Consider the following 55396-nt stretch of genomic DNA (forward strand, 5'->3'; position numbering starts at 1 on the left):
CGGCCCACATCCCCGGGAAGTCGGGCAGGGTCTTGGCGGTGGTGGCCACGTTCTCGACCTCCACGCCGGGGACGGCGAGGCCGAGGACGGCGGCGGCGGTGGCGAGGCGGTGGTCCTCGTAGGTGTGGAAGACGCCCCCGTGCAGCGGGCGCGGGCGGATCCGCAGACCGTCCTCGGTCTCCGTGACGTCGCCGCCCAGGTCGTTGATCTCCTTGGCGAGCGCGGCGAGCCGGTCCGTCTCGTGCAGGCGAAGGTGCGCGATGCCGTACAGGTGGGACTCGGAGTCGGCGAGCGCGGCGACGGCGGCGATCACCGGGGTGAGCTCGCCGACGTCGTGCAGGTCGGCCTCGATGCCGTGGATCCGGCCGGTGCCGGTGAACTGCAGGCCCTCGTCGGTGAACTCGCAGGCGCCACCCATCCGGGTGTAGATCTCGCGCAGCTGGTCACCGGGCTGGGAGGTGTGCTTGGGCCAGTCCCGCACGGTGACCCGGCCGCCGGTGACCAGCGCGGCGCCGAAGAACGGCGCGGCGTTGGAGAGGTCCGGCTCGACCACCAGGTCGCGGCCGATCACGGCGCCCGGGGTGACCCGCCAGACGTCCTTCTCGCCGCCGTCCTCGGGGGCGTCGACCTGGGCGCCGGCCAGCCGCAGCATCTCCACGGTCATCCGGATGTGCGGCAGCGACGGGACCGGGCCGCCGACGTGGCGGACCTCGATGCCGTGGTTGTAGCGGGCGCCGGAGAGCAGCAGGGCGGAGACGAACTGGGACGAGGAGGAGGCGTCCAGCTCGACCGGGCCGCCGTCCAGCGAGCCGGTGCCGTGCACCGTCAGCGGGAAGGCACCGCGGCCGCCGTCCTCGATCCGGGCGCCGAGCGCGCGCAGGGCGTTGATCACGCCGTGCTGGGGGCGCTCGTAGCAGCGCGGGTCGCCGTCGAAGTGCACCGGGCCGTCGGCCAGGACGGCCAGCGGGGGCAGGAAGCGCATCACGGTGCCGGCGTTGCCGACGTCGACCGAGGCCGGGCCGAGCAGCGCGGGGGCGGGGATGACCCGCCAGGCCTCGCCGCCGCCGGTGCCGCCGGAGTCGTTGTTGACCTTCTCCTCGATGGTGACCCCGAGGGCGCGCAGGCCGTCGGCCATCAGCTGGGAGTCGCGGCTGCGCAGCGGGCGCCGCACCCAGCCCGGCCCGTCGGCGAGGGCCGCCAGCACCAGGGCCCGGTTGGTGACCGACTTGGAGCCGGGGATGGTGACGGTGGCGTCGACGGGGCTGGTCGCGACGGGGGCGGGCCACAGGGTCTCGGTCATGGGGCAAGTCTAGGGGCCGTACGGGAACGTTCTCGGCGCGCGGCCGGGCGGCGGGAGGCCCGGTGGGCTCACTGCAGGGGCTGGAGCAGCCAGGCGGCGCCGAGGGCGAGGCAGGCGAGGGCGACGAGCAGGAAGACGGTGACCCAGGCGAGGGCGGGGACGTGGGTGAGCCGGGCGAGCTGGTCGGCGTCGGAGTCGCGGGCCCAGCCGATCCGGCGCTGGTGCTGGAGCTCCAGGACCGGGCGGACGGCGCCGAGGAGCAGGAACCAGCAGCCGAGGTAGGCGAAGCCGGCCTGGACTTCGGCGCTGCCGAACCAGGAGACCAGGAAGAAGGCGCCGCTGGCGACCAGCACGGTGAGGAAGCCGAAGGCGTTGCGGATGCGCAGGAGCAGGGCGAGCAGCAGCACGATCGCCAGCCAGAGCAGCAGGGTGATCCGGTCGGCGGCGAGCAGGGCGGCGCAGCCGAGGCCGAGCAGGGCGGGGGCGGTGTAGCCGGCGGCGGCGGTGAGGACCATGCCGGGTCCGGTGGGGCGGCCGTAGGAGAGGGTGAGTCCGGAGGTGTCCGAGTGCAGCCGGATGCCGGCCAGTTTGCGGCCGGTGACCAGGGCGATCAGGCCGTGGCCGCCTTCGTGGGCGATGGTCACGGCGTTGCGGGCGACGTGCCAGAGCGGGCGGGCCAGGACGGTGAGCAGGGCGGCGGCGCCGGTGGCCAGGACCAGCCAGCCGGGCGGGGCGGCCTGGGTGCCGGTCACCTGGTTCCACAGGTCGCCGAGGGTCTGGTCGTTCGCGTTCATCGGGGTCTCTCCGCCTCCGTCCGTCGTACCGGGCCACCGTGTGGGCCGTTCGGGGCAGCCTCCCATGCGGGGACGGGCGGGAGGCAGGGGGTGGTTCTGGTCCGTGGATGAACAGGTCCTGAGGAGCGGCGGCATGGCAAGCTGGCCCGCATGTGCGGTCGGTTCGCAGCGAGCAGCAAGCCCGAGGACGTCGTCGAGCTGTTCGGCGTCGAGCACTGGGACCCCGAGGAGACCCTGGACCCGAACTGGAACGTCGCGCCGACCAACAGCGCGTTCGTGGTGCTGGAGCGGCTGGGCCGGGAGCGGCCGCGGCCGGTGCGCCAGCTGCGGGTGCTGCGCTGGGGGCTGGTGCCGCCGTGGTCGAACTCCGCCGAGACGGCGGTGAAGATGATCAACGCCCGGTCGGACACGGTGCACGAGAAGCCCTCGTACCGGCAGGCCTTCGCCGCCCGCCGGTGCATCCTGCCGGTGGACGGCTACTACGAGTGGCAGACGGTCCCGGGGGAGCGCGGCAAGGCCCGCAAGAAGCCGTACTTCGTGTCCCGGGCGGACGGTGCCCCGCTGGCGCTGGCCGGGCTGTACGAGTTCTGGCGCAACCGGGCGGTGCCGCCGGGGCACCCGGAGGCCTGGCTGGTGACGTTCACGATCGTCACCACGGACGCCGAGGAGCTGCTGGCGCCGATCCACGAGCGGATGCCGCTGTTCCTGGACCGGGGGGACTGGGACGAGTGGCTGGACCCGCGGCTGACCGACCCGGACGGGCTGCGCCGGCTGCTGATACCCCCGCCGCCGGGCGCGCTGGTGGCCACCCCGGTGTCGCCGGCGGTCGGCAGCATCCGCAACAACGGCCCGGAGCTCAAGGAGCCGTGGGCCGAGCCCGAGTACGAGACCACCCTGTTCTGAGCCGCCTGTTCCGACCTTTTGCGAACGTTCCGGGAGACGTCGAGATGAGCACCACCGAACCGGTCCGCACCGAAGCGGTCCCGACCGGGGCCGGGGAGGCCCGGATCACCTACCACCGGGCCGCGAAGCCGGTGGCCGTCCTGGCCCTCGGCCACGGCGCGGGCGGCGGGATCGAGGCCAGGGACCTGGTGGCGCTGGCCGCGAAGCTGCCGGCCCGGGGGATCACCGTGGCGCTGGTCGAGCAGCCCTGGCGGGTGGCGGGCCGGAGGCTGGGCCCGGCGCCGAAGACGCTGGACGTGGGCTGGCGGCCGGTGGCCGAGCGGCTGGCCGGGCAGGGGCTGCCGCTGGTGGTCGGCGGGCGCAGCGCGGGGGCGCGGGTGGCCTGCCGGACGGGCGCGGCGACCGGGGCGGTCGGGGTGGTGGCGCTGGCGTTCCCGCTGCATCCGCCGGGCCGGCCGGAGAAGAGCCGGGCGGAGGAGCTGCTGGGGTCCGGGCTGCCGACGCTGGTGGTGCAGAGCGCGGCGGACCCGTTCGGCGGGCCGGTGGAGTTCCCGGAGCTGCCGCAGGGGCACGAGCTGGTGGCGGTGCCGTACGGCAGCCACGGCTTCGAGGTGCCCAAGCGGGCGCCGGTGGGGCAGGACGAGGTGCTGGACCTGATCTGCTCGGCGGTGGGGGACTGGGTGCTGCGGCTGGTGTGAGGCCGTGGGGCGGTCCGGCTCCGGCTCCGGCTCCGGCTTCGGGGCCGTGAGCAGGGAGTTTCCATTCGCTCACTCGTGCGAGTGAATGGCGCCCGGGGACGGGAATGCGGGCGGGGCGCGTGTGGTTGTCGTCTCCGTCAGCAGGAGTCACCGGTGAGAGGCAGGGCAGATGGGTTCGATCGCGTGCCCCGAACGGCCTGAGGAGCGCGAGGCCACCGCGGCGTTCGCCCCCTCCTGGTCGGACTGGATCGACGCGGGCGAGAAGCCCGTCAGCCCGATATCCTCCATTTCTGGGCGGCCCGCCGTGGGCCGTGCCCGTCATGCCGAGGAGGTGGGTCCGGTCGTCGGGACCGAGCACGAGGCCGATCCGGGCCGTGGCCCGGGCGACGCCCTGCCCGCGGGCGAGGCGCTCACCGGTGAGGAGCTGGCCGAGGCGATCGGTGAGGACACCTACCGGGTGTCGGCGGAGGAGAGCGAGGAGGCCCGGCGGGAGCGCTTCGAGCGCGACGCCCTGGGCTACCTGGATCCGATGTATTCGGCGGCGCTGCGCATGACGCGCAACCCGGCCGACGCGGAGGACCTGCTCCAGGAGGCGTTCGCCAAGGCGTACGCGTCCTTCCACCAGTTCCGTGAGGGGACGAACCTCAAGGCCTGGCTGTACCGCATCCTCACCAACACGTTCATCAACTCGTACCGCAAGAAGCAGCGGGAGCCCCAGCGCACCGCGGCGGAGGAGATCGAGGACTGGCAGCTGGCCCGGGCCGAGTCGCACATGTCGACCGGTCTGCGCTCGGCCGAGACCCAGGCGCTCGACCACCTCCCCGACAGCGATGTGAAGGACGCGCTCCAGGCCATCCCGGAGGAATTCCGGATCGCCGTCTATCTCGCGGACGTAGAAGGCTTTGCGTACAAGGAGATCGCGGACATCATGGGTACTCCCATCGGTACGGTGATGTCCCGGCTGCACCGCGGCCGCCGTCAGCTGCGCGGCATGCTGGAGGATTACGCCCGTGAGCGCGGGCTCGTCCCGGCCGGCAGCGGGGCAGGGCAGGAAGCGAAGGGCTCGGGCTCATGAGCTGCGGCGATCCGCACGAAACCGAGTGTGGCGAGGTCCTCGACCACCTCTATGAATTCCTCGACAACGAGATGGCCGAGGGTGACTGCGCCAAGTTGCGGGTGCACTTCGAGGAGTGCTCACCCTGCCTGAAGCAGTACGGGCTGGAGCAGGCGATCAAGGCGTTGATCAAGCGTTCCTGCGGGTGCGACGACACCCCGACCGACCTGCGCAGCAAGGTGCTGGCCAGGATCGACTCGATCCGGGCCGGGCAGCGCTCGGGCGAGCAGGTGGTGGTCGCCGTGGAGACCACCGTCGAGCTGCACGTCGAGTCGGCCCGGCCGGCGCCCAGGCCGGGCGGGGCGGGCGAGGCGGAGACGGCCGGGCGCTCGGGCGCTCCGGTCGAGGCCGGCGCCCCCGCGGAGTGACGACCCGTCGGGCGAACGCCCGTACGGCGGCCGACTCCTTGGTCGACCGCCGGGGGCGGTAGCCCCGCGGCCCGCCGGCGAGGGCGGGCCGGACGGTTCGGGCACGTCCGGGCGGGTGTCGGGCGGGTTCAGGGCAAGGGCAACAGCGGCCCCGGGAGTACACACTCCCGGGGCCGCTCCCGTTCTGCTCGCATGCGCCGTCACTCGTTCGAGTGAGCTGGCGGTGCGCCAACTGCGCCATTGCGCCATCATGCGTCCCCATGTCCGGAGGGCGGCCTATTCTCCTGACGGACACTCACCGTCGGTCCGCCCGACGCGCTGAGGCAACACGGGGTCCGTACGGCGGGGAGGTCGAGATCGCTACCGACTGTGGAGGCTCGACCCTGCCGCGAGGGGCGGCGCGCTACCTGGTGGTGGTGCCGGTGGCGGCGCTGTGCTGCCTGGTGCCGCTGCTGCCGGCCGCGGCCGCCGGGGTGCCGCACTGGCTCGGCGCGCCGGTGGACTGGCCCAAGGTCGCGCTGCTGGCCTTCCTGCACGGCTGCTGGGAGTCCCTGGCCCAGGGCCTGCCCACGCCCTGCCTGGTGCTGGTGCGCCGGCTGCTGCGCCGGCCGGCGCTGCCCGAGCGGACGCCCGCCCGGCCCGGGGTGAACACCTTCTTCCCGGTGCTGTTCGCCGGGGTGCTGATGCTCCCGCCGGCCGCCGCCGCCCTGGTCGCCGCCCCGGCCGCGCTGCTCGGCGGGCCGAGCGGGCGCGGCTGCCGCCCGCGCCAGCTGTTCAACGGCTCCCAGCTCGCGCTGTGCGCCTTCGCCTCCTCCGTCGCCTTCCACCTGCTGCACGGCCCGCAGCTGCTGCTCGGCTCCCGCTTCCCGGCCGCACTGCTGCCCGGATTCGCCGCTGTCGCAGTGTTCTGCCTGGTCAACGGGGTGGTGGTGGGCGTCATGCTGATGCTCAGCGAGGGCCGCCGGCCCGGGGTGCTGCTGAGCGGGGCGCACGCGTCCTGCGGGCTGCCGGTGCTGGTGCACGCGGCCGGCGGGCTGATGGTCGCGGTGCTCTGGCAGGGCCCGTACGGCGCGTTCGCGGCGCTGCTCGCGCTGCTGCCGCTGTCCATCTCGGCCTGGGTGTTCGCCCAGGGCCAGCGCGAGCGGGACGCCCACCAGGCCACCGTGCAGTCGCTGGTGCAGGCCGTGGAGATCAAGGACTCCTACACCCGGGGCCACAGCGAACGGGTCGGCCGGGCCTCGGTGCTGATCGCCACTCAGCTCGGCATGGAGGCCGAGCGGCTGCGCACCCTGCGCTTCGCGGGCATCCTGCACGACGTCGGCAAGCTCGGCGTGGCCACCGAGCTGCTGCGCAGAAACGGTCCCCTGACCGAGGCCGAGCGCCGGGCGGTGGAGATCCACCCGGTGTACGGGTACGAGCTGGTGCGCGGGATCGACTTCCTCGGCGAGGCGCACGCCGGGATCCTGCACCACCACGAGCGGCTGGACGGCCGGGGCTACCCGAGCGGGCTGGCCGGCGAGCAGATCCCCGAGTTCGCCCGGATCATCTCGGTCGCCGACGCCTTCGACTCGATGACCTCCACCCGCTCCTACCGGCGCGGCCGCCCGGTCGGCGAGGCGGTCGCGGAGCTGGAGCGCTGCTCGGGCAGCCAGTTCGACCCGGTGATGGTGCGGGCGCTGATCGACGCGCTGGCCGGGTACGACTGGCAGCCGGTGGTGCACTCCGAGGACTCCATCGAGGCGGTGCCGGACATCCCGCTCGGGGTGCCCGAGCCGGTCCGGGCCGCCCCGGGCCAGGCCGTCCCGGGCCGGGTGCCGCCCCAGGGCGGCGGGACCGTCCCCGCGGCCGGGCAGCCGTGAGGGCCCCCGGGCGGGCGGCTGCCGGGCGGGCGGCTTCCGGTGGCGCGGCCTCCGGTGGTGCCGGTGCCGCCGCCGGGCGGGAGCTGTTCGGGGCCGGGGTGTCCGGGCCCCGGGCGCTGCGGCGCGTGGTCCTCGGCCGCGCGCCCTGCGGGCGCACCGCGCGCGCGGTGCACGCGGCGGCCGCCGCGCTGCTGGCGCTCGCGCTGGGCGCCGTCGCGGTGCGCGGGGTCGCGGAGCCCCGGGTCGCGCTGGCGTTCACCGTGCTGATCGCGCTCGGCGAATGCGTCCGCATCACCCTTCCGGGGGATCGGGAGCAGGCGCCGATCGGCGCGGCCGGTGCGCTGGCGTACGCCCTGCTCGGGCCGCTGCGCGGGGTGCCGACCGCGCACGGGACGCTCCAGGTGGTCGCGGTGACCGGGGCCGGCCTGCTGCTGGGCCGGCTGGCCGGCCTCGTCCTGCCGGACCGGGCCCTGCCGGACGGCCCCGGGCGCCCGCACCGCCGTCCGCCCTGGGCCGACCCGGCCCGCCGCGACGGCGCCGCCCGCCGGGTGCTCGCCGTCGGCTTCGCGGGCGCCGTCTTCCAGCCGCTCTACAACGGCGGCATGGTCGACCGCTTCTCGCCCGAGGGCCCGGCGTACGGGGTGTTCCTGACCGCCGTCGCCGCGCTGGCCGCGCTCTGCGACGCGACCCTGGCGGCGCTGCTGCGCCGCTCCGGTGGCGGGCTGCGGTTCCCGGCGGCGCTGGAGGACGAGCTGCGCTCGCTGTTCGGCATCGGCTCGGCGATCGTCGCCACCGGGATGCTGGTCAGCCTCGCGGCCGGCGAGGTCGGGCTGTGGGCGCTGCCGCTGTTCTGCACCCCGCTGCTGCTCGCCCAGGTGTCCTTCCGGCGCGCCGCCGCCGTGCGGGCCACCACCGGGCAGACCATCGCCAGCCTCGCCCGGGCCACCGAGGTGGCCGGGTACACCCCGCACGGGCACGCGCGCCGGGTCGCGGACACGGCGTGCGCGCTGGGCCGCGAGCTGGGTCTGGGCACCCGCGAGCTCGCCCTGCTGGAGTACGCCGCGCTGATGCACGACGTCGGCCAGCTGTCCCTGGTCGAACCGGTGCCGGACGGCGCCACCGCGCTGCTGCCCGAGGCCGAGCAGCAGCGGATCGCCCGCCTCGGCAGCGAGGTGATCAGCCGCACCGGGGTGCCCCGGCAGGTCGCCGAGCAGGTCGCCCGGCTGGCCGACCCGTGCACCGGGCCCGCCTCGGGCGACGGCCCGGTGCCGCTCGCCTCCCGGATCATCCGGGTCGCCAACGCCCACGACGACCTGCTCACGGCGGCCCGCGGCCGGGGCGTCGGCGAGGCCGTCGGGCGGCTGGAGGCGCTGGAGGCCCTGCGGCTGGGCCGGGGCCGGGTCTACGACGCCCGCGTGGTGGACGCCCTGGCCAGGGTGGGCGGCTAGCGCCCGTCCTCGAACTCGGGTCCGCGGGGCGACGCCGGGGCACGCACCTCGCCGCGTTGTCGTCGGTCGCCAATGCTCCGCAGTGGCTCCCTCCTCCGCCTTGCGATGCACGCACCCCAACGCCGCCCCGCCCGCCCTCCGGGCGGACGACGGGAGTTTGAAGACAGGCCCTAGCGCCCGTCCTCGAACTCGGGTCCGCGGGGCCCGTACGGCCGGGCGGAGCAGGGTCCGCGGGCCCGTACGGCCCGGGCCGTCGGCCGCCGCCGCGGGGCCCGGGAACCGGGTTCCGGCCGTCAGGGGTTGAGCGGGCGGCATCGGACAGGCAGGCTGGGGAGGGGCGGGCCCCAACCTCGGCGGTGGGGAGCGCGGGCGGGGGCGGGCGTGGTTGGATGCGGTCGTAGCGTGGAACACCGACCCGGGGCACCGGGCCCGGGCGCCCTCCGAGGCGGTACGGGCACGGTGGCACGGGACTTGAGCGGACGACGACGGCAGGGACGAACGTGAGGATCTTCCACCGGGCACGGCACCGGCCGTCCGCCACCTGGCGGCAGACGACCGACCGGGCCTTCACGCTGATCGGCGACGGCCGCTACGAGGACGCCGGCGCCCTGCTGGTGATGGCCGCCGACCTGGAGCCGTGGCTCTCCGACTCCTGGTTCAACCTCGCCCTGCTGCACAAGTTCCGCCGGGACTGGGAGCAGGCCCGCTCGGCCGGCCTGCGCGCCGTCGCCCTGCTGGACCGCGAGCACGGCGCCCCGGACTGGTGGAACCTCGGCATCACCGCCACCGCCCTCCAGGACTGGCCGCTGGCCCGCCGCGCCTGGCAGGCGTACGGGCTGAAGCTGTCCGGCGGCCCCGGCGCGCAGCCGGACGGCCCGGTCAGCCTGGACCTCGGCACCACCCCGGTGCGGCTGTCCCCGGACGGCGAGTCCGAGGTGGTCTGGGGCCGTCGGCTGGACCCGGCCCGGATCGAGGTGCTGTCCATCCCGCTGCCCTCCTCCGGCCGTCGCTGGGGCGAGGTGGTGCTGCACGACGGCGCCCCGCACGGCGAGCGGGTCACCGACGGCGTCGCCTACCCGGTGTTCGACGAGATCGAGCTGTGGGCGCCCTCCCCGGTGCCGACGTACGTGGTGCTGCTGCAGGCCGCCACCGCCGGGGACCGGGACGCGCTGGAGCGGCTGGTCGCCGACGCCGGCTACGCGGCCGAGGACTGGACCTCCTCGGTGCGGCTGCTGTGCCGCGCCTGCTCGGAGAGCCGGATGGCCTCCGACGACGGGGTCGCCGCCCACCACGACCCGCACGACGACGGTGACGCCGCCCACCCCGGCCACCTCAGCCACCTCAGCCAGGGCGGTGCGGCCGGGATGTCCTGGCTGGTCGAGCGCGAGTGCGGGATCGCCGCCCCGGCCCACCTGGTGCGCACCCTGCTGGACCGCTGGGTCGCGTCCGCCCCGGGAAGCCGGGCGTACCGGGACCTCGAAGAAGTGTGCTGAGTACCCTGGTGAGGTAACGCGTACACCGACGGAAGCGGAAGACATGGCGGAGCAGGCCGAGCAGCACGAGCACGAGCACGACGTGGAGGGGACGGCGGCCGAGGCGCCCGTGAAGGTGATCGGTGAGGAGCCCGACCTCAGCAAGGGCACCGCCCGCCCGATCACCGTCGTCGGCAACCCGGTGCTGCACCGCGAGGTCAAGGACGTCACCGTCTTCGACGGCGAGCTGTCCGCGCTGATCGACGACATGTTCCAGTCGATGTACGCCGCCGAGGGTGTCGGCCTCGCCGCCAACCAGATCGGCGTCGACCTCAAGGTCTTCGTCTACGACTGCCCGGACGACGAGGGCGTGCGCCACATCGGCCACGTGATCAACCCCGTGCTGGAGGAGTACCCGGCCGACCGCCGCCGCGTCCTGGACGACGGCAACGAGGGCTGCCTCTCCGTCCCGACCGCCTACGCCGAGCTGGCCCGCCCGGACTACGCCGCGGTCACCGGCGTCGACAAGGACGGTCAGCCGATCCGCGTCGAGGGCACCGGCTTCTTCTCGCGCTGCCTCCAGCACGAGACCGACCACCTCTACGGCACCCTCTACATCGACAAGCTGTCGAAGCGGGACCGCAAGGACGCCCTGAAGCAGATGGCCGAGGGCACCCCGAAGTACGCGACCGTGGCGAACGACTGACGGTCCGTCGCACGCGAGGGCCGGGACACCGCTGGTGTCCCGGCCCTCGGCGTTCCGTGGGGCGGTTTCGTGCGGGGGAGCGGCTCAGGACTCGCCGTGCTGGCCGCGGGAGAAGATAGTCGGGCTGCCGGGGAGCTCCGGGTTCGCGCCGAGGTGGTCGGCCAGGTCGCGCACCCCCTCGGCGAGCGAGACCGCCGGCCGGTAGCCGAGGCCCTGGAGCTTGGAGATGTCGCCGACCAGCCGGTAGGTGTCGTCCTCGATCTCCGGGATCACGCTGACCTCGGGCGTGACGCCGGTGGCCTCGCCGATCGTGTTGACGAGGTCGCGCATCGACGCCTCCGTGCCGGAGCCGATGTTGAACACCTCGCCCAGCTCGGCCCGGTCGGCGATCGTCAGCAGCCCCTGGACCAGGTCGGTGACGTGGACGAAGTCGCGGGTCTTCCGGTCGATGTCGCCCACGATCTGGATGGGCTGGTGGTTGAGGTGCCAGCGCAGGAACCGGCCGACCTCGACCATCGCCTCGTGCGGGTTCTCACCCGGCCCGTAGACGCAGAACGGGCGGCCGACCACCACCGGCAGACCGCAGGCGCGGTGGAGCGCCAGGCAGGTGATCTCGCCGCTGAGCTTCGACGCGCCGTACGGGACGAAGGGGCGGGTCGGGTGGTCCTCGTCCATGGGGAATTTCCGCGGAGTTCCGTAGACGGACGCGGACGAGACGTAGACGACCCGGCGGACGGACGCCTTGAGGAGGGCCTCGGCGAAGATCAGGGTGCCGAGTGCGTTGATCTCGAAGTCGAGGCGCGGCTGCGTCACCGACAGCGTGCCGTTCGCGTTCGCGGCGACGTGGAAGACCAGGTCGGCGTCGTCCACGGCCTCGGCGACGGCGTCGACCTCGCGGATGTCCAGCAGGTGCAGGGTGGTCCCGGACGGCGCCGAGATGCTCGTCGCGGTGCGGGCGTTGTCGATGATCGCCACCTCTTTCCCGAGAAAGAGAAGGGCGCTGGTCAGGTGCCTTCCGACGAAACCCAATCCGCCCGACACCAATACCTTGTCGTATTCTTCGAGCATATTATCGATATATCAAGCCTCGAACATATTCGCGATCCGGGAATTCGGAATCGCGTCCGTCCGGGTGAAAATCAGGTGGACAGGTGTTGGCCCGGTTCGCGCTGTTACGGCTCGTGGTGTTCCGGTTCATGGTGCTCCGGCTCCGTGTCGAAGGCGCGGAAGAGCGAGAGGTCGGGGGTGCGGCCGCGGATCGCGGTCCAGGCCTCGTCGAAGTCGCGCCGGACCCCGGCCGGCGGCCACGGGGCGGGCCGCAGCTCCGGGGGGAGGAGCGGGTCGAGCTCCAGGGCGTGGGTGAAGGCCTCGGCCAGGCGCAGCGCGGTGGCGACGAGTTCGACGGAGTCGCGGTCGGGGCCGAGGGGTTCCTCGGCCAGCGCCTCGGCGAGGGGCCGGTAGGCCTCGACCGTCCCGGCCGCGGGCCAGAGCTGCTCGGCGGTGGCGGCGGGGTCGGTGAAGCCCCGGCCGGTCAGGCGGGTGGCCTCCGCCGTGACCAGGTAGGCGTCGACGGTCGCCGCCGAGGCCTCGGCGGCGAGTTCGTCGAGCAGGTCGTGCGGGCTGACGTAGGCGCCGGGTGCGAGCGGGGCGGCGCCGAGCCGGGTCAGCGCGGTGCGCAGGGCGTCGCGTTCCGCCCGGTGCCGCTCGGGGACGGAGAAGGTGTAGAGGCGCCAGAGCCCGTCCCAGGGGGCGCGCCCGGCGTCCTGGGCGTAGGCGAGCGCGACGAACCGGACGTCCAGGTCCGAGCGGATCCGGCCCGCGTCGGTCAGGACGAGCCGGCCCTTGCGGCCCCGCCCCTCCTGCCGCAGGACGCCCGCCGCCTCCAGTCGCCGTACGGCCAGCCGTACCGGCTGGTCCGCCAGGCCGGCCGCCGCGGCGACGTCGTAGACGTAGTCGAGCGGGGCGGTGCCCTGCGGGTCGAAGCAGGCCTCGACGACCGTGCGCGGCGCGGGTCGGTACGGCGCGGCGTTGTCTGCGGACACGGGAGACCTCGGTTCTCGATCACGGGGCCCGGGGCTGGGGCCGTCCGGTCAATGTGCCACATCCGGCACGCGGGGCCTCAGGCGCCTTCCCAGGGGTAGCCGTGGCGGCGGAAGGCCGAGGCGATGGCCGCCTTCCCGCCCTCGACGTCGTCGTCGAAGAGGACCCGGCCGACCGGCGACTCGATCCGCACCTTGCCGCCGTGGCGGAAGACGCCGCCGACCTGGTCCCGGGTGATCACCCGGCTGTCGTCGCCCTCGACGACGGTGATGCTCTCGTCCGAGATGCGCAGCGTGGCGGCGTGGTAGGTGACGAACATCCCGACCACGAGCCCGACGGCGGCGAGCGCCACCGGTCGGCCGATCACCATGGCCGGGGAGGTGAACGAGCCCAGGAAGCGCACGGTGTCCGCGTAGGGGATCGGGTGCCGGGCGGCGAACTGGAGGAGCCACGGGACGGCGAAGCCGAGGCCGGCGCCGACCGCGCCGCAGAAGGCCCAGATGACCACCTTGGTGTCGAGGGGCATCCGGAGCTCGGTCACGGCGGACTGGGCGCCGGTATCTTTCGTCACATGGACGACCGTAGCAGATTCGATAGTTTCAGGGCGTGGTCGGAGGCGCTCCGGGACGGGGCGGCGGCCCCGGTGTCACGTTTCCGACGGCTCCCCGGTCCATCTGTCGGGCGCGGTGGCCGCAGTCCGCGCCGCCGCCGACCGAGAGAGGGGACATGACCATGGAGACCCTGACCGTCCGACGCGTCATCGCCGCACCGATCGAGGACGTGTTCGACTGGTGCGCCACCACCACCAACTACACCCGCTCCCCGCTCATCCTCCGGGCCCGGCTGGCCCGGCCGGGCGCCGGTGCGCCGTACGGCGTGGGGGCGGTGCGGGTGCACACCTGGGCGATCGGCTGGTTCCGCGAGCGGGTCACCGTGTACAACCGGCCGTACGGCTTCGACTACACGGTCGAGCGCAGCCTGCCGCCGTCCCGGCACGAACTCGGCCGGATGACCTTCACCGAGGTCCCCGGCGGGACCGAGGTCGCGTGGACGACCACCTTCCAGGTCCGCCTGCCCTTCGGCGCGGCCCTCACCCGGGCCCTGGCCAAGCCGGTCATCGCCCACACCTTCGGCCGCATCCTCGCCGCCGCCGACGCCGACCTCACCGCCGGCCGCCGGCGGGCCGGGAACGGCGACGCCGGGTGACGGCGGCGCGCGTGGTCGTGGTGGGAGTGCCTCCCCGCCCGGCGTGAACGCCGGGCGGGGACGGGGGAGTTCAGGGCTGCGGGGCGGTGGTGGTGATGGTGATCAGGTGGGAGGTCCAGTCGGTCATCTCGCCGACGTAGAGGGTGACGCTCCAGCTGTCGTTGCGGGAGAGGCAGGTGGCGATGCCCTGGCCGCCGCCCGGCCCGATGCAGATCCGGATGAAGTCCCGGTGGGCCTCCCGGACGGGGAGCTTGCGGACGCGCTCCCAGAGGACGGGAAGGGCGTGGTCGAGGCTGGGGAAGTCGGTGGGGAGCATGACGCCGGCGATCCCGGCCCGGACGGCGCTCACGCGGCGTCCGCCTCGGGGGAGACGTGGCACCAGACGAACTTCCCGACGCCACCCTTGCGCGGGCAGCAGCCCCACTGGGTGGCCAGCTGCTGGACGAGGAACAGGCCCCGGCCGGTCTCGGCGGAGGTGGAGGCGGGGCGGAGGGAGGGCTTCTCGCTGTCGGCGTCGTGCACCTCGATGCGGAGGGTGTCGTCCGGGAGGAGTCGGAAGCGGACGAAGATCAGCCGGTCACGCGGGGCGCGGCAGTGCCGGACGGCGTTGGTGACCAGCTCGCTGACCAGCAACTCCCCGGTAAAGACGAGGAGTTCGCCGGAGGGGTGGGGGAGGAGGAAGTCGTGAAGCTCCCAGCGGGCGGCGCGGGGGGCCTTGCGGTGCCGGGGCAACCAGCAGGTTCGCTCGGCGGGGATGGGGGAGGGGGAGAGGTCTTCAGGCATGGCGGGGCCACCTCTGGAGTGTGCAGGTGAGAGCGACTGAAGAAGGCATGGGGATGCCCGGGTGACTAGCCCGCCATGATCACAATGTGTCGACATGCGAGCCACGGTGAGTAGCATGCTCCTGGGGACTTCCAAAGTGCAAGTCCCCACTTTGGAAGTGATCAAAGATTGTTGTCGGTGCCTGACGGGGGCAGACTGACAGCTCACAGAAGTGGGGAGGTCGCGGCGGTGCCCGTGAACAAGAACCCGACGGTTCGGCAGCGGCGGCTGGCTCGAACACTCAAAGAGCTGCGAACCGGGGCTGATCTGACGATTGCCCAGTCGGCTCGGCAACTTGCGTGTGCCGAGAGCAAGATCAGCCGAATTGAGGCCGCTCAGTCAGGCGTTCGGTTGGTGGATCTCCGGCTGCTGCTTGATCTGTACGGGGTGACGGACCCAGCGGCTCGAAGTCGGTTGGAGGCGCTGTCGCGCGAAGGCCGTCTGCGAGGATGGTGGGATCGGTACTCGGACACGCTGTCGCCGCTCTATGCCGACTTCATCGCACTGGAATCCGATGCGTCGGACATGTACAGCATCCAGACGTTCCTGGTGCCGGGGCTGCTGCAAACAGAGGACTACACACGTGCGGTGGTCCGCGCGCAGATAGAGGACGCTGGTGCGGAGCAGGTCGAGCGCCTCACGAAGGTCCGCCAGGAGCGGCGCGCAGTGCTGATGAGGGAAGCGCCGCTTCGTATGTGGGTCGTTCTGTCGGAATCCGTGCTGAAGCACCGGATCGGCGGCCGCGCGGTCATGCAGGAGCAGCTCGACTTCCTGGTTGCCAGCGCCGAACAGCCGAACATCAACATCCAGGTCCTGCCGGAGGAATCGGATGTCCATGCGGCGCTCTTCGGCCCCGTCGCCATCTTGAGCTTCCCTGAAGCGACCGAAACGGACGTGGTGTACGTCGACAGCCTGCTCAGCACGCTCTACATCGAGGAGCCGGAGGAAGTGTTCAAGTACACCAACCTGTTCCGCCGTGCCCTGGCGGAGTCGCTGCCGCGTACCGAATCGGTCGCACTCATCGAGCGTGCAAAGGACAAGATCTAGAAATGGTGAGTACGTTCCCGCCGGTTGCTGCTGTTGCCGGCCTTGAATGGCGTAAGTCGTCGTACTCGGGTGCGCAGAGCGACTGCGTCGAAGTGGCTGTGGGCCTGCCCGGCGCGGTACCGGTTCGTGACTCGAAGGACTCGGGCGGGCCGGCGCTGCTCTTCCCGGCAGATGCCTGGTCGTCCTTCCTCGCTGGGGTCAAGGCCGGGGAGTTTTCGACCAACTGACATGACAGAGGTGCCCCGCACGGCCACGGCCGTGCGGGGCACCTCTGTCATTCGTTCTGTTCTTCCTAGAAGTCGTCGTCGAAGGCGACGGAGCCCTCGACGGCGACCTGGTACGCCGAGACGCGGCGCTCGAAGAAGTTGGTCAGCTCCTGGACGTTCTGGAGCTCCATGAAGCCGAACGGGTTCGTCGACCCGTAGCGGATCGGCAGGCCCAGGCGGGCCAGGCGCTGGTCCGCCACGGCCTGCAGGTACTCGCGCATCGAGGCGGTGTTCATGCCGGGCAGGCCGTCACCGCACAGGTCCTGGGCGAACTGGAGCTCGGCCTCGACGGCCTCCTCCAGCATCTCCGTGACCTGCTTGGCCATCTCGTCGTCGAAGAGGTCGGGCTCCTCCTCGCGGACGGTGTCGACCACCGACATCGCGAAGTCCATGTGCATGGACTCGTCGCGGAACACCCAGTTGGTGCCCGTGGCCAGGCCGTGCAGCAGGCCGCGCGAACGGAACCAGTACACGTAGGCGAAGGCGCCGTAGAAGAACAGGCCCTCCACGCAAGCCGCGAAGCAGATCAGGTTCAGGAGGAACGCGCGGCGGTCCTCCTTGGTCTGCAGCGAGTCGATGTGGTCGACCGCGTTCATGTACTTGAAGCAGAACTGCGCCTTCTGGCGGATGGAGGGGATGTTCTCCACCGCGGCGAAGGCCGCGTTGCGGTCCTCCGGGTCGGGCAGGTAGGTGTCCAGCAGCGTCAGGTAGAACTGGACGTGCACGGCCTCTTCGAACAGCTGCCGCGAGAGGTACAGGCGCGCCTCGGGCGAGTTGATGTGCTTGTAGAGGCTCAGCACCACGTTGTTGGAGACGATCGAGTCGCCCGTCGCGAAGAACGCGACCAGCCGGCCGATGAGGTGGCGCTCGCCCTCGCTGAGCTTCGCCAGGTCGGCGACGTCGGAGTGCAGGTCCACCTCCTCGACGGTCCAGGTGTTCTTGATCGCGTCCCGGTACCGGTCGTAGAACGACGGGTAGCGCATCGGGCGCAGGGTCAGCTCGAAGCCGGGGTCGAGCAGCATCTTGCGGTCTTCGGGGGTGGTCACTGGCAGGCCTCGCAGGACTCGGGGTTCTCCAGGGAGCAGGCGATGGCGGCTTCCTGCTCCGGGGTGAGGGAGGGGGTGTTCACGGGCACCGGCGCCGGCGCGGCGGCACGGGCGGTGCCGGACGCGGCCTGGGCGATGCGGGTGGCCGGGCGCGAACGCAGGTAGTAGGTGGTCTTCAGACCCACCTTCCACGCGTAGGCGTACATCGAGCTGAGCTTGCCGATGGTCGGCGCCGCCATGAACAGGTTCAGGGACTGGCTCTGGTCCAGGTACGGCATGCGGGCCGCGGCCAGGTCGATCAGCGCGCGCTGCGGCAGCTCCCAGGCCGTCCGGTACAGCGAACGGACCCCGGCGGGCAGCCAGTTCAGGTCCTGGACGGAGCCGTTGGCGTCGCGCAGGGCGTCGCGGGTCTGCTGGTCCCAGACGCCGAGCTCCTTGAGCTCGCGCACCAGGTACGGGTTGACCTGGAGGAACTCGCCGGACAGCGTCTCGCGCTTGAACAGGTTGGACACCTGCGGCTCGATGCACTCGTACACGCCGGCGATGGACGCGATGGTCGCGGTCGGCGCGATGGCCAGCAGCAGCGAGTTTCGCAGGCCGGTCTCGGCGATCCGGGCGCGCAGCGCCGTCCAGCGGTCGGCCCACTGCGGGGCGGCCGTCGGGAAGTGGTCGATGTGCAGCTCGCCGCGGGCGGCGCGGGTCTCGCCGTACGCCTCGTGGCGGCCGAGCTGCTCGGCCAGGTCGGCGGAGCGCTCGTACGCGGTGAGCATGATGCGCTCGGCGATCAGCGTGGACAGGCGGGCGGCCTCGGCGGAGTCGAAGTCGATCCGCAGCTTGAAGAAGACGTCCTGGAGGCCCATCACGCCGAGGCCGACCGGCCGCCAGCGGGAGTTGGAGGTGCCGGCCTCGGTGGTCGGGTAGAAGTTGATGTCCACCACGCGGTCGAGGAACGTCACGGCCGTGCGGACGGTGGCGTCGAGGCGCTCCCAGTCCATGGCGCCGAGCAGGTCGTCGACCGTGGCACCGGGGGCCACGTGGGCGCCGAGGTTGACCGAGCCGAGGTTGCAGACGGCGGTCTCGGAGTCGTCCGTGACCTCCAGGATCTCCGTGCACAGGTTGGAGGAGTGCACGGTGCGGCCCGGCAGGGCGGTCTGGTTGGCGGCGCGGTTGGAGGCGTCCTTGAAGGTCATCCAGCCGTTGCCGGTCTGCGCCAGGGTGCGCATCATGCGGGCGTACAGGGTCTGCGCCGGGATGGTGCGGACGGCCTTGCCGGCCAGCTCGGCCTTGCGGTAGGCCTCGTCGAAGTCGGCGCCCCACAGGTCGACCAGCTCCGGCACGTCGGCCGGGGAGAACAGCGACCAGTCCTGGTTGGCGTTGACCCGGCGCATGAACTCGTCCGGGATCCAGTGCGCCAGGTTGAGGTTGTGGGTGCGGCGGGCCTCTTCGCCGGTGTTGTCGCGGAGCTCCAGGAACTCCTCGATGTCGGCGTGCCAGGTCTCCAGGTAGACGCAGGCCGCGCCCTTGCGGCGGCCGCCCTGGTTGACGGCGGCGACCGAGGAGTCGAGGGTGCGCAGGAACGGCACGATGCCGTTGGACTTGCCGTTGGTGCCGCGGATCAGGCTGCCGCGCGAGCGGATGCGCGAGTAGGACAGGCCGATGCCGCCGGCGTGCTTGGACAGGCGGGCGATCTGCGCGTAGCGGTTGTAGATCGAGTCCAGGTTGTCCAGCGGCGAGTCGAGCAGGTAGCAGCTCGACATCTGCGGGTGCCGGGTGCCGGAGTTGAAGAGCGTCGGCGAGGAGGTCAGGTACTCCAGGCGGCTCATCAGGCCGTACAGCTCGGCCACCTCGCGCACCGACTGCTCGGAGTCGCCGACCGCCAGGCCGCAGGCGACGCGGAGCAGGAAGTGCTGCGGGGTCTCGATCACCTTGCGGGTGATCGGGTGGCGCAGCAGGTAGCGGGACTGCACGGTGCGCAGGCCGAAGTACTCGAAGCGGTCGTCGCCGGCGGTGTCGATCAGCGCGTCCAGGGCGGCGGCGTGCTTGGCGACGAAGTCCGCGGTGGTGTCGCCGATCAGGCCCTCGGTGTGGCCGACGGCGATCGAGGCGGAGAAGGACACCGAGCCCTGGCTGTTCGCCTCGTCGACGATCTCCAGCGCGAGCAGGCGGGCGGCCAGCTTCGAGTACTGGGGGTCCTCGGCGATCATCGACGCGGCGGCGTCCACGGCCAGCCCGCGCAGCTCGGCGAAGTCCGAGCCGGCGTGGCGGCCGCGCAGCGCGGCGGCGGCGACATGGCCGGGGTCGACCTCGGTGAGGTCGGTGCTGCGGTCGGTGAGCAGCCGCAGCAGCGCGCCCCCGGGGTCGGAGACCGTCGGGTCGGTGAAGGCGGTACCGGAGCCCTGGGCGGGCAGGGTGGCTGAGGCAGCGGTGGTCAAGGCGCTCTCTCCTGGCGGCGATCGGCGGCGGTGCTCGGGGGGCCACCGGGCCGATCTGGGCAGGGGAGCACGGCGCGAACGCAAAAAAGCGTCGCGCGAGGTGACTCCCCGGCCCGCCCGCGAGGCCCGGAGGGGTACTGCTGGTGCCGGCGCGGCCTCTGCGGGAGGGCCGTGGCGCACGCCGTCGGCAGGTACTCGGACTCGCGGGGTGCGGCTGCTGGAGCCGCCCGCTCACCGCTGCGGGGCAGTCCCGGATTCGCACCGGGTTCCCCTGCATCGACAGCAGAAGCGAGCATACATGTTGTGCCGCCGGACTGCGGCGGCACCATATGTTGTGCCTGTCGTGTCGCGGATGTGCGTGGGCCGGGCGGCCGGTCAGTGCTTCAGATAGACCTTGTACGTGCTCGAATCGCCGGTCGGCGAGGTGAATTGGGCGACCAGCCGGTAGTGTCCGGCGGCGCCCAGGGCCTCGCCCAGGGCCCGGTCGGTGGCCCTCGGCGCGGTGCTGTCGAGGACGACCATGGTGAACCAGCCGTCCCGGATCGCGGCGACGCTGCCGTCGTCGCCGTGGTGCTCGACCCCGGCCCCGTCGCGGTAGTCGGTGCCGGCGCGCGCGGAGACCCACTGCTCGGGCTTGGAGACGCCGCCGAGGTAGTACTCGGCGAGTCCGTCGACCTCGGTGAGGTAGCGGCCCTGGGGCTCCGTGTGGACCCGCAGGACGGCCAGCAGGCGGCCGGAGTCGGGGCCGTTCTGGTAGCGCAGCGCGGACTGCTCCAGGCCGAGGGCGAGCAGGGCGACCCAGACCAGGATGCCGAGCTGGGGGTGGCGGAAGTGGGCGCCGACCAGCCGGGTCAGGCCGACCCCGGCGAGCGGGGCGGCCAGCAGCATGCCGTAGCCGAGGTGGCGGAACAGCGCGCCGGAGGTGCCGGTCCACAGGTGGGCGGCGGGGACCAGCAGGGCGGTGGCGGTCAGGACGGCCCCGAGCAGGGCGCGCCGGCCCCGGGTGGTGGGGAGGGGCTCCTTCTCCGGCGCGTCGTGCTCGGGCATCTGTTCGCGGCGCGCGTAGGCGATGGTGCCGGCCACCGCGAGGACGGTGAACAGGCCGGCCCACTGGAGCGTGCCGAGCAGGACCGAGCCGGCCGAGCCGGGGGCGTTGCCGCGCGAGGGCGACCACCCGGCGACCTTGCCGAGGGTGCCGTACGGGAGCAGTAGGACGAGGGTGCCGAGGGCCGTCAGCAGTGAGCGCAGGGCGGCCGGGCCCACCCGGTGGTACGGCCGGGCGCAGGCGAAGGCGAGGGCCACCAGGGCGGGGACGGCGAAGGCCGCGGAGTAGGCCGTGGCGCAGGCCAGCGCCGTGGGCGGGGCGGCGAGCAGGGCCAGGGCCGGATGGCGGCCTGCGGTGAACACCGTGGTCCAGGCCGAGAGGGCGACCAGCAGGACGGCGAGGGACTCGGGCGCGGCGTAGAAGCCGACCACGACGGTGGACTGGAGGACGGCGTACCCGGCGATGGCGCAGATGGCGACCCGCTCGTTGAACAGCCGCCGGGTCAGCGAGTACAGCAGGACCGTGGTGAGCAGTGCGAAGCCGAGGCTGAGCAGCCGGGTGCCCCAGATGCCGTTGGCGTCGGCGGCGGCGCCGGCCAGCGGCGGGTAGAGCCAGGGCGAGCCGTGCACCCGGTCGACCAGGTCGGTGGTGACCGGGGTGCCGTGCAGCAGGTGGGCCAGCTGCTGGCGGCCGGCGACCATGGCGGCGGCCTCGTCGGGGTGCGCGGCGGCCAGCAGGCGCAGCGAGAGGGCGGCCTGGACGGTGAGGACGGCGCCCAGCAGGCCGCGGGCGATCCACCGGCGCCGGGGGCTGGTGCCCGGGTCCCAGCCGATCGCGGGGACCTGCGGGATGGTGTACGGGGCCAGCTCGACGCCGTCGGGGTTGTCGACCGTTACGGCGGGGCGCGGACCGTCGGGGCTGTCCACCGCCACGGCGCCGGGCCCGTCCGGGTCCGGCTCGGCGGCCGGGTCGTGGGCGGAGCGGCCGTGCGGGACGGGGGAGAACTCGGACTCAGTGCTCATCAGGGGTTCCGGATGTCGAAGCCGTAACGGGGGTCGGACACGCGCTGCTTGAACGCGGCGAGGGTGTCCGGCACGGCCTCGACCCGCCAGTCCGCCCGCTTGACGATGTTGAACCAGACGAAGCCGACGATGTCGTCGTGCGCCTCCAGCCCGGAGAACAGCTGGTCGATGTCCGCGTGCTGGCGCTTGCCCTGTTCGGAGGCGGTCTCGCTGATGAAGAAGGGCTTCTGGGAGAAGCCGCGGATCTCGGCCATGGTCGGGCCGTAGAGCGCGTCGAAGGTCTTGGGCCCGGTCTTGGTGAAGTAGCCGGTCATGCCGGCCCAGTCGACGTAGGTGTCGCCGGGGTAGTACGGCTCCAGGCGGGTGTTGGGCGCGGGGTCGGTGATGTTGGGGCTCCAGACCCAGATCACGTTGGTGGCGCCGGCCTGGTCGAAGAGGTCGTGGACGTGGCACCAGGCGGCCACGAAGTCCTCGGGGGTGGCGGCCTGACGGCCCCACGGGTACCAGTCGCCGTTCATCTCGTGGGCGATGCTGACGGCGATCGGCAGGTTGAACTTGGCCACGGCCTTGGCGACGCCGCGCACGTAGTCGTCGGTGTCGCCGGCCGCGATCGAGGCGAGCGAGCGGTCGTGCGGCTCCCAGGCCATGAAGGGCAGCGCCCCGGCGTCGTGGATCCGGCGGGCGCCCGCGGTGTCGAAGCCGCCCTTCCAGTGGGCGTAGAACTCCAGGACGTTGGGCTGCTTGCCGATCGCGTCGCGGTAGCCGGGCAGCGCGTCCATCGTGGCGGGGACGTCGGGCAGGGCGGCGCCGAGGTACTTGTGGCTCGGCCTGAGCAGCGGCGTGACGTCGTACGGGACGCCGGCCGGCAGGGCCTTGGGCGTGGCGGGTGCGGCCGGTGCGGTGCCCCCCGCGGCGGGGGTCGCGCCCGGAGTGCCGGGAGTCCCGGGGGCGCCGGGGGCCGGGGTGGCGGCCGGGGCGGCCTGGGTGAGGTCCTTCTGCATCGCGAAGCCGGGGTCCTCGGGGCCGCACGCGGTGGTGAGCAGCAGGCCGGCGGCGGCCAGCAGCGGGAGCGCCAGCCGGTGACGGAGCCGGCCGGCCCGTCTCGGGTGGGCGGTCATGGCGATCACACTGCTTCCGTCGGGCGGGGCTGGACGAGGACCCGGCCCACGATGGTGGCGTAGAAGAGGCCGGAGGCGAGGACGAGGGCGAAGTTCAGCGGGCCCATGGTGAGCATCCGCCAGATGCTCAGCAGCACCCAGAGCAGGGCGGTTCCGCCGCCCCAGGCGATGACGCCGATCCAGAACCGCCGGGTCCTGTTCCGCTTGGCGCCGCTGGAGCCGGTCGGCTGCCAGGCCATCCGGTTGCGGCGCACGATGTCCCAGATGGCGAAGACGTGCGCCCAGCCGTACATCATGCGGGCGGCCCAGGCCTCCAGCCGGTAGGGGTTGCGGTGCCAGAGCGGGAAGATGACCGTCGCGTAGAGCAGGCCGGGCAGCACCAGCGCGGTGTTCTCCCAGCGGATCAGGTCGGGGCGGGCGAGCAGCAGGACGATCGGGATGAGCGGTGAGACGACGGTGAACAGCGCCGTGTGGATGTAGTAGAAGAAGCCGGACAGGTAGCAGGCCCGGGTGATCGGCCGCAGCTTGGTCTGCCAGAACTTCTTGCTGCCGAGCAGGCTCATCGAGCCGGTGCACCAGCGGTACTGCTGGTTGAAGAAGCCGCCGACGTTGTCCGGGCAGACGCCGGTGGCCAGCGCGACGGGTATGTACTGGAGGTCCCAGCCGAGGCGGCGCAGGTCGAACCCGGTGTGCACGTCCTCGGAGTGGCCGATCAGCGTGGTGCCGCCGTTCTCCTCCAGCGCCGCGCGCCGGTACACCGCGCAGCTGCCCACGCAGATGGCGCCGTCGCTGCGCTGCCGGGAGACCTGGACGGTCCGGTAGAACAGCTCCTGGACGGCGCCGGCGCCGCGCTCGATCCAGTTCTGCGAGTCCAGGATGCGGAAGAACTGCGGGGACTGGACGATGCCGAGACGGGGGTCGGCCTCCATGTAGGGGAGCATCTCGTTCAGCAGGTCCGGCCGGGGCGCGAAGTCGGCGTCCAGGATGAGGATGTAGTCGCTGTCGGAGTTGCGGAAGCCGAACTGGAGGTTGCCGGCCTTCTTGAACCAGCCGAGCTTGTCGCGGGTGCCGTACACGAACCCGAAGTCGACGGCCATCTGCGCGAGTTGCGGGCTGTTGCTGTCGTCGAGGACGTACGGGGTGACGTCGCCCGGGTACTGGTCGCGGAGCCGGGCGACGTGCGTCCAGGTGTTGTGCAGGACCTCGATCGGCTCGCCGGCGACCGGGAGGAAGATGTCGACGGTCGGATGGTGCTCGGGCTGCCAGGACTTGACCAGGGCCCGGTGGGCGGAGAGGTCGAAGGTCTCGTTGAAGCCGTGCACCCAGCGGGATATGAGGTAGTAGACGATGGTGAAGGCGAGCGGCGGTATGAAGAAGAGGAACCACGGCGTCGCGCTCAGCAGCCCGATCTCGCTGGCCACCATGCAGGCGAAGCTGATGAGGGAGAAGCAGGTCAGCACCCACAGGTTGGTGCGGGCGTAGAGGTACTTCTCGGTGTTGTCCGGGGGTTGGGGGAGCAGGCCCCACCGGTTGCGGGCGGCCGGGCCGCGCCGGCTGCGGCGTCGTGAGACCGGCGGCTGACCGCTTCCCGCGAGTCGCGCGCTCTCGGTGACAGTCACGTGCTCTACTCCCCCGAAGCCGTACTGAGTCTGAACCGTCCCCGGGTGGTGGCCGTTGTCGCTCGGGCACCAGGGGACGCCAGGATCGTACGGGACCGATCGCTCTGCGTCCGCTTCCCCCTGTTCGACCGGCCGCCCGGAACCGATATCGAGCTCCGATCGTGATGTGAACGGGGGTGCGGCCGGAGCGCCTGTGTACGGTTGTCCGTTCGACGGGCGAGGACGGTTCGGGGGAGAGCGATGGGCATCGAGGACGGCGCGGCCGGGCGCGTGGCGCGGGGCCTGCGGGCGGTCGCCGCCTTCGGTGCGGTCGCCGCGCTGCTGGCCGGGTGCAGCGGCGACGTCGGGGCGGTGGAGCCGCCGGCCGGCCCGGCGACGGCGCTGTCCGGGCCGGGCATCTGCTCGACCGCGCAGGAGCCGTTCCCCAAGCTGGCGATGGACGGCGGCGCCAAGATCCTCGAACCGAACCCGTGGAACACCGCGGGCACGGTCTGCGTGGACCCGGTCGGGGACAGCGGGTTCACGGTGTCCCGGATCAACGACTTCGTCCCGAAGAACCCGCTCGCCCCGGGCGCCTACCCCAACGTCTCGACCGCCCCGGGCGCGAGCGGACTGCCGGTGCCGGTCAGCGCGCTCGGCGACGCCACCGCCGACTGGGACGCCAACGGCCGGGTGAGCGGCTCCTTCAACCTCTCCTTCGACCTCTGGTACGGCTCCAGCCCGGACAACTGCCTGCCGGGGGAGAGCGCCGAGGTGATGATCTGGCTGGACGCCACCGACAACGTGCGGCCCGCCGGCGACAAGGTGGCGGACGCCCTGCCGTTCGGGGACGCGAGCTACCACGTCTACCAGGCGCCGATCACCGGCCCGCACAGCGTGATCAGCTACGTCCGCACGGCACCCACCCACACCACCCGCGGCCTCGACCTGCGGCTGTTCACCGCCGACGCGATGGCACGCGGCTACGTCCCGAAGAGCTCCTACCTCTGCCGGGTGCAGGCGGGGTTCGAGGTCTGGAGCGGCGGGACCGGCCTGCGCAGCAACTCCTTCGCCTTCCACAACCGGGTCGGCCTGCCGGCCGGCGAGGTCCCGGCGGGCGCCCCGGGGATCTGCCTGCGGCACGGCGGCGGCGGGACCGCCGGCAGCCCGGTGACCGTCGGATCCTGCGGCGACCAGGCCGTCTCGACCGGGTGGACGGTGGGCAACGACGGTTCGCTGCGCGGCGGGGCGGCCTGCCTGGCACCGGGCGCCGACCGCTCCTCGGTGACCCTGGCCGAGTGCACCGGCGGCTCGGCCCAGCGCTGGGTCACCGCCCCCGGGCAGCGGCTGAAGCACCCGGACACCGGGCTGTGCCTGGGCACCGCGGGCGGGGCGCTCGCGGACGGCACGGCGGTGCTCCTGCGCCCGTGCGCGGACACCGTCTCGCAGCGCTGGAAGCTGCCCTACAACGGGGTCGCGTGAGCCGGCGTCGCACCCGGGAAACCCCGGCCGTGCTGACGTTTCGTCCGCGCACCCCCCATGGGCGTGTCGGGGTGGATGCCCTAGCATTCGGGCCATGAGCGATCGACCGGTACCGAGTGGCGAGCCGGGCCAGCCCGCCACGCCACCGCAGCAGGCACCGGCCGGGGGGCCCGCTCCGGCCACCGGTGTGCCACCGCAGTTCCCGAGCGGAGCCTTCGGCCCCGCGTCCGGCTACGGGCCGCCGCCCGCACCCGCGCAGCCCCAGCAGATGACGCCGCATCCGGTCGCGCAGCCGGTGCCGCCGGTGCCGCACCAGGGCGGCGGACCCGTCCCGGTGGCGCCGGGGCCGGTGCAGCCCGGTCCGGTGGCACCACAACCCGTCCAGCCGCAGGCGGTTCAGCCGCAGCCGCAGGCACCGATGCCGCAGCCCGGTCCGGCCGTCGGGCAGCCCTTCCCGCCGGGCCCGCAGCCGGGCCAGCCCGTGGCGCACTGGCAGCAGCAGGGCGGCTTCCAGCCGCCCGTCCCCCCGCCCGGCCCGGCGGTCTCCCCGGCCGGCACGCCGAACTGGGAGGCGCTGGCCGAGCAGAACGAGCAGTCCGCCAAGCGCGGCCGCAGGCTCAAGCTGATCGGCGTGGTGACCGCGGTGGTCGTGGTGGCCGCCGCCGGTGGCGGCGGGTACTGGTACTACCAGCACGGCAAGGAGAAGACGCCGGTGCCCCACGGCGCCGGCTCGCCGACCCCGACGGTCACCGGCCCCTCGAACACGACGAGCGCGCCGCCGCTCAAGGGCATCGACAGCCCGCCGACCGTCGGCTCGCTGCCCGCCAAGAAGGGCGCGGCCGCGCTCAACCTGGGGGCGGACGCCAAACAGGGGACGATGGCCGGATTCTCCGGACAGGTCCTCAAACTGCCCAGCGGCCAGGACTCGTTCGCCTCGACCTCCACGTCGGTCGTCGAGGTCAACAAGAGCTTCACCGTCTCCGCGCGGGTGCTGGTCGACGTGCCCAACGGCAACCGCAGCGCGGTCAGCCAGGGCGACGGCCAGTACTACTCGTTCGCGCTGGGCCGGGCCGGCAACAACGGGCACGACCAGTGGTACTTCAAGGTCCAGGTGCCGGGCGGCGGTTCGGCGATCGCCTGGTCCAAGGGCGACGCGACGGTCAATCAGTGGGTGCTGCTGACCGGCGTGTACGACGACCCGTCGGGCCAGCTCACCCTGTACGTCAACGGCGCTCCGCAGTCCTCGGCCAAGTCGGCCGGGGTGCAGCCGAGCGGCAGCAACTCCCTCCAGGTCGGCCGGCTGAGCTCCAACTCGCAGTGGGCCGACCCCTGGCACGGCGCCGTCGCCGACATCCAGGTGTGGGACCAGGTGCTGCCCGAGGCCGACATCGTCAAGATCGTGGCCGGCCCGAGCTCGCCGCCGTCCATCGCGCCGACCGGCGCCTGGCTCGGCGGCTAGGGCCGGTCTTCGAACTCCCGTCGTCCGCCCGGAGGGCGGGCGGGGCGGCGTTGGGGTGCGTGCATCGCAAGGCGGAGGAGGGAGCCACTGCGGTGGGGGCACCTCCCGGCCGAAGGCTGGGGGCCATTGGCGACCGACGACAACGCGGCGAGGTGCGTGCCCCGGCGTCGCCCCGCAGACGCGAGTTCGAAGACAGGCCCTAGCACCGCCAGGGGCGGGTCCCGCGGGATCCGCCGCGGGGCCGACCGGCCCCCGTGAACGTCCGGCCGCCGCCCCCGGCAGTGTGGGGCGGCGGCCGAAGCGCGCCCCGGGGCGCGCGCTCCACGGCGCGTCCGGATGCGAAGTCCCAGATGAGGAGCAGTACTGATGAGCGCGGACGGCCGCTGGATCCGGCCCGAGTCCACCCGCAAGCCCGTCCTCGGCGGAGCCCGGCCGGGCGGGGTGGCCCTCGGCGAGCGCGGCCGGACGGGCCCCGGGCCGGCGCCGGCCTCCCCGGCCGACCGGCGCCGCCGCAGGCCCGGGCCGCCCCGGGTGCCGCACCCGGCCCGGCCGGTGCTGCGGGCGGACTGGCTGCCGCTGCTGGCCGTGCTGCTGGTCCAGGCGGCGCTCTCGTACCACCTGATCCTCAGCAACACCGCCTTCATCGACGAGGGCACCTACATCTACGCGGGCTACCAGGAGATCGCGCACCTGCGGCACGGCACCCCGGTGTCGACGTACGAGACCTTCTTCTCCGGATCCCCGCTGATCTACCCGGTGGTGGTGGCCGTCGCGGACTTCGTCGGCGGGCTGAACGGCGCCCGGCTGCTGAGCCTGGCGTTCATGCTCTCCGCCACCACGGCCGTCCACCTGGCCACCCGTCGGTTGCACGGCTCGCTCGCGGCGTTCTGCGCGGCGGCGGCCTTCGTCGCGCTCGGCCCCACCCAGTTCCTCGGCGGCCTGGCCACCTACGACGCGATGGCGCTGGCGGTCCTCGCCTGGGCCGGGTACTTCGCGGTGCGGCTGACCACGGGCGGCGGGTACCCGAGCCTGGTCGCCTCCGGGCTGCTGCTGGCCCTGGCCGGCGCCACCAAGTACGCCGCGCTGCTGTGGGTGCCGGTGGTGTGCGGCATCGCGGTGCTGGCCGGGCCGCGCGGGTCGCTGCGCAGCTGGGAGGCCTGGCGGCGCGGGCTGCTGGTGCTGCTCACCTTCGTGGTGGCGGTCGGCGCGGCGGCGCTGGCGGCCGGCGAGAAGTACGTCAACGGCTTCAACCACACCACGCTCAAGCGCGCCCCGGGCCACGACTCGTACTCCTACGTGGCCTCGGAGGCCGCCCGCTGGGTGGGTCCGCTGCTGGTGGTCGCGCTGGCCGGGGTGCTGGTGCAGCTGGTGCGGGCGCGGCGGCGCGGCGGCGAGGCCTGGCCCGAGTTCTGGCTGGCGCTGTTGCTGCTGCTGGCCGGGCTGATGGCGCCGGTGAACCAGATCCGCATCCACACCTGGCTGTCGCTGCAGAAGCACGTCGACTTCGGCGCCTGGTTCTCCTGCATCGTGGTGGGCCTGGTGCTGGCCCGTACGGCGCTGTGGCTGAAGGGCCGTCTGCACCTGGTGGCCGGGGTGGCGGCGGCCGCCCTGGTGGTCGGCCCGCTCGCCTGGGTGGGCGCGGCCCAGGGCCGGGAGATGTACGGCGAGTGGTCGAACTCGAAGGAGTTCGTCGCCGCCCTGGAGCCGTACATCGTCAAGGGCGACGACCGGTACCTGGTCGAGAACTACAACGTCCCCGCGTACTACCTGCGCAAGCAGACCACCTGGCAGCAGTGGCACGACCTGGTGGCCGTCTTCCGACGGGACCCGGCCACCGGCGAGATGCAGAACGGGGTGCCCGCGATCCAGGCCGGCATCCAGGCCCACGAGTGGAAGGTCGTGGTCCTGGACTTCACCCAGACCGGGGCCATCGACAAGGCGATCCAGCCCACCCTGAAGGCCTCCGGGTACCGGGTGGTCACCGTGGTGACGAGCGGGAAGCACGGCCGGTACACCGTCTACGTGGCGCCCGGGTACGACAAGAAGCCGTGACGGGCGCCCGGGCCGGTCGTCAGAAGGCCATGGTGTAGACCATCAGGTCCATCCCCGGGTACGGGGCCCAGTCGCGTTCGGGGGTGCGCCGGAAGCCGATGCGCTCGTAGACGCGGTGGGCGGTGGTCATCTCCGGGCGGGTGGAGAAGGCCATGCCGGCCAGGCCGAGTTCGCGGCTGCGGGTGACGGTGGCGCGGACCAGGGCCTCGCCGACGCCGCGGCCGCGGGAGGCGGCGGCGGTGGCGAGCATCCGTATCTCGCCTTCCCGCGGGGTGGCGATGTCCGCCCACTCGGTGCCGCCGACCGCGTAGGTCACGCAGCCGAGGACCCCGGCTCCGGCCGTGTCGACGGCGACCAGGAGTTCGGCCTCGCGGGCCCGTCGCTCGGCGTCGCGCAGCAGGTCGACGTAGCTGCTCGTGGGGTTGGTGAAGCCGTCGCCGACGAAGGCCCCGACGGTGATCCGGCCGGCGTCGGCGAGGTCCTCCGGGAGGGCCTGGCGGATGAGGAAGTCCATGCGGCCAGTGTGCCGGAGCCCTGGTCGGGACGGTCCTCCGGGGTCGAACGGGTCGGAGGGGTCGAAGCGCTCGACGGGGCCGGGGTCGAGGACGGGTCGGCGGTGCCGTGCAGCCGGTCGGGGCGGGCCGGGTCGGCCGGGTAGCCGCCCGGGCGGTGGTAGTTGTCGCGGCCGGCCGCCGGGCCGTGGGAGGTCTCGCGGCCGATCAGCAGGCCGAGCAGGCCGAAACCGCCGACGGCCGCGGTCATCGCGAGTGAGCCGATGAGGGTGTCGCTGTCCATGGGCACCACTGTGGCCGGGCGGCGCCGCGGCCACGAGTGGCAGGAACGACCGATCACCTCGAAATCCTGCCATCCTCCCGCCGTCCCCTTCCTTCCGCCGGGGCGGGCGCCGGGGGCATCCTGGTGGGCATGCTGAAGAACGTGGTCGCGGTGGTGCTGGAGGAGGTCCACCCCTTCGAACTGGGTGTGGCCTGCGAGGTGTTCGGCCTGGACCGCACCGCCGACGGGCTGCCGGGCTACGACTTCGCGATCGCCGGGGCCCGTCCCGGGCCGCACGCCACCCACTCCGGCTTCGCGGTGGACGTCCCGTACGGTCCCGAGCGCCTCGCCGGTGCGGACCTCGCCGTGGTCACCGCGGCGAGCATCCGCCCCGGCTACCCGGAGCCGCTGCTGGCGGCGCTGCGCGGGGTGGTCGAGGGCGGCGGCCGGGTGCTGTCCATCTGCAGCGGCGCCTTCGTGCTGGGCGCCGCCGGGCTGCTGGACGGCCGTCGTGCCGCCACGCACTGGCGGCACGGCGAGGAGCTGGCCGAGCGCTTCCCGCTGACCACGGTCGAGCCGGACGTGCTGTACGTGGACGACGACCCGGTGATCACCTCGGCCGGGACGGCGGCCGGCATCGACGCCTGTCTGCACCTGGTGCGCAAGGTGCAGGGCGCCGAGGTGGCCCGGGAGATCGCCCGCCGGATGGTGGTGGCACCGCACCGGGAGGGCGGGCAGGCCCAGTTCGTGAACCGGCCGCTGCCGGAGGCCGCCGGCGACTCGCTGGCCCCGCTGCTGGACTGGATGCGCCACCACCTGGCCGAGGAGGCCACCGTCGAGCAGCTGGCCGCCCGGGCGCACATGTCGCCGCGCACCTTCGCCCGCCGCTTCCAGCAGGAGACCGGCACCACCCCGCACCGCTGGCTGGTCGGGCAGCGGGTGCTGCTCGCCCAGCGGCTGCTGGAGTCCACCACCGAGCCGGTGGACGCGATCGCCGCCCGCTGCGGCTTCGGCAACGCGGCCGCGCTGCGGCACCACTTCGGCCGCCGGCTGGGCACCACGCCGCTGGCCTACCGACGTTGCTTCGCCGACCCGGACCCGGACCCGAAGGCGGGCTGAGGGGCCGCAGGCTCGCGCCAGCAGGTTCCGCCGGCCGTCAGTCAGCCCCGGCCGTCAGGTGCCCGACGCCGTTCCAGCCGTCCGGCCGCAGCCGCCCGTCCTGGGCCCGCCAGAGGCTGGTGGAGCAGTTGTGCACCGGCCCGAGCGCGGTGAGCTGGTCCTCGGTGAGCCGGTCCAGCGCGTAGCGGAGCATCAGCACCGTGCAGTCGTGCGCGACCAGCAGGACGGGCCGTCCGGCCTCCTCCTCGCAGAGGTCCCGCAGCAGGCTGCGCACCCGCAGGGCGACGTCGGCCCAGGACTCGCCGCCCGGCGGGCGGTAGTACAGCTCGCCCATCTTGCGCCGCCGGGCCGCCTCCTCCGGGTGCTTGGCCTCGATCGCGGCCTTCGGCAGCATCTCCAGGACGCCGAGCTCGCGGTCGCGCAGCCGCTCGTCGTACCGGACGGCGAGGGTGACCGGGACGGAGCCGAGCCCGGCGGCCTGGGCGAGCGCGATCCGGGCGGTCTCGGCGGTGCGCACGTACGGCGAGCACCAGACGCTGCGCGGGCGGTCGGCGCTGGGCAGGCCGGCCCACCAGTGGCCGAGCGCCTGGGCCTGCCGGCGGCCCTGCAGCGACAACGGGATGTCGGCGTCGCGGCAGCTGATCGGGACGCTGAGCGCTCCGGCGGCCTCGGCCAGCTGGAACTCGACGTTGGCGGTGGACTCCCCGTGCCGGGTGGCGATCAGCACGGACGGCAGCCGGCCGGCCGCCGACGGGCGGTGGGCGGTGCCGTGCTGGCCCTGGCCGGTGGTGTGCGGCCCGTGGCCGGCGGTGTGCTGACCCTGGGTGGTGCCGTGCTGGCCCTGCGCGGTGACGTGGTGGTGCTGGCCCTGCGTGGACTGGTGCTGGCCGTTGAGGGTGGTGCCGAGTTCTGCCATGGCCGCGAGCTCCCCGTGGTCGATCAGGTCCCGGCCGGATGCCGGTCCGGTCTGGTGGTGCCCGGCGTGCACGCCTGTTCATACATATGATCGCGCCGCCTTCTCCAGTGTTCACGGAGAAGGCGGCGCGATCACAGGGCGCGTACCGCGCGAATCAGTGCGCCGCTACAGGCTCCGGCGCGTTCTTCAGCTCGTCGTCGCCGGCTTCGGCGCTGTAGTCGGACGGCCTGGTCTCGTCCGGGCCGTCCGGCGCCTTGACCGCCCGCAGCACCAGGGTGAGCGCCACCGCGACGACCAGGTTGAGGGCGAAGGCGGTGACGCCGATGTAGCCGATCTCGCCGATGCCGGGGATCTCGGCCGCGTTGCCGCCGAAGTGCTTGGTGGCCGGGCTGGCGATCCCGTACGCCTTCCAGGTGCCGTACACCATGCCGGCCGCCCAGCCCGCGAACAGCGCCCAGTGGTGGAACCAGCGGGTGAACAGGCCGCCGACGATCGCCACGAAGGTCTGCAGGATCCACAGGCCGCCCAGCAGCTGGAGGTTGATCGCGGCCTGCTTGTCCATGCCGAGCACGAAGACCAGCGCGCCGACCTTCACCAGCAGCGAGACCAGCTTGGCGATCCGGGTCTCGTCGGCGGGGGTGGCGGCGGGCTTGAGCCACTCCTTGTAGACGTTGCGGGTGAACAGGTTGGCCGCCGCGATGGACATGATGGCGGCCGGCACCAGCGCGCCGATGCCGATCGCGGCGAAGGCCACGCCGGTGAACCAGTCCGGGAACATGTCCGCGAACAGCTGGGGCACCGACAGCTGGGCGTTGTAGCCCTTGACGCCCTTGCCGACGCCCGCCGCGAGCGCCATGAAGCCGAGCAGCGCCAGCAGGCCCAGCATCAGCGAGTAGGCGGGCATGATCGCCATGTTGCGGCGCACGGTCTTGCGGGACTTGGAGGCCAGCACGCCGGTCACCGAGTGGGGGTACATGAACAGCGCCATCGCCGAGCCGAGGGCGAGCGTGGCGTACGTCCACTGCTTGTTCTCGGGGATGGTCAGCGAGCCGCCCTTGACCTCCTTGAAGTGCTGCGCGGCCGAGTCGAAGATGTGCCCGTAGCCGCCGAGCCGGATCGGGATGTAGATCACCGCGACGATGATCACGATGTAGACCAGGGCGTCCTTGACGAAGGCGATCAGCGCCGGGGCCCGCAGGCCGGAGGAGTAGGTGTAGGCGGCCAGCACGCCGAAGGCGATGAACAGCGGCAGGTCCTTGACGAACCAGTTGGCGTTCTCCCCGCCGCCGACTCCCAGCACGTCCAGCACGGCCTGGATGCCGACGAGTTGCAGGGCGATGTACGGCATGGTGGCCAGGATGCCGGTGAGCGCGACCACCAGCGACAGTGGCCGCGAGCCGTACCGGCCGCGCACGAAGTCGGCCGGGGTCACGTAGCCGTGCACCCGGGAGACCGACCAGAGCCGGGGCAGGAAGAGGAAGACCAGCGGGTAGGCGATGATCGTGTACGGCACCGCGAAGAAGCCCGCCGCGCCGGTCGCGTACACCGCGGCCGGGACGGCGACGAAGGTGTACGCGGTGTAGAGGTCGCCGCCGAGCAGGAACCAGGTCACCCAGGTCCCGAAGCTGCGGCCGCCCAGGCCCCACTCGTCCAGGTGCGCGGCGTTGTCCGCGCGGCGCCAGCGCGAGGCGAGGAAGCCCATCACGGTGACGAGGGCGAAGAACAGCACGAAGACCACGAGGGCCGGCACGTTGACGTCCTTCATCGCGCACCGCCCTTCCGGGCCGCCTTGCGGGCCTTCTCGTCCCGGGTGATCAGCAGGTAGGCGGCGACCGTGAACACGGCCGACACCGGCACCCAGAGCAGCTGGTACCAGTAGAAGAACGGCACCCCGGCCACCGCCGGGTCGCTCTTGTCGTACGAGGACACCCAGAGCGTCGCGACGATCGGCACGAGCAGGGCGAGGCCGGCCAGCACCCGCTCGGGCGTCACGGCCGGGACGGGCCTCCCGGCTGGCTCGGGCATGACATCTTCGACGCTGGGGGGATCAGAGGGCATCTTCGGCTCCGCTCCGGAGGGGTTCCCCGTCGGCGCCGCAGCCCCTCGGCGCCGAGCGCCGCACGGGCCCGCCGAGCAGCACCATCGGTGATCGGCAGTCAGGTCAGTACGGCTGCGCAATCTAGAGCATGGGGTGATCCATGTCACCGGGATTGACCGAACTTCCCACCAGCCGGACGCAACCGGCCGGAGTCCGCCGCCGGGGGGCGCAAAAGCCACCACCGCCGGGGGCCGCGGGAGAAGCCGCCGCGGAACGCGAAGGGCACCGGCGCGCGGGTCGCGCGCGCCGGTGCCCGGGATGCGGTGGGGGAGTGCGGCTACTCCGGACGCTTCAGTCGGGTGATGAACTTGTAGCGGTCGCCGCGGTAGATGGAGCGCACCCACTCGACCGGGGCCCCGTCGTTGTCGAAGGAGTGCCGGGAGAGCTGGAGCATCGGCAGGCCGAGGTCGGAGCCGAGCAGGCCGGCCTCGCGCGGGTTGGCCAGGGTGGTCTCGATGGTCTCCTCGGCCTCGGCCACGGTGACCCCGTACACCTCGCGCAGCGCCGCGTAGAGGGAGGTGTGCTTGGCCAGGTTGCGGCGCAGGGCCGGGAAGCGCTTGGCGGAGAGGTGGGCGACCTCGATGGCCATCGGGTCGCCGTTGGCGAGCCGCAGGCGCTCGATCCGCAGCACCCGGCCGCCGGGCTTGATGTCGAGCAGCGGGGCGAGCCGGTCGTCGGCGGTGATGTAGCCGATCTCGATCAGCCGGGAGGCGGGCTCCAGGCCCTGGGCCCGCATGTCCTCGGTGTAGGAGGTCAGCTGGAGGGCCTGGGCGACCTTGGGCTTGGCGACGAAGGTGCCCTTGCCCTGGATGCGCTCCAGCCGGCCCTCGACGACCAGCTCCTGGAGGGCCTGGCGCACGGTGGTGCGGGAGGTGTCGAACTGGGCGGCGAGCGCCCGCTCGGGCGGCACCGGGGTGCCGGCGGGCTGGGTCTCGGTGAGCTGCAGCAGGTGCCGCTTCAGGCCGTAGTACTTGGGGACGCGCGCGGTCGGGTCGGTGCCGGCCTGCGTCGGGAGGCTGTTCACCTCGGGGTCGTTGACCTGGGCGGTGGATCCCCCGTCGCTGCTCATCGGACCTGTTCTCCCGCTTCTCGCGAGGCCTACGGCGACCCCGCCACATCGTTAACGGCTCACATCGTTGCATGTATGGCTACGGAACGAATACCTCATCACGCGATGAACGATGTGCGGTGTCGGCTTGATAACGGGTGGTCGAGATCGGTCGAACAGCCGTTGACAGGCCCATTGGTCTAGGCCAAGCTCCAGGCAGCTGGTCTACACCACTAGGCCGGTAGCTATGAATCCCCCCACCCGTTCGAAGGGGTCCGCGGCACCTTTCCCCCCGCTTTGTGTGGGTCTGCCGCTGCCGCCCGACGGGGGTAACCCAGGCATCCCTCAGGAGGATGGCGTAATGAAGCGTCAGCTCATCGCGGCGGTCGGCGTCGCAGCAATGGTCGTCGGCCTGGCGGCTTGCGGCTCGGACGGCAAGAAGAGCGAGGGCGACTCGGGGTCGTCCTCCGCCTCCGCGGCGGACAAGTACAAGGGCAAGACGCTCAAGGTCTGGACCATGACCGGCTCCGCCCCGAAGGGCTGGACCGACGCGGTCAAGACCGAGTTCGAGACCACCTACCCGGGCTCGAAGGTCGAGTACGCGACCCAGGAGTGGGGCGGCATCGGCGCCAAGATCACCGCCGCGCTGTCGGAGGGCTCGGTCGACGTCCTGGAGGTCGGCAACACCCAGACCGCCGGCTACGCCTCCTCGGGCGGTCTGCTCGACCTCACCAAGGAGAAGGCCGCCCTGGGCGGCGACGCCTGGCCCGCCAACCAGAACGAGTCCGCCGTCCTGGACGGCAAGCAGTACGCCGCCCCGTGGTACGTCACCAACCGCGTGGTCGCCTACAACAAGGACCTGTGGGCCAAGGCCGGCCTGACCGACACGCCGAAGACCCTGGAGGAGTTCTACAGCGACCTGGAGAAGCTGAAGACCACCGAGGGCGTCGTCGACCCGATCTACATGCCCGGCCAGGAGTGGTACGTCTACTTCGGTCTGCTCACCAGCGAGGGTGGCAAGATCGCCAAGAAGGACGGCGACAAGTGGGTCGGCGGCCTGGGCTCGCCCGAGAGCCAGAAGGCCTTCGAGACCTACAAGAAGCTCCAGGGCTACTCGGCCACCGGTCCGAAGGACAAGGACGAGGCCACCCCGCAGCAGAAGGACGTCTTCGCCCAGGGCAACGTCGGCGCCATGATCGGCCTCGGCTGGGAGCTGCCGGACGAGAAGGCCATGCCGAAGGACAAGATCGGCTACTTCGCGCTCCCCGGCAAGACCGCCGACAAGCCCACCGGCGTGTTCCTCGGTGGTTCGAACCTCGCGATCGCCTCGCAGAGCAAGAACACCGACATGGCCAAGGACTACCTGAAGATCGCCCTCAACGACAAGAACGAGGGTCTGTTCGCCGCCGCCGGCATCACCACGAACAAGCCCGCGCTGAACGCCAACATCCAGGGCGACTTCGCCAAGGCCGCCCAGCAGGGCGCCACCGTCGGCGCGATCACCCCGAACACCCCGAACTGGTCCAGCGTCGAGGACAACCCGAACCCGGTCAAGGAGTTCCTGACCGCTGTCCTCCAGGGCGGCGACTTCGCCTCCACGGCCAAGAAGTACGACGACGAGATCGCCAAGAAGCTCAACCAGAAGCAGTAAGCACCCGGGACCCGTCCTCGGCCCTCCCGCAGGCGGGAGTCCGGAGGCGGGTCCCAGCAGCGTCGTTCACCGGCCCCCGGCGGGGGGCCGGTGGGCGGCGCCTGTCCGTCGTGGCCAGGTTGTGAGGAAGTGAGAACGATGGCTGTGCATTCGGAGCGGGTGCAGACACAGTCCCCGGACCCAGGGAAGGCCGCTGTGGCCGGTCAAGAGACGAGCGCCTCGGGCGGCGGCTCGAAGGGCACCGCGCCGAAGGGCGCCAGATCCGCGGGCGGCCCCAGCCTGGGCTCACGCCTCGCGCCGTACCTGCTGCTGCTGCCGGCCACCGTGGCGACCCTGGCCCTGCTGGGCTGGCCGCTGCTCAAGACGGTCCTGCTGTCGTTCCAGAACCTCAACAGGCGCCAGCTGGTCCTGCACCTGACCGAGTGGACGGGCTTCGACAACTACAAGGAGCAGCTGACCGACCCGGAGTTCTGGTCGGTCACCGGCCGGACCATCGTCTTCACCCTGGTCAACGTGGTGCTGATCATGGTCGGCGGCACCCTGATCGGCCTGCTGCTGAACCAGCTCGGCAAGAAGATGCGGCTGGTGCTCCAGGTCGCGCTGCTGCTGGCCTGGGCCATGCCGGTGGTCGCCGCGACCACCGTCTACACCTGGCTGTTCGACTCCCAGTGGGGCGTCGTCAACTGGATCCTGGAGCAGCTCGGCTGGCAGTCGATGCACGGCTACAACTGGCTCAGCAACCAGTACTCGACGTTCTTCGTGATCATCCTGCTGATCGTCTGGATGTCGATCCCGTTCGTGGCGTTCAACATGTACGCCGGCCTGACCACCATCCCGAAGGAGCTCTACGAGGCGGCCCGGATGGACGGCGCCGGCGCGCGCAAGATCTTCACCGCGGTGATCTTCCCCAACCTGAAGCCGTTCTTCCTGGCCACGACCTTCCTCGAGGTCATCTGGGTGTTCAAGGCGTTCACCCAGGTCTACGCGGTCAACGCCGGTGGACCGGAGAAGCTGACCCGGACCCTGCCGGTGCACGCCTTCCTGGAGGGTTCGGCCGGCCAGCACTACGGCGTCGGCTCCGCGATCGCGGTGCTCACCATCCTGATGCTGGGCGTGCTGATGGCGTACTACTTCCGCATCATGATCAAGCAGGAGGACGAGCTGTGAGGCGCTCTCTCTTCGGACGTACCTGGCTGAACGTGATCGCGGCCGTCCTCGCCGTCTTCTTCGTGTTCCCCGTCTACTGGATGTTCGCGACCGCGTTCAAGCAGAACAGCGACATCATCAGCCCGACGCCGGTGTTCATCCCGCTCGACGCGACCTTCGAGCACTTCACCACCGCGGTCAACGCGCCGAACTTCTGGACGTACGTCCTCAACAGCGTCGTCGTCACCGTCGGCGCGGTGCTCGGGTCACTGGTGATCGCCACCCTGGCGTCCTTCGCCATCGCCCGGATGAGGTTCCGCGGCCGCAAGGCCTTCGTGCTGGTCATCATGATGGCCCAGATGGCGCCCTGGGAGGTCATGACCATCGCGGTCTACATCATCTCCCGCGACAACGACATGCTGAACAGCCTGGTGCCGCTGACCCTCTTCTACATGATGATGGTCCTGCCCTTCACCATCTGGACGCTGCGCAGCTTCATCGCCGCGGTGCCGAAGGAGCTGGAGGAGTCGGCCATGGTGGACGGCTGCACCCGCTCCCAGGCCTTCGTGAAGGTGATCTTCCCGCTGCTGGCCCCGGGCCTGATGTCGACCTCGCTGTTCGGTTTCATCACGGCGTGGAACGAGTTCCCGCTCGTCCTGATCCTCAACAAGGACCAGGGCAAGACGCTGCCGCTGTGGCTGTCGTCCTTCAAGACCGCCTTCGGCAACGACTGGGGCGCCACCATGGCCGCGTCCACGATGTTCGCCATCCCCGTGCTGATCCTGTTCGTCTTCCTCCAGCGCAAGGCGGTCGGCGGTCTGACCGACGGCGCCGTGAAGGGCTGAGTCCACGTGAGCATCCTCGTTCCCACCGTGCCGGACAGCGACCAGCTGCACCGCGACGCCCTGACCGTCCTCCAGCCCGGCTTCGTCGGCACCGAGCCGCCGGAGTGGCTGCGCCGCCACCTCGCCGCGGGCCTCGGCTCGGTCGCGCTGTTCGACCGCAACGTGGTCGACCTCGACCAGCTGTCCGCGCTCACCCGGGCGCTGCGCGCCGAGAACCCCGACCTCCTGATCGCCATCGACGAGGAGAGCGGCGACGTCACCCGGCTGGAGGCGGGCTCCGGCTCGTCCTGGCCGGGCAACCTCGCGCTCGGCGCGATCGACGACCCGGCGCTGACCCGGGACGTCGCCCGCGAGCTGGGCCGGGCACTGGCCGCGGCCGGCGTCAACTACAACTGGGCGCCCACCGCGGACGTCAACTCCAACCCGCGCAACCCGGTCATCGGCGTCCGCTCCTTCGGCGCCGACCCCGAGCTGTGCGCCCGGCACACCGCCGCCTGGGTGGAGGGCCTGCAGTCGGCCGGCGTGGCCGCCTGCTCCAAGCACTTCCCCGGCCACGGCGACACCGCGGTGGACTCGCACCACGGCCTGCCGGTCATCGACGTCGACCTGGACGTGCTGCGGGCCCGCGACCTGATCCCGTTCCAGGCGGCGATCGCGGCCGGCACCAAGGCCGTGATGACCGCCCACATCATGATCCCGGCGCTGGACCCGAAGCTGCCGGCCACCCTGAGCCCGACCGTGCTGCGCGACCTGCTGCGCGCGGCCCCGGCCGACGGCGGCCTCGGCTACCAGGGCCTGATCGTCAGCGACGCGATCGAGATGGGCGCCATCGCCGACACCTTCGGGATGGGCGAGGGCACCGTGCTGGCCCTGGCGGCCGGCGCGGACGCGATCTGCGTCGGCGGCGGGCTGGCCGACGAGGAGACCGTGCTGATGCTGCGCGACGCCATCGTGGCGGGCGTGCGCTCCGGCCTGCTCGCCGAGGAGCGGCTGGCGGACGCCGCCGAGCGGGTCCGGGCGCTGGGCAGCTGGGGCCGGATCGCGGCCCAGGGCGAGCGGGTCGAGCCGGACCTGGCGGTCGGCCTGCGGGCCGCGCGCCGGGCGCTCAAGGTGGTCCGGGCGCCGGGCCAGGTGGTGCCGCCGGTGAGCGAGCGCCCGTACGTGGCCTCGTTCTCGGACGAGCCGAACATCGCGGTCGGCGACGTCACCCCGTGGGGCGTGGCCGGCATGCTGGCGGACCGCTTCCCCGGCACCCGCACCCGCGCGGTGTCGGCGGCCGAGGCCGCGCCGGAGCTGCTGGACGCCCTGGTCGGCGAGCTGCTGGCCGGCGCCGAGGGCCGCCGCCTGGTGCTGGTGGTCCGGGACGCGCACCGGCACGCGTGGATGTCCGCCGCGCTGCGCCGCCTGGTGGCGGCCCGGCCGGACGCCGCCGTGGTCGAGATGGGCCTGCCCCAGTCGGAGCCGGTCGGCGCGCTGTACATCGCCACCCACGGCGCCGCCCGGGTCTGCGGACTGGCGGCCGTGGAGGTCCTCACCGGGCAGCCGGGAGCGGTCGGCTGACACGATCGACGCGACGTCACCGGCGCTGTCCGGTGGCGTCGGTGAACGGGCCCGTCATGCGCATGTCGCATGGCGGGCCCGTTCTGTTTCCCCGCCGTCGACCCGGGAGACCACCGAGTGACCGTGTTCCCTCAAGCAGGCCTTAAATCCACCTTAAGACCTACTTAGGGTGACGGAACGACGACTGGCGGCCACGCGGTACAACGGCTCTGCAACGGCCGCCCCGACGAAGGCTTTTGGTCGTTGACACCACCTATGGTCTAGGCCAGAGTCCAGTCATCCGGTTCGAGATTCAACCTCGCCGGATGTGGTATCGGCCCTCCCCCAAGCTCTTCGCCGCCCCCTGTCCGGACTCTCCGCCACGGGCGCCAATCACGCTGCCGGCGGGCACAACGGCTCTACACCCCTCGGAGGATGGCGTGAAGAAGCGTCAGCTCATGTCGACGCTCGGGACCCTGGCACTGGCGGTCGGTCTGACGGCCTGTTCCTCGACGGCGAAGCCCTCGGGCGACGCCGGCGCGGCCGGTTCCGCGGACCCGAAGGCCGCCGGTGGCACCGTCACCGTCTGGCTGATGGACGACGCCCAGAAGAACTGGCCGGACCTGGTCCAGCGGGTCAACGACGAGTTCGCGGCGAAGTACCCGAACGTCACCCTCAAGCTCGCCTACCAGGGTTGGGCCGACAAGCTGGCCAAGCTCGACAAGGCCATCGCCGACGGCAGCGCCCCCGACGTGGTCGAGCTGGGCAACACCGAGACCATGAAGTACGTGCTCTCCGGCGCGCTGGCCCCGGTGGACCGCGGCACCTTCGACAACTCCGACAGCTGGATCAAGGCGCTCGCCAACACCTGCACGTACCAGGACAAGCTCTGGTGCGTGCCCTACTACGCCGGCTCCCGGGTCGCCATCTACAACTCCACCGCCTTCCAGCAGGCCACCGGCAGCGCCGACTTCCCGAAGACCGAGGCGGAGCTGCTGGCCGCGCTGGACAAGGTCGCGGACCGGAACAAGGCCGACAAGACCTTCTCCCCGCTCTACCTGCCCGGCCCGTACTGGTACGCCGCGATGAGCTACGTGGCCGCGTACGGCGGCGGCATCGCCAAGTTCGACGGCTCCGGCAACTGGCACGGCACCCTGCACGACCCCAAGTCCCAGCAGGGCATCAGCCACTTCGTCGACCTGGTGCGCAAGTACAACAAGGGCGACCTGGCGGTGAACGAGCAGAACCAGTTCGAGTCGATGGCCCGCGGGCACGCCGCGTCCTTCTACGGCAACGGCTACGAGGCGGCCAGCGTCACCGCGCCGGTCACCGGCGACCCGAGCCTCAAGGACGCCGTCAAGGTGGCCACCATGCCCGGCCCGGACGGCAAGCCGCTGCCGACCTTCATCGGCGGCTCCGACCTCGCCGTCACCGCCAAGTCCCAGCAGGTGGCGCTGGCCACCGACTGGATCCGGATGTTCACCAGCACCAAGTCCGAGCAGGCGCTGGCCGACAAGGACATCCTGCCGAACAACCTGACCCAGCTGAACCCGCTGAAGAGCAAGCCGAGCACCGCCGCCGCGGCCAACGCCGTCCCGGACGCCTGGTTCACCCCGCTGGCCCCCGGCTGGGGCGCGGTCGAGAAGCAGAAGATCATCCCGGACATGCTGACCTCGATCCTCAAGGGCAAGTCGGTGGACCAGGCCACCAAGGAGGCCGACGCCGCGATCGACCAGCTGATCAACAAGGCGTCCTGACCTCCCGTCGCGCCCGGCTCCGGACGCCCGTCCCGCCGTCGGAAGGGCGTCCGGAGGGGCGCGCGGGTGGGCGTGCGCGCGGGGCGCGCGGGTGTGCGGACGGAGGTGCCCGGCGGCGGGCGCGCCCGTAGGATCGTGGGACGAAGGACCGCAGCGAGTGTGCGGACTCGCCGCCTGGAGGTCCCCGCCGGGCAGCCGCCCGAGCGGGGTCGAACCGTCTCACCGGAGGCAGACCCAGATGTCCGACCCGCAGACCGTTCCCGTCCCCGGCCGGATCATGGCGGCGGAGATGGCCGAGCAGCCGGCCGTCCTCCAGCGCATCCTCGACGAGGGTGCCCCGAAGATCCGCGAGGTCGCCGCACAGATCGCCGCCCGCCGCCCGCGCTTCGTCCTGCTCACCGCGCGCGGCACGTCCGACAACGCCGCGCTGTACGCCAAGTACCTGATCGAGATCCTGCTCGGCAAGCCGGCCGGCCTGACCTCGATGTCCACCACCACCGCGTACGGCGCCAAGCCGGACCTCACCGACGTGCTGGTCGTCACCGTCAGCCAGTCCGGCGGCTCGCCCGACCTGGTGGCCTCCACCAAGGCCGCCCGCGAGGCCGGGGCCGTCACGCTCGCGGTGACCAACAACGCCGCCTCGCCGCTCGCCGAGGTCTCCGAGTTCCACATCGACGTGCTGGCCGGCCCGGAGAAGGCGCTGCCGGCCACCAAGACGTACACCGCCGAGCTGCTGGCGCTCTACCTGCTGGTCGAGGGCCTGCGCGGGGGCGACGGAGCGGCCGCCAAGGAGCTGCCGGGCCTGGCCGCCGGGGTGCTGTCCCGCCGGGCCGAGGTGAAGGCGTTGGCGGAGCGCTACCGCTTCGCCCAGCGCCTGGTGATCACCTCGCGCGGCTACGGCTACCCGACCGCCCGCGAGGCGGCGCTCAAGCTGATGGAGACCACCTACATCCCGGCCACCCCGTTCTCCGGCGCCGACCTGCTGCACGGCCCGCTGGCGATGGTGGACAACGTCTCGCCGGTGATCGCGATCGTCCCGGACGGCAAGGGCGGCGAGGCCCTCCAGCCGGTGCTGGACCGGCTGCGCGGGCGCGGCGCGGACCTGGTGGTGGTCGGCCAGCAGGCGCAGGTGGACGCCGCCTCGGCCGGCTTCGCGCTGCCGGCCGGCGTGCCCGAGGAGGTGCAGCCGATCCTGGAGATCCTGCCGCTGCAGCTGCTGGCCTACGAGGTCACCATCGCCCGCGGCCAGGACCCGGACGCCCCGCGCGCCCTGGCCAAGGTCACCGAGACGCGGTAGCCCGTCCCGCGCGCGGCGATAGCCCGTCCCGCACGCGAGCCGGCCCCGGTCCACGGGTTGTGGACCGGGGCCGGCTCGTTGAGCGGCGGAGACATGGTTCCGGGGATGGAAAACACTACGGGCCACGGCGCCGACACGGGACCCTCAACCCATGCGGCACCGCAGCCCGGAGCTGTCGTCGGGCGCCAGATGGGATCGAGAACTGTGCGGGGTCCTCGATCTGCGGCGTCCGACCGAGGAGGGGCCGCGCGCGGTCAGGGCAGTTGCGCGGGGACCTCTCCTTGGTGCCCTTCCATTGTGGACTAGACCAATCTCGGTTGTCCAGGCCTCCCGGAAAATTGGTCTAAACAACTCAGGGGGTGTCCGGACCCGGCGGGAGGCCTGGCGCGCCCGGCCCGGACCGGCGGCGCTACCCTCGCCATGTGCCCTCGCTGAACGAACTCGTCCGCCGCCACACCACCCTCACCGGGGCCGATGTGGAATGGCTCCACCACCTGGTCTCGGAGTGGCAGCTGCTCTCCGACCTCTCCTTCGCCGACCTGGTGCTGTGGATCCCCACCTGGGACGGCATCCGCTACGTCTCGGTGGCGCAGATGCGGCCCAACACCGGGCCCACCTCCTACCAGGACGACATGGTCGGCCACCTCGTCCCGCGCGGCCGCCGCCCGCTGCTGGACGCCGCCTTCGACGAGGGCCGGATCGTGCGCGAGGGCGACCCGGAGTGGCGCGAGGAGGTCCCGGTCCGGGTCGAGTCGATCCCGGTCCGGCGCGAGGGCAAGGTGCTGGGCGTGATCGCCCGCAACACCAACCTGCTGACCGTCCGCACCCCCAGCCGGCTGGAGCTCACCTACCTCCAGAGCGCCTCCGACCTGGCCCAGATGATCGCGGCCGGCTCCTTCCCCTTCCCCGGCGTCGAGCAGGCCGACATGGACGCGGCCCCCCGGGTCGGCGACGGCCTGATCCGGCTGGACGCGGACGGCGTGGTCACCTACGCCAGCCCCAACGCCCTCTCCGCGTACCACCGCCTCGGCCTCACCACCGACCTGGTCGGCAGCCACCTCGGCCGGGCCACCGCCGACCTCGCCCCGCCGTCCCGCTCGGCCGTCCACGAGGCGCTGGTGAAGCTGGCGAGCGGCTGGGCGCCCCGGCAGACCGAGGTGGAGGCGCAGGGGGGAGTGGTGACCCTGCGGGCGATCCCGCTCAAGCCCAAGGGCACCCTGACCGGTTCGCTGGTGCTCTGCCGGGACGTGACCGAGCTGCGCCGCCGCGACCGCGAGTTGATGACCAAGGACGCCACCATCCGGGAGATCCACCACCGGGTGAAGAACAACCTGCAGACCGTCGCGGCCCTGCTGCGGCTGCAGTCCCGCCGGATGGAGTCGGAGTCCGCCCGGGCCGCGCTGGACGAGGCGGTGCGCCGGGTCGGCTCGATCGCGATCGTGCACGAGACGCTCTCCCAGGCGCTGGACGAGCAGGTGGCCTTCGACGAGATCGCCGACCGGGTGCTGGCGATGGCGATGGAGCTGACCCAGGACGGCCGGGTGGCGACCCGCCGCACCGGCAGCTTCGGGATCCTCTCCGCCGAGGTGGCCACCCCGCTGTCGATGGTGCTGACCGAACTGCTCCAGAACGCCCTGGAGCACGCGTTCGGTCCGACCGCCTCCGGGAACCTGGAGGTCAGCGCGCTGCGCGGGCGGGCCCCGGCGACCGGCAAGGGCTGGTCGGACACCTGGAACGGCGGCGCCCGGCCGGAGGAGTACCTGCTGATCACGGTGCAGGACGACGGCCGGGGCATGCCGGAGGGCTTCGACCCGAAGACGGCGGGCAACCTCGGGCTGCAGATCGTCCGGACGCTGGCCACCGGCGAACTGGGCGGCACCTTCGACATGGTGGCCGGCCCGAACGGCGGTACGAAGGTGATCCTGGAGATCCCCGTCCGCTGAGATCCCCGTCCGCGGGGAAACCGTTGCGCGAGGAAACCGTTGCGCGAGGAAACCGTTGCGCGGGGATGCGCACAGGTGCGTGGAGGGGGCGTGCGTCCGGCGGAAGCGCCGGGTGCGCGCACCCGCACGCCGGGGTGCGGAAAGGGTGCGGAAACAGAAACGAGGCCCTGTCGACCGGGGGGGGGGTGGGTCGACAGGGCCTCTCAACCCGTTCCGGCCGTCGGGGGGAGTCGGCCGGAGCGGGGGCTCTGGGTGGTGCGACACCTCGCCGGTGCGTTGCACACGGTGAGCGCCACAGCTCCACGATATTGCTCTAAGTGAACAGTATCAAGTGCTTGGGCGGGTCCGGTGTCGCGGGACCTGGCTGGGCGAGGTCCTTGGTGCGGAAGGCTTCACCAGGAGGTGCAGGGAAGCCTTTGATCATGTGTCGATCGGTACTGCGGTCACTGCTGGTACTACGGCGTGTGATCGCCGGGTGATCAGGCGGTGCGGGCGCGGTTGCGGGCTGCACGGCGCTTCATCGCGCGGCGCTCGTCCTCGCTCATGCCGCCCCAGACGCCGGCGTCCTGACCGGTCTCGAGCGCCCACTGGAGGCACTGCTCCATCACCGGACAGCGGCGGCACACGGCCTTGGCTTCCTCGATCTGCAGCAGAGCAGGACCGGTGTTCCCGATCGGGAAGAACAGCTCGGGGTCCTCTTCGCGGCAGACAGCGCGGTGGCGCCAGTCCATGGTCGTCCAACTCCTCCTGCCGCGGGGGGTGGCCCGATCGGCATAATCGAATGGCTTGTGAATGTGAACGCTTTCACGAATCCCGCAACAGCAAAAGAGACCAAAGGCCCGTCGGGCCCGGGTGGTCTGTGCTGGGGGGGATTCGGCGATTCGAGGGACACCCCGCGGTCGGCGCTCCTGTGGTTCCGGAGTTGCCGTCGCTGCGATGTGTCCCGATCGCCATGTAGAGGTTCGCAAACCTCGGGCTCGGATACAACCCCCTTCGGGGAGGAATTTTGGATTCTTCGGTGTCGCCTAGCTCACAGCCAGTACTTCTATGGAGTGAAGGGGGCTTGTGCGTTCGAGAAGAAGGAGGAACCCCCCTTCCAGTCACACAATCACACGCAGTGCCCGCCGTACGCCTGTGAAACTGACGCGACTCCTGTCTCCAAGATGGTCCCCGTCGACCTGGAACGGGGCCGGTTCCTCCGAAACCAAGGTGAAGTGTCTGACGTCGTGATAGGAGACGACGTGCTTCCCGGAGGGGCCGCTGGGAGGGGCGCCGTCACTCGAAGTCGTGTACGACCGCAGGATCTGACGGACCGTTCGAGCGGTGCCGAACGCCGTCATCCGGGTGATGCCGAAGACGTCCAGGTCCGTGTCGAAGGAGGCGAGCGGTGAGGGGTAGACCGGACGGTTGCCGAGGAACGTCCAGGGAGAGGTGTTGCTGACTATCGACAGCACCAGGCCCGGAACCCGCTCGTGGCCCGGCAGCTCCAGGGAGACGGGGCCGGAACGGCGCTGCTCACGCTGGGTGAAGTAGTGCCGCAGGGCCTGGCCGACGTACAGGGCGTGGGTGGACTTGCGCCCGGCCCGGCGCTGCTCCTCGACCCGCCCGACCACCCCGGCGTCGAAGCCGAGGCCGGCGGTGAAGGTGAACCAGCGGTCCGGCAGTCCGTCGGTCATCGCCTTGCCCAGCCCGATCGGCCGCTCCCGGCCGTGCTCCAGCGCGTCCAGCAGGGCGCCGGTGGCCTCCACCGGGTCGTTGGGCAGGCCCAGCGCGCGGGCGAACACATTGGTCGAACCGCCCGGCACCACGGCCAGTCGCGGGACCTTCTCGCTCGGGCCGTGCGCCAGCAGCCCGTTCACCACCTCGTTGACGGTGCCGTCCCCGCCCAGCGCCACCACCAGGTCGACCGTGCCGTCCTCCGCCGCCTCGCGGGCCAGGTCGCGCGCGTGGCCCCGGTAGCGGGTCTCGGCGACCTCCAGCTTGAGATCGCTGCGCAGGGCGTGGATCAGGACGTCCCTGGTCCGGCCACTGGTGGTGGTGGCCTTGTGGTTCACGACCAGGAGAGCGCGCATGGGGAAAGCCTACGGGTCGGTACGGAGCAACCGGCGGCTACCCTGCTGGAGTGACCGCAGAAACCTCCGCACCCGTACCCTCGGCCGGATCCGGCCGCCCGGCCTCCCTGACCCTGGGCGCCGCCATCACGGCCCTGGCGGGCGCCGCGCTGGCCGTCGTCGGCGTCTGGGACATGGTGGCCGCGCTGTCCGGCCAGTCCAAGCAGCTGGCCCTGAACGAGTTCGGCGGAGCGGTCATCGTGCTGCTCGGGGTGCTGCCGGTGCTGGCCGCCCGCGCCCTGCTCAAGGGGCGCCGCTGGGGCCGCAGTCCGGCGGTGCTGACCAACTCGATCTGCCTGCCGGTCGGCTACTACATGGCCGAGAGCGGCGGCGCGATGATCGCGGTCGGCGTGTTGGTCGGGGCGCTCGGCCTGGTGGGCATCGGCTGCCTGCTGAACCCGAAGTCGACGGCGGCCCTGTACGCCCCGTCCGAGGACTAGGGGTACAGGGCCGCCGGGAGCCTGAAGCCGGGAGCCTGAAGCCGGCGGCTTGAAGCCGGGGAGCCTCAAGCCGGGAGGCTGAAGGAGCGTCAGCCCTACTCCTCCACCAAGAGCTTCTCCCGCAGCTGGGCCAACGTCCGGGCGAGCAGCCGGGACACGTGCATCTGGGAGATCCCCACCTCGGCGGCGATCTGCGACTGGGTCATGTTCCGGAAGAACCGCAGCACCAGGATCTTCTGCTCCCGGGGCGGCAGTTGGGCCAGCAGCGGCTTGAGCGACTCGCGGTACTCGACGCCCTCCAGCGCCTCGTCGGTCGCGCCCAGGGTGTCCGCGACGGCCGGCGACTCGTCGTCGCTGTCCGGCACGTCCAGGGACAGCGTGGAGTACGCGTTGGCGGATTCCAGGCCCTCCAGGACGTCCTCCTCGGAGATCCCCAGGTGCTCGGCCAGCTCGTGCACCGTGGGGGAGCGGCCGTGCCGCTGGGAGAGCTCGCTGGTCGCCGTGGTGAGCGACAGCCGCAGCTCCTGGAGGCGGCGCGGGACGCGCACCGCCCAGCCCTTGTCGCGGAAGTGCCGCTTGATCTCCCCGACGATGGTCGGCGTCGCGTAGGTGGAGAACTCGACCCCGCGCTCGTGGTCGAAGCGGTCCACCGACTTGATCAGGCCGATGGTGGCGACCTGGGTCAGGTCGTCCAGCGGCTCGCCCCGGTTGCGGAAGCGCCGGGCCAGGTGCTCGACCAGCGGGATGTGCATCCGCACCAGCTGGTTGCGCAGCTCGACCCGCTCCGGGGAGCCCTCGGGCAGTGCGGACAGCCGGACGAACAGCGCGCGGGCGGCCTCCCGGTCCGGGGCGCCGGTGCGGTGCGAGCCCTGGGCGGGCAGGGCGACGTGCGGCTCGACCTCGGCCGGCGACTCGGCCTCGACCGCGGGGTCGGCCTCGACCGCCGGTTCCGTCCCGACGGCCGGGGCCGTCTCGTCCACCGGGTCCGGCGGGGGCGCGGAGGCAGGCGTCGGCTCGGACGTCGGCTCGGTGGGGTGGCTCATCCGCTGGGCGTCCTTCGGGTGCGCTTCGTCGTTGGCGGCGAGGCCGGGAACGCTCGCCTGGGTCGGTACGGCAGGTCCCGCCGTCGCGAGGCCGGTACGGTCCAGATCACTCACGGCCATTCCCCCGTTCCGTTCCGGGAGCACCGGGGCCGGTGGCCCCGGAATCGTCTCGTTGGTCGTACCGCGTGGGTGGCGGTACCGGGAGCCGTCCGTCGGTCCCCTGAGCGGGGGAGCGGCGGACGGCCCTTGCGCGGGTGCTGCTCGGTGCTGCTCGGTCGTGCGGTGCGGTCCGGCGCCCGACTAGTGGGAGGGGGACCCGCCGCGCTTCTTGTGCAGGCTGATCGTCACGGTCCTGTCCTCGGCGACCGAGGAGTCGACCTCGCCGGCCAGGGCGGAGAGCACCGTCCAGGCGAAGGTGTCCCGTTCGGGAGCCTTGCCGTCGGTGGTCGGGGCGGAGACGGTGACCTTCAACGAGTCGCCGACCAGCCGGAACTCGCAGGACAGTACGGAGCCGGGCACCGCCTGCTGGAGCAGGATGGCGCAGGCCTCGTCGACCGCGATCCGCAGGTCCTCGATCTCGTCGAGCGTGAAGTCCAACCGGGCCGCCAACCCGGCCGTCGCTGTTCGCAGGACGGAGAGGTAGGCCCCGGCTGCGGGCAGCCGGACCTCCACGAAGTCCTGAACGCCGAGATCGCCGTCGATCTGGGACACCCTTGCCTCCTGGGTGGCGCGCTGTGCTTTCTTGGTACCCCGCTTGTTACCGCTTGCTACCCCCGAAGGGGGCCCGGCGCCGCGGATCCGCCATCGCTCTGCCTTCCGCACCCCGGTTCGGGAGTTACTCATGGTAAGGCATTGCGACGCAGGGTGGCAGACCCTTTCCCCGGACTCCCGGGAGCCGTTCAGCGCTGCCCGGCGGCGGCCAGCGCCCCGTCGGAGAGCCGGTACACCGTCCACTCGTCCATCGGCACCGCGCCGATCGACTTGTAGAAGTCGATCGAGGGCTGGTTCCAGTCCAGGACCGACCACTCGACCCGGGAGTAGCCGCGCTCGACGGCGATCCGGGCGAGTTCGAGCAGCAGCGCCTTGCCGTGGCCGCCGCCGCGCGCCTCCGGGCGGACGTACAGGTCCTCCAGGTAGATCCCGTGGGTGCCGCGCCAGGTCGAGAAGTTGCGGAACCAGACCGCGAAGCCGACCGGTTCACCGGTGGCGTCGTCCTCGGCGATCAGCCCGAACAGGGCCGGGTTCTCGCCGAACAGGGCCTCGTGCAGCTGCTCCTCGGTGGCCTTCGCCTCGTGCAGGGCCTTCTCGTACTCCGCGAGTTCGCGGATCATGGCGTGGACGACGGGGACGTCGGTGGCGACGGCGGTGCGGATCATGTCCGTGAGCCTACTGCTCGGGACCGGTCTCGTCCCAGGCCTGGAGGGAGGTCTGGTCGATGATCCGGCCGTCCCGCAGACCGGCCATCGAGGACATCAGCACCCGGACGCCGTCCGGGTACCGGCAGGACTCCAGGAAGGCGACGTGGTCGCCCTGGACGACCACCTGTTCCAGTGTGTGGGTCATCTCGCGGCCGTAGACGTCGTCCAGCATGGCGCCGATCTCCTCCCGCCCGTGCATCACCAGGGGGTGGCTGGGCTGGGTCTTGCGGTCGACCATGCGCAGTTCGGCGTCCTCCGCGTAGAGCGCCAGGAGGGCCTCGGCGTCGCGGCGTTCGATGCCCTCGCGCAGTGCGCGGGTGTCGAAGGCGGCGGGGGCCGTCGTGGTGGTCATGATCTCGCTCCTCCGGTCGGGTTCCGTCGGCTCGTACCTTGAGCGTACGCCCGCGGCCGCCCGGACCCGGAGGAGCGGGATCCGGGCCGGTCAGGAGGCCGGCACGGTGCGCAGGTAGGCGGCCAGCGCGCTGATCGCGGCCGGGTTGCGCGGGCTCTCCACCAGGTCGACGTAGTCCATGACGAAGATCCGGCCGTTCCTGACCGCGGCGACGTTGGCCAGCGGCGGGAAGGACATCAGGAACTTCCGCTTCTCCTCGGCCTTCGGCGTCGCGTAGTCGTTGATCACGATCACCTCGGGGTCGCGCTGCACCACGCTCTCCCAGCCGGCCGTGACCCAGCTGTCGGCGAGGTCGCCCATGATGTTGGTCCCGCCCGCCTTGGCGATGATCTCGTTGGCGGCGGCGAACTTCCCGGCGGTGTACGGCTTGTCCTGCCCGCTGTCGTACAGGAAGACGGAGGGGCGGCGCTCGGCCGGCGGGACGGCGGCGATCCGCGCCTTGAAGTCCGCGATCAGCTGGTCGGAGCGGTCCTTGACGTCGAAGATCTCGCCGAGGTTGGCCAGGTCGGTGTAGAGCGCCTCCAGCGGGTCCATCACGCCGCGCTCGGTGCCCTTGCCGCTGCGGCAGGACTCGCTGAGCACGTACGAGTCGACGCCGAGCGCCCTGAAGGCCTGCGGGGTGACGCCGCTGCCCTCGTCGAAGCCGTAGTGCCAGCCGGCGAAGACCAGGTCGGCCTTGGCGTCCAGCGCGATCTCCTTGGTGAGGATCTTCTTGGAGAGCCAGGTGGTCTGCTGGTAGCCGTCCTTCCAGGCGACCTGGTCGATCTTCCCCTTGTCGTCGGGCATCACGTAGCCGGCCATCCGGTCGGCGAGGCCGAGCGAGAGCATCAGTTCGGTGATGTTGACGTCGTTGGTCACCACCCGGGCGGGCTTCTGCGCGAAGGTGAGCTTCTCCCCGCAGTTGTCCACCGTCACGGGGTAGTGGGCGGAGGCGGTGGCGGCCTCCTTCGGGGCGATCTCGGCGCCGCAGCCGACGAGTCCGAGGGCGAGCAGGGCGGTGGCGGCAACGGCCTTGGTGCGCACGGGAGTTCCTTGGGGTCAGGGGAGGCGGTCGAAGAGCAGCTGGAGGGCGCCGGTCTCCGGGTGGCGCACCGGGGTGCCCCGGACGCCGAACACCTCGGCCAGCAGGGCGGGTCGGAGCACCTCGTCGGGCGGCCCGGAGGCGACGATCCGGCCGTCCCGCAGGACGTACAGCAGGTCGCAGTGGCCCGCCGCCAGGTTGAGGTCGTGCAGCGCGGTGAGCACCGTCGGACCGGCCTCGCGGGCGAGCGCCAGCACCTCCAACTGGTGCGCGATGTCGAGGTGGTTGGTGGGTTCGTCGAGCACCAGCAGGCGCGGCTCCTGGACCAGCGCGCGGGCGAACAGCACCCGCTGCTTCTCGCCCCCGGACAGGCTCAGGAAGCCCCGCTCGGCGAGGTGCCCGGCCCGGACCTTGCGCAGCGCCTCGGCGCAGCGCCGCTCGTCCCCGTCGACTTGGGCGCCGAAGCCGCGGCGGTGCGGCAGCCGGCCCATGGCGACCACCTCGGCGACGGTGAAGTCGAACTCGGCGGAGTGCTCCTGGGTCAGCGCGGCCACCCGGCGGGCGCTCTCGCGGGCGGTGAGGGCGTGCAGGTCGTCGCCGGCCAGCCGGACCACGCCGCCGGCCGGCTTCAGCACCCGGTAGACGCAGCGCAGCAGGGTCGACTTGCCGCTGCCGTTGGGGCCTATCAGGCCGACCACCTGCCCGGCGGCGGCCGCCAGGCTCACCTCGTGGACCAGCCGGGTGCCGGCCAGCTCCACCGAGACGCCGTCGACGGCGAGGTCCTGGGCGTGCACCGGGGTCGGGTCGGTCGTCGCGGTCACCGGGCACCTCCGAAGGCCTGGCCGCGGCGGCGCATCATCACCAGGAAGGCGGGCACGCCGAGCACCGCGGTGAACACCCCGACGGGCAGTTCGGCGGGCGCCAGCAGGGTGCGCGAGGCGATGTCCACCCAGACCAGCAGCAGCGCCCCGGCGAGCGGCGCGACCACCAGCACCCGGCGGTGCCCGGCGCCGACCAGCATCCGCGCCAGGTGCGGCATCAGCAGCCCGACGAAGCCGATCGCCCCGCTGACCGCGACCACGGTGCCGGTGACGGCGGCGGTCACCACGAACAGCTCGCGGCGCAGCCGGTCCGGGTCCACGCCGAGCGAGGCGGAGGTCTCGTCGCCCATCGCGAGCGCGTCCAGCCGCCCGGCGGTGCAGGCCAGGTAGGCGAGCCCGGCCAGCACGGTGACGGCGGCGATCGGCACCTTGCCCCAGGTGGCGCCGCCGAGGCTGCCGAGCAGCCACATCATGACGTCCCGGGCGGCCTCGCCGCGGTCGGCGGCGAAGACCATCAGGGTGGTGGCGGCGGAGAAGCCGTAGGACAGCGCGGTGCCGGTGAGCACCAGCCGCAGCGGGGTGAGCCCGTACGCGGTGCGGGCCGCGACGTAGACCAGGGTCATGGCGGCCAGCGCGGAGCCGAAGGCGGAGGCGGAGATCGCCCACACCCCGAGCGAGGCGAAGGCGCCGAACAGCATCACGGCGTTGGCGCCGACGGCCGCGCCGGAGGAGATGCCGAGCACGAAGGGGTCCGCCAGCGCGTTGCGCACCAGGGCCTGGACGGCGACCCCGCAGGCGGCCAGCCCGGCGCCGACCACGGCGGCCAGCACGGTGCGCGGCAGCCGGATCTCCCAGACGATCGCGTACGCGGCCGCCTCGTCCGCGTCCAGCCGGCCGCCCGTCAGCCCGGCGCCCAGGAGCCGCAGCACCCGGGGCAGGCCGAGCCCGGAGGAGCCGAGGGCGACCCCGCAGACCAGGGAGAGCAGCAGGGCGGCGGCGAGTCCGGCGGCGAGCGGGACGACGGGTATTCGGCGAGTGGGCGGGCCGACTGCACGGTTGACGGGTGCGCGGTTCACGGGTGCGCCTTGCCTCGGGCCGGGAGCGCGCCGGGGCGGGCGCGGGCCGGGGGCGTGCCGGGGCGCCGTTCCCCTCGCAGTCCGCGGCGAGTTGTCGGGAGGTCGGCGGCCGAGGGCGATCGGGCTGGCGCGGCCGTACGGGCGGGTACGGGCCGTGCTCACCGTTGCGGGTCAGCGCCGGATTCGCACCGGACTTCCCCCTCGGACGCCCTGGCAGCATAACAGCCACTCAGGGCAGGCAACCCTTACCGGGCCGGGTCGGACGTGAACGCACGACCGCCCCCGTCCGGCGGTGCGGACGGGGGCGGTCGGGTGGCGACGCGTCAGGCTCAGGCCTGCTTGGTCTCCCAGAAGATCTTGTCGAACCCTGGTGAGACCAGAGGAAGGAGGCTCTGCGCGTCTCAGGCCGCAGCTCATGATCCACGGACATTCTGGCAGGTAGTCGGCAGGTTTCCCAGTCCATAGGTGGTTCCTTGGGAAGGGTCACGCAGCGGCCGCCAGGGCGGCTTTGGCGACCTCTGGGAGATAAATGGGAGATCCGCTCTCCCAGACGGTCTGAGCGACCCCGTTGGACCGCTCCCAGCGCGCCTGAAGGCTGATCGCGATGCGGACCTCCATCAGCTTGGTCACGTGGGAGTAGGTGCCCTCGACGCCGGCCAGCCGGTGCCCCATCCGGGCCTCGACGGCCACCGAGGGATGCCCGTCCTCATCAAGGCCCACCTTCATGCCGTGGCGCCCGCCGTGCGGCACCAACTCCTCGACGCCCGCGACCGGCTCCAACCCGACCTTCCCGCGGGTTCCCTTCCGCCGCGGCTCTGCCGGACGGCCGGCCACGATGGGTTTCCAGAAGCGCCCGTAGAACTCGTCATCGACCCGCAGCGGCTTGCCGGTGATCGAGGGGAAGACCCATCGGTTGTCGTGACTGTCGAGCTGGAGTCGGAGGAGATCTGCCAGGAACGGGGGCAGGATCAGCGTCCTGTACGACGCGTACTTCGGCGGGAGCAGGGTGAAGCCCTTGTCGCCGCCGAGCCACTGGCCCTGCTGCTCGACGCGGAGGTACGAGCCGTATGGGTCGTCCGAGAGCCAGACGTAGTCGCGCTCCAGGCCGGCGACCTCGCCGATCCGGAGGCCGGCGTAAGCGATGGTGAGCACCATGCTAAGCCCGGTCAGCCCGCGGATCGTTTCCGCGTTGGCTGCGACCTGGAGCATCTGGAGGGGCGTGCCGTGGACGTAGTCGTCCTCGGTCTGCGCCGGCGGCACGTACCGGCCACGCCGCAGGCGGCGGCCGGACGGGATCGGGTTGTCGGTGAGCAGCTTGTCGGTGACCGCGTCCTCCAGCATGGCGCGCAGCAGGCTCACCATGTTGTCGACGTAGTTCTTCTCGTACCGCGTGCCGACCCGCTTCTTCCAGGCCCGGAAGCCGAGCGTCGTGATGTCGGCCAGCGGGGTCGTCCCCCACTCGGGGACGAGCTGGGACGCAATCAGCGAGCGGTACGTCCGGTCGGTGGTCTCAGCGACGTCGATCGCCTCCAGCCACTGCTCGGCGTAGTCGGCGAAGAGGAGCTGGCCGCCGCGCGGGTTGCGGAACTTCCCGCGGCGGGCGTCGGCCTCCATGGCCTGCCCG

The 55396-nt window shown here is 72.2% G+C and carries 50 protein-coding genes and 2 riboswitches (2 of these 52 only partly in view); of the genes, 23 read left to right on the forward strand and 27 right to left on the reverse strand.

What is annotated here, in order from left to right; translation table 11 throughout:
* Positions 1-1300 carry the 5' portion of a 3-phosphoshikimate 1-carboxyvinyltransferase gene (gene aroA / locus ACFVU7_RS06335; RefSeq protein WP_049655060.1) on the reverse strand. 41 nt of this gene lie to the left of the window's left edge, so 1300 of the gene's 1341 nt are visible here — the first part of the coding sequence; the start codon lies at positions 1298-1300; its stop codon lies off the left edge, out of view.
* A gap of 68 nt (positions 1301-1368) precedes the next feature.
* The gene (locus ACFVU7_RS06340; RefSeq protein ID WP_388044499.1) at positions 1369-2094 is read right to left on the reverse strand and encodes a M50 family metallopeptidase; all 726 of its coding nucleotides are present in this window, start codon (positions 2092-2094) and stop codon (positions 1369-1371) included.
* 150 nt (positions 2095-2244) lie between these two features.
* Here ACFVU7_RS06340 and ACFVU7_RS06345 point away from each other — a divergent pair, with 150 nt between their 5' ends.
* The 8 genes from ACFVU7_RS06345 to def all read left to right on the forward strand — a co-directional run bounded on the left by ACFVU7_RS06345 (position 2245) and on the right by def (position 10662).
* Positions 2245-2997, forward strand: coding sequence for an SOS response-associated peptidase (locus ACFVU7_RS06345; RefSeq protein ID WP_388044500.1), 753 nt, complete (start codon positions 2245-2247; stop codon positions 2995-2997).
* 44 nt (positions 2998-3041) lie between these two features.
* A complete protein-coding gene (locus ACFVU7_RS06350; RefSeq protein ID WP_074001400.1) occupies positions 3042-3695 on the forward strand; it encodes an alpha/beta family hydrolase in 654 nt (217 codons plus the stop codon).
* 169 nt (positions 3696-3864) lie between these two features.
* A complete protein-coding gene (locus tag ACFVU7_RS06355; RefSeq protein ID WP_074001401.1) occupies positions 3865-4770 on the forward strand; it encodes a sigma-70 family RNA polymerase sigma factor in 906 nt (301 codons plus the stop codon).
* Positions 4767-5177, forward strand: a complete 411-nt coding sequence (gene rsrA / locus ACFVU7_RS06360) for a mycothiol system anti-sigma-R factor (protein ID WP_079271878.1) — start codon at positions 4767-4769, stop codon at positions 5175-5177. Before ACFVU7_RS06355 ends, rsrA begins: the two co-directional genes overlap by 4 nt.
* A gap of 410 nt (positions 5178-5587) precedes the next feature.
* The gene (locus tag ACFVU7_RS06365) at positions 5588-7036 is read left to right on the forward strand and encodes an HD-GYP domain-containing protein (protein WP_388044501.1); all 1449 of its coding nucleotides are present in this window, start codon (positions 5588-5590) and stop codon (positions 7034-7036) included.
* A 98-nt stretch (positions 7037-7134) separates the two neighbouring features.
* Positions 7135-8484 (forward strand): HD-GYP domain-containing protein, encoded by a 1350-nt coding sequence (locus ACFVU7_RS06370; RefSeq protein ID WP_388044502.1) that lies wholly within the window; start codon positions 7135-7137, stop codon positions 8482-8484.
* 500 nt (positions 8485-8984) lie between these two features.
* A complete protein-coding gene (locus ACFVU7_RS06375) occupies positions 8985-9977 on the forward strand; it encodes a tetratricopeptide repeat domain-containing protein (protein WP_049652370.1) in 993 nt (330 codons plus the stop codon).
* 109 nt (positions 9978-10086) lie between these two features.
* A complete protein-coding gene (def, locus tag ACFVU7_RS06380; RefSeq protein WP_369808303.1) occupies positions 10087-10662 on the forward strand; it encodes a peptide deformylase in 576 nt (191 codons plus the stop codon).
* 84 nt (positions 10663-10746) lie between these two features.
* On the opposite strand, the gene ACFVU7_RS06385 is transcribed toward def, so the two are convergent.
* From ACFVU7_RS06385 to ACFVU7_RS06395, 3 genes are all read right to left on the reverse strand, one after another.
* A complete protein-coding gene (locus ACFVU7_RS06385; RefSeq protein WP_375877096.1) occupies positions 10747-11730 on the reverse strand; it encodes an NAD-dependent epimerase/dehydratase family protein in 984 nt (327 codons plus the stop codon).
* A gap of 104 nt (positions 11731-11834) precedes the next feature.
* Complete coding sequence (locus ACFVU7_RS06390) at positions 11835-12704, reverse strand: transcriptional regulator (protein WP_388044503.1); 870 nt, start codon at positions 12702-12704, stop codon at positions 11835-11837.
* A 77-nt stretch (positions 12705-12781) separates the two neighbouring features.
* Complete coding sequence (locus ACFVU7_RS06395) at positions 12782-13273, reverse strand: hypothetical protein (protein ID WP_143204491.1); 492 nt, start codon at positions 13271-13273, stop codon at positions 12782-12784.
* A gap of 161 nt (positions 13274-13434) precedes the next feature.
* On the opposite strand from ACFVU7_RS06395, the gene ACFVU7_RS06400 reads away from it, so the two are divergent.
* A complete protein-coding gene (locus ACFVU7_RS06400; RefSeq protein ID WP_388044634.1) occupies positions 13435-13908 on the forward strand; it encodes an SRPBCC family protein in 474 nt (157 codons plus the stop codon).
* Positions 13909-13978: 70 nt separating this feature from the next.
* Here ACFVU7_RS06400 and ACFVU7_RS06405 read toward each other — a convergent pair whose 3' ends face one another.
* Positions 13979-14257 carry a hypothetical protein gene (locus tag ACFVU7_RS06405; protein ID WP_074001404.1) on the reverse strand — a complete coding sequence of 93 codons (279 nt, stop codon included), beginning with the start codon at positions 14255-14257 and terminating at the stop codon, positions 13979-13981.
* Positions 14254-14691 (reverse strand): ATP-binding protein, encoded by a 438-nt coding sequence (locus tag ACFVU7_RS06410; protein ID WP_388044504.1) that lies wholly within the window; start codon positions 14689-14691, stop codon positions 14254-14256. Before ACFVU7_RS06410 ends, ACFVU7_RS06405 begins: the two co-directional genes overlap by 4 nt.
* A 228-nt stretch (positions 14692-14919) precedes the next feature.
* Between ACFVU7_RS06410 and ACFVU7_RS06415 the strand changes: the two genes are divergently transcribed.
* Both ACFVU7_RS06415 and ACFVU7_RS06420 read left to right on the forward strand, forming a co-directional pair.
* Positions 14920-15777 (forward strand): helix-turn-helix domain-containing protein, encoded by an 858-nt coding sequence (locus ACFVU7_RS06415; protein WP_380741589.1) that lies wholly within the window; start codon positions 14920-14922, stop codon positions 15775-15777.
* Positions 15778-15779: 2 nt separating this feature from the next.
* Positions 15780-16004: a DUF397 domain-containing protein gene (locus ACFVU7_RS06420; RefSeq protein ID WP_074001407.1), complete on the forward strand. Its 225-nt coding sequence runs from the start codon at positions 15780-15782 to the stop codon at positions 16002-16004.
* A gap of 65 nt (positions 16005-16069) precedes the next feature.
* Here the strand turns inward: ACFVU7_RS06420 and ACFVU7_RS06425 are convergent, their stop codons facing one another.
* The 5 genes from ACFVU7_RS06425 to ACFVU7_RS06445 form a co-directional block, all read right to left on the reverse strand.
* Positions 16070-17065 (reverse strand): ribonucleotide-diphosphate reductase subunit beta, encoded by a 996-nt coding sequence (locus ACFVU7_RS06425; protein ID WP_074001568.1) that lies wholly within the window; start codon positions 17063-17065, stop codon positions 16070-16072.
* Between the two features lie 20 nt (positions 17066-17085).
* Positions 17086-19497, reverse strand: coding sequence for a ribonucleoside-diphosphate reductase subunit alpha (locus ACFVU7_RS06430; RefSeq protein WP_049652373.1), 2412 nt, complete (start codon positions 19495-19497; stop codon positions 17086-17088).
* A 192-nt stretch (positions 19498-19689) separates the two neighbouring features.
* Positions 19690-19824, reverse strand: a riboswitch (cobalamin riboswitch).
* Between the two features lie 72 nt (positions 19825-19896).
* The gene (locus ACFVU7_RS06435) at positions 19897-21588 is read right to left on the reverse strand and encodes a glycosyltransferase family 39 protein (RefSeq protein ID WP_387821918.1); all 1692 of its coding nucleotides are present in this window, start codon (positions 21586-21588) and stop codon (positions 19897-19899) included.
* Positions 21588-22706, reverse strand: coding sequence for a glycoside hydrolase family 26 protein (locus ACFVU7_RS06440; RefSeq protein ID WP_388044505.1), 1119 nt, complete (start codon positions 22704-22706; stop codon positions 21588-21590). The genes ACFVU7_RS06435 and ACFVU7_RS06440 overlap by 1 nt, the downstream gene beginning before the upstream one ends.
* 5 nt (positions 22707-22711) lie before the next feature.
* A complete protein-coding gene (locus ACFVU7_RS06445) occupies positions 22712-24130 on the reverse strand; it encodes a glycosyltransferase family 2 protein (protein ID WP_107086463.1) in 1419 nt (472 codons plus the stop codon).
* Positions 24131-24565: 435 nt separating this feature from the next.
* Here ACFVU7_RS06445 and ACFVU7_RS06450 point away from each other — a divergent pair, with 435 nt between their 5' ends.
* The 3 genes from ACFVU7_RS06450 (at position 24566) to ACFVU7_RS06460 (ending at position 29297) form a co-directional block, all read left to right on the forward strand.
* Positions 24566-25786, forward strand: a complete 1221-nt coding sequence (locus ACFVU7_RS06450) for a ricin-type beta-trefoil lectin domain protein (RefSeq protein WP_049652356.1) — start codon at positions 24566-24568, stop codon at positions 25784-25786.
* A gap of 94 nt (positions 25787-25880) precedes the next feature.
* Positions 25881-27245, forward strand: a complete 1365-nt coding sequence (locus tag ACFVU7_RS06455) for a LamG domain-containing protein (RefSeq protein WP_388044506.1) — start codon at positions 25881-25883, stop codon at positions 27243-27245.
* A gap of 366 nt (positions 27246-27611) precedes the next feature.
* Complete coding sequence (locus ACFVU7_RS06460; protein WP_388044507.1) at positions 27612-29297, forward strand: ArnT family glycosyltransferase; 1686 nt, start codon at positions 27612-27614, stop codon at positions 29295-29297.
* 19 nt (positions 29298-29316) lie between these two features.
* Here the strand turns inward: ACFVU7_RS06460 and ACFVU7_RS06465 are convergent, their stop codons facing one another.
* Positions 29317-29811, reverse strand: coding sequence for a GNAT family N-acetyltransferase (locus ACFVU7_RS06465; protein WP_388044508.1), 495 nt, complete (start codon positions 29809-29811; stop codon positions 29317-29319).
* A gap of 410 nt (positions 29812-30221) precedes the next feature.
* Between ACFVU7_RS06465 and ACFVU7_RS06470 the strand changes: the two genes are divergently transcribed.
* Positions 30222-31190: a helix-turn-helix domain-containing protein gene (locus ACFVU7_RS06470; RefSeq protein ID WP_388044509.1), complete on the forward strand. Its 969-nt coding sequence runs from the start codon at positions 30222-30224 to the stop codon at positions 31188-31190.
* 37 nt (positions 31191-31227) lie between these two features.
* Here ACFVU7_RS06470 and ACFVU7_RS06475 read toward each other — a convergent pair whose 3' ends face one another.
* From ACFVU7_RS06475 to ACFVU7_RS06490, 4 genes are all read right to left on the reverse strand, one after another.
* Entirely contained in the window at positions 31228-32106 is an 879-nt protein-coding gene (locus ACFVU7_RS06475) for a histidine phosphatase family protein (RefSeq protein ID WP_388044510.1), read from the reverse strand.
* Between the two features lie 154 nt (positions 32107-32260).
* Positions 32261-33871 carry a monocarboxylate uptake permease MctP gene (mctP, locus tag ACFVU7_RS06480; RefSeq protein ID WP_049649418.1) on the reverse strand — a complete coding sequence of 537 codons (1611 nt, stop codon included), beginning with the start codon at positions 33869-33871 and terminating at the stop codon, positions 32261-32263.
* Positions 33868-34131, reverse strand: coding sequence for a DUF3311 domain-containing protein (locus ACFVU7_RS06485; protein WP_049649419.1), 264 nt, complete (start codon positions 34129-34131; stop codon positions 33868-33870). Before ACFVU7_RS06485 ends, mctP begins: the two co-directional genes overlap by 4 nt.
* 350 nt (positions 34132-34481) lie before the next feature.
* Positions 34482-35273 carry a GntR family transcriptional regulator gene (locus ACFVU7_RS06490; RefSeq protein WP_049649420.1) on the reverse strand — a complete coding sequence of 264 codons (792 nt, stop codon included), beginning with the start codon at positions 35271-35273 and terminating at the stop codon, positions 34482-34484.
* Positions 35274-35613: 340 nt separating this feature from the next.
* On the opposite strand from ACFVU7_RS06490, the gene ACFVU7_RS06495 reads away from it, so the two are divergent.
* From ACFVU7_RS06495 to ACFVU7_RS06525, 7 genes are all read left to right on the forward strand, one after another.
* On the forward strand, positions 35614-36903 hold the full coding sequence (locus tag ACFVU7_RS06495) for an extracellular solute-binding protein (RefSeq protein ID WP_074001414.1): 1290 nt from the start codon (positions 35614-35616) through the stop codon (positions 36901-36903).
* Between the two features lie 138 nt (positions 36904-37041).
* Positions 37042-38070, forward strand: a complete 1029-nt coding sequence (locus tag ACFVU7_RS06500; RefSeq protein WP_049649422.1) for a carbohydrate ABC transporter permease — start codon at positions 37042-37044, stop codon at positions 38068-38070.
* Positions 38067-38894, forward strand: a complete 828-nt coding sequence (locus tag ACFVU7_RS06505; protein ID WP_049649423.1) for a carbohydrate ABC transporter permease — start codon at positions 38067-38069, stop codon at positions 38892-38894. Before ACFVU7_RS06500 ends, ACFVU7_RS06505 begins: the two co-directional genes overlap by 4 nt.
* A gap of 6 nt (positions 38895-38900) precedes the next feature.
* On the forward strand, positions 38901-40454 hold the full coding sequence (locus ACFVU7_RS06510; RefSeq protein WP_049649424.1) for a glycoside hydrolase family 3 protein: 1554 nt from the start codon (positions 38901-38903) through the stop codon (positions 40452-40454).
* Positions 40455-40891: 437 nt separating this feature from the next.
* The gene (locus ACFVU7_RS06515; protein ID WP_049649425.1) at positions 40892-42190 is read left to right on the forward strand and encodes an extracellular solute-binding protein; all 1299 of its coding nucleotides are present in this window, start codon (positions 40892-40894) and stop codon (positions 42188-42190) included.
* A 238-nt stretch (positions 42191-42428) separates the two neighbouring features.
* Positions 42429-43487, forward strand: a complete 1059-nt coding sequence (locus tag ACFVU7_RS06520) for an SIS domain-containing protein (protein ID WP_049649426.1) — start codon at positions 42429-42431, stop codon at positions 43485-43487.
* 422 nt (positions 43488-43909) lie between these two features.
* A complete protein-coding gene (locus tag ACFVU7_RS06525; RefSeq protein ID WP_181970676.1) occupies positions 43910-45430 on the forward strand; it encodes a sensor histidine kinase in 1521 nt (506 codons plus the stop codon).
* Positions 45431-45909: 479 nt separating this feature from the next.
* Here the strand turns inward: ACFVU7_RS06525 and ACFVU7_RS06530 are convergent, their stop codons facing one another.
* On the reverse strand, positions 45910-46161 hold the full coding sequence (locus tag ACFVU7_RS06530; RefSeq protein WP_014138019.1) for a WhiB family transcriptional regulator: 252 nt from the start codon (positions 46159-46161) through the stop codon (positions 45910-45912).
* Positions 46162-46530: 369 nt separating this feature from the next.
* The gene (locus ACFVU7_RS06535; RefSeq protein WP_388044511.1) at positions 46531-47502 is read right to left on the reverse strand and encodes a diacylglycerol/lipid kinase family protein; all 972 of its coding nucleotides are present in this window, start codon (positions 47500-47502) and stop codon (positions 46531-46533) included.
* A gap of 50 nt (positions 47503-47552) precedes the next feature.
* On the opposite strand from ACFVU7_RS06535, the gene ACFVU7_RS06540 reads away from it, so the two are divergent.
* The gene (locus ACFVU7_RS06540; protein ID WP_388044512.1) at positions 47553-47981 is read left to right on the forward strand and encodes a hypothetical protein; all 429 of its coding nucleotides are present in this window, start codon (positions 47553-47555) and stop codon (positions 47979-47981) included.
* A 95-nt stretch (positions 47982-48076) separates the two neighbouring features.
* On the opposite strand, the gene ACFVU7_RS06545 is transcribed toward ACFVU7_RS06540, so the two are convergent.
* The 8 genes from ACFVU7_RS06545 to ACFVU7_RS06580 form a co-directional block, all read right to left on the reverse strand.
* Entirely contained in the window at positions 48077-49144 is a 1068-nt protein-coding gene (locus ACFVU7_RS06545) for a SigB/SigF/SigG family RNA polymerase sigma factor (RefSeq protein WP_375877107.1), read from the reverse strand.
* Between the two features lie 180 nt (positions 49145-49324).
* Positions 49325-49735: an anti-sigma regulatory factor gene (locus ACFVU7_RS06550; RefSeq protein WP_049649429.1), complete on the reverse strand. Its 411-nt coding sequence runs from the start codon at positions 49733-49735 to the stop codon at positions 49325-49327.
* A 188-nt stretch (positions 49736-49923) separates the two neighbouring features.
* A complete protein-coding gene (locus tag ACFVU7_RS06555) occupies positions 49924-50400 on the reverse strand; it encodes a GNAT family N-acetyltransferase (protein ID WP_049649430.1) in 477 nt (158 codons plus the stop codon).
* A gap of 10 nt (positions 50401-50410) precedes the next feature.
* Positions 50411-50794: a nuclear transport factor 2 family protein gene (locus ACFVU7_RS06560; RefSeq protein WP_049649431.1), complete on the reverse strand. Its 384-nt coding sequence runs from the start codon at positions 50792-50794 to the stop codon at positions 50411-50413.
* Between the two features lie 90 nt (positions 50795-50884).
* Complete coding sequence (locus tag ACFVU7_RS06565; protein WP_388044513.1) at positions 50885-51877, reverse strand: ABC transporter substrate-binding protein; 993 nt, start codon at positions 51875-51877, stop codon at positions 50885-50887.
* A gap of 15 nt (positions 51878-51892) precedes the next feature.
* A complete protein-coding gene (locus ACFVU7_RS06570) occupies positions 51893-52696 on the reverse strand; it encodes an ABC transporter ATP-binding protein (protein ID WP_234348192.1) in 804 nt (267 codons plus the stop codon).
* A complete protein-coding gene (locus ACFVU7_RS06575) occupies positions 52693-53772 on the reverse strand; it encodes a FecCD family ABC transporter permease (RefSeq protein WP_388044514.1) in 1080 nt (359 codons plus the stop codon). Before ACFVU7_RS06575 ends, ACFVU7_RS06570 begins: the two co-directional genes overlap by 4 nt.
* Positions 53773-53894: 122 nt before the next feature.
* A riboswitch (cobalamin riboswitch) is annotated at positions 53895-54020 on the reverse strand.
* Between the two features lie 235 nt (positions 54021-54255).
* Positions 54256-55396, reverse strand: the 3' portion of a protein-coding gene (locus tag ACFVU7_RS06580) for a tyrosine-type recombinase/integrase (RefSeq protein ID WP_388044515.1). 128 nt of this gene lie beyond the right edge of the window; only the last 1141 of its 1269 coding nucleotides appear in the window; its start codon lies beyond the right edge, outside the window; the stop codon is at positions 54256-54258.

The organism is Kitasatospora sp. NPDC058046, assembly GCF_042885595.1.
Lineage (GTDB): Bacteria > Actinomycetota > Actinomycetes > Streptomycetales > Streptomycetaceae > Kitasatospora.

What these genes read in the sequence shown, in the direction of transcription:
- ACFVU7_RS06340 (WP_388044499.1), bottom strand. Translation starts at nt 2,094, where the DNA reads ATGAACGCGAACGACCAGACCCTCGGCGACCTGTGGAACCAGGTGACC.
- ACFVU7_RS06345 (WP_388044500.1), top strand. Translation starts at nt 2,245, where the DNA reads ATGTGCGGTCGGTTCGCAGCGAGCAGCAAGCCCGAGGACGTCGTCGAG.
- ACFVU7_RS06350 (WP_074001400.1), top strand. Translation starts at nt 3,042, where the DNA reads ATGAGCACCACCGAACCGGTCCGCACCGAAGCGGTCCCGACCGGGGCC.
- ACFVU7_RS06355 (WP_074001401.1), top strand. Translation starts at nt 3,865, where the DNA reads ATGGGTTCGATCGCGTGCCCCGAACGGCCTGAGGAGCGCGAGGCCACC.
- rsrA (WP_079271878.1), top strand. Translation starts at nt 4,767, where the DNA reads ATGAGCTGCGGCGATCCGCACGAAACCGAGTGTGGCGAGGTCCTCGAC.
- ACFVU7_RS06385 (WP_375877096.1), bottom strand. Translation starts at nt 11,730, where the DNA reads ATGCTCGAAGAATACGACAAGGTATTGGTGTCGGGCGGATTGGGTTTC.
- ACFVU7_RS06400 (WP_388044634.1), top strand. Translation starts at nt 13,435, where the DNA reads ATGGAGACCCTGACCGTCCGACGCGTCATCGCCGCACCGATCGAGGAC.
- ACFVU7_RS06410 (WP_388044504.1), bottom strand. Translation starts at nt 14,691, where the DNA reads ATGCCTGAAGACCTCTCCCCCTCCCCCATCCCCGCCGAGCGAACCTGC.
- ACFVU7_RS06420 (WP_074001407.1), top strand. Translation starts at nt 15,780, where the DNA reads ATGGTGAGTACGTTCCCGCCGGTTGCTGCTGTTGCCGGCCTTGAATGG.
- ACFVU7_RS06425 (WP_074001568.1), bottom strand. Translation starts at nt 17,065, where the DNA reads ATGCTGCTCGACCCCGGCTTCGAGCTGACCCTGCGCCCGATGCGCTAC.
- ACFVU7_RS06435 (WP_387821918.1), bottom strand. Translation starts at nt 21,588, where the DNA reads ATGAGCACTGAGTCCGAGTTCTCCCCCGTCCCGCACGGCCGCTCCGCC.
- ACFVU7_RS06440 (WP_388044505.1), bottom strand. Translation starts at nt 22,706, where the DNA reads ATGACCGCCCACCCGAGACGGGCCGGCCGGCTCCGTCACCGGCTGGCG.
- ACFVU7_RS06445 (WP_107086463.1), bottom strand. Translation starts at nt 24,130, where the DNA reads ATGGTGGCCAGCGAGATCGGGCTGCTGAGCGCGACGCCGTGGTTCCTC.
- ACFVU7_RS06450 (WP_049652356.1), top strand. Translation starts at nt 24,566, where the DNA reads ATGGGCATCGAGGACGGCGCGGCCGGGCGCGTGGCGCGGGGCCTGCGG.
- ACFVU7_RS06455 (WP_388044506.1), top strand. Translation starts at nt 25,881, where the DNA reads ATGAGCGATCGACCGGTACCGAGTGGCGAGCCGGGCCAGCCCGCCACG.
- ACFVU7_RS06460 (WP_388044507.1), top strand. Translation starts at nt 27,612, where the DNA reads ATGAGCGCGGACGGCCGCTGGATCCGGCCCGAGTCCACCCGCAAGCCC.
- ACFVU7_RS06465 (WP_388044508.1), bottom strand. Translation starts at nt 29,811, where the DNA reads ATGGACTTCCTCATCCGCCAGGCCCTCCCGGAGGACCTCGCCGACGCC.
- ACFVU7_RS06470 (WP_388044509.1), top strand. Translation starts at nt 30,222, where the DNA reads ATGCTGAAGAACGTGGTCGCGGTGGTGCTGGAGGAGGTCCACCCCTTC.
- ACFVU7_RS06475 (WP_388044510.1), bottom strand. Translation starts at nt 32,106, where the DNA reads ATGGCAGAACTCGGCACCACCCTCAACGGCCAGCACCAGTCCACGCAG.
- mctP (WP_049649418.1), bottom strand. Translation starts at nt 33,871, where the DNA reads ATGAAGGACGTCAACGTGCCGGCCCTCGTGGTCTTCGTGCTGTTCTTC.
- ACFVU7_RS06485 (WP_049649419.1), bottom strand. Translation starts at nt 34,131, where the DNA reads ATGCCCGAGCCAGCCGGGAGGCCCGTCCCGGCCGTGACGCCCGAGCGG.
- ACFVU7_RS06490 (WP_049649420.1), bottom strand. Translation starts at nt 35,273, where the DNA reads ATGAGCAGCGACGGGGGATCCACCGCCCAGGTCAACGACCCCGAGGTG.
- ACFVU7_RS06495 (WP_074001414.1), top strand. Translation starts at nt 35,614, where the DNA reads ATGAAGCGTCAGCTCATCGCGGCGGTCGGCGTCGCAGCAATGGTCGTC.
- ACFVU7_RS06500 (WP_049649422.1), top strand. Translation starts at nt 37,042, where the DNA reads ATGGCTGTGCATTCGGAGCGGGTGCAGACACAGTCCCCGGACCCAGGG.
- ACFVU7_RS06515 (WP_049649425.1), top strand. Translation starts at nt 40,892, where the DNA reads ATGTCGACGCTCGGGACCCTGGCACTGGCGGTCGGTCTGACGGCCTGT.
- ACFVU7_RS06520 (WP_049649426.1), top strand. Translation starts at nt 42,429, where the DNA reads ATGTCCGACCCGCAGACCGTTCCCGTCCCCGGCCGGATCATGGCGGCG.
- ACFVU7_RS06530 (WP_014138019.1), bottom strand. Translation starts at nt 46,161, where the DNA reads ATGGACTGGCGCCACCGCGCTGTCTGCCGCGAAGAGGACCCCGAGCTG.
- ACFVU7_RS06535 (WP_388044511.1), bottom strand. Translation starts at nt 47,502, where the DNA reads ATGCGCGCTCTCCTGGTCGTGAACCACAAGGCCACCACCACCAGTGGC.
- ACFVU7_RS06545 (WP_375877107.1), bottom strand. Translation starts at nt 49,144, where the DNA reads ATGGCCGTGAGTGATCTGGACCGTACCGGCCTCGCGACGGCGGGACCT.
- ACFVU7_RS06555 (WP_049649430.1), bottom strand. Translation starts at nt 50,400, where the DNA reads ATGATCCGCACCGCCGTCGCCACCGACGTCCCCGTCGTCCACGCCATG.
- ACFVU7_RS06560 (WP_049649431.1), bottom strand. Translation starts at nt 50,794, where the DNA reads ATGACCACCACGACGGCCCCCGCCGCCTTCGACACCCGCGCACTGCGC.